We start from the raw sequence: 56768 nt of genomic DNA on the forward strand, positions 1-56768 counted from the left end.
GCACCATAGCGAAGCATCGTGGCTGAAGCCGCTCCCGCGACAGCAGCGCAGCCGCCAGCTTTTCAGCCCTCATCCCTCAGCCATCAGCCCTCGCATGCCCGACATCCTCAACCGCATCCTCGCGCGCAAGGTCGAAGAGATCGCCGAACGCAGCGCGCGCCAGCCACTCGCCGAACTCTCCGCGCAGGTCGCCGACCTGCCGCCGACGCGCGGCTTCGCTGCGGCGATCGAGGCGAAGCTCGAGGCCGGCCTGCCGGCGGTGATCGCCGAGGTGAAGAAGGCGAGTCCGTCGCAGGGCGTGATCCGCGCGGAGTTCGACCCTGCCGCGATCGCCGCAAGCTATGCGGCGGCGGGCGCCGCGTGCCTGTCCGTGCTCACCGACGCGGACTTCTTCCAAGGCAGCGAGGCCTGCCTGCAGCAGGCGCGCGCGGCGTGCGGGCTGCCGGTATTGCGCAAGGATTTCACGATCGACGCGTACCAGGTCTACGAGGCGCGCGTGGTCGGCGCCGATGCGATCCTGCTCATCGTCGCCGCGCTCGGCGACGCCGCGCTGCTCGAACTGGCGCTGCTCGCAGCCGAACTCGACCTCGACGTGCTGGTCGAGGTGCACGACGAAGACGAACTCGAGCGTGCGCTCGACATCCCGGCACCGCTCGTCGGCATCAACAACCGCAACCTGCGCACGTTCGAAACCTCGCTCGAAACGACCCTGCGCCTGCGCGGCCGCGTCGACGAAGGCCGCGTGCTCGTCACCGAGAGTGGCATCCATGTGCCCGCCGATGTCACGCGCTTGCGCGAGGCCGGCGTCGGCGCATTCCTCGTCGGCGAGGCGTTCATGCGCGCGCCGGATCCCGGGGCGGAACTCACGCGCCTGTTTTTCGAAGGCTGACGGCCGGCGCGCGTTGGAGCGCGTCCCTTCGTGCGCGTTTCCGGCGGCGCGGTGGGACTCGCCGTCGAGGCGGTCGATGTCCATCGAGGTGTCGAGCCGCTGCGTCCCACACTACGGGTTGCGGTCGAGGGGGAGCGCGTAAAAGCGCGTACCCGCCAGGTGCGCATCGCCGTACGCTGCGGTCTCGACGAAGCCGAAGCGGCGATAGAGCGCCTGTGCGGTCGCCATGCTCGCGAGCGTGTCGAGGCGCAGCTCGGCGTAGCCCGCGGCGCGTGCGGCGTCGATGATCGCCTCGACGAGGCGGGCACCGAGGCCGAGGCCGCGGTACGCGTCGCGCACGTAGAGTCGCTTCATCTCGCCGCTGCAGGCATCGTGGCGGCGCAGCGCCGCACAGCCGGCGACCTCGCCATCGACGAACGCGAGCAACAGTGCGCCGTCCGGCGCGGCGTAGGGCGCGGGCAGGCCCGCGAGTTCGGCCGAAAAGCCCTGGTACTCGAGGTCGACGCCGATCGCCGCCGCGTATTCGCCGAACAGCGCGCGTGCGGTCGCGACGTGCGCCGCGTCGTCGGCGCGCCGGAGCACGATCGAAGGTGTCGTCATGGCACGCTCCCGCCCGCGCGGCCGTTCGCCGCGGGTCGATGCTAGTACCCCGGCGCCGCGCGCGGCAGTCTTGCGCGGCGCGCCCGGACGCAGTAGCGTAAGTGCTTACGTAACCGCCGACGGACGATCTCCCCATGTTCCTGCACGCGCAAGGCGAGCTCGCGCTCGGTAGCCGGCTCAAGGCGGTCAGCGAGAGCCTGTATGCGGCGGCCAATGCGGCCTACCGAGAAACGGGGCATGACATCGACGCGCACTGGTTCCCGGTGCTGCGCTACCTGCAGGTGCGCGGGCCGGCCTCGGTCACCGAGATCGCGGCGGCGATCGGCCAGACCCATCCGGCGGTGAGCCAGCTCGCGGCGAAGCTGCGCTCGCAGGGCTGGATCACGCGCCGCACCGACCGCAGCGACGCGCGCCGTGGCGTACTGGAACTCTCGGCCGAGGCGGAGCGCAAGCTCGACCGGCTCGGCCCCGTGTGGCGCGCGATCCGCCGCGCCGCGGCGGCCGCCGCGGCGCGCGACGGCGGCACGCTGCTCGACGCGCTCGGCGCATTCGAAGCGGATATCGCGAGCGGACGCCTCGCCGCCGACATCCGTGCGCACCATGCGCGCATGAAGGACGCGACGATCGAGATCGTGCCGTACCGGCGCGAGTGGGCCGCGCACTTCGAACGCCTCAACGCCGAATGGCTGCAGCGCTGGTTCACGCTCGAGGAGGTCGATCGCGCGGTGCTCGGCGACCCGCAGACGCACGTGATCGATCCGGGCGGCGCCATCGTCTTCGCCACGCTCGATGGCGAAGTGATCGGCACCTGTGCGTTGCTCAAGGAAGCGCCGGGCGTGTACGAGTTGTCGAAGATGGCGGTCGAAAGCGGTTTCCGCGGTTTCGGCGCTGGCCGCAAGCTGCTCGACGCGGCGATCGCCGAGTTCCAGCGCCGGCGCGGACGCACGCTGTTCCTCGAGTCGAGCAAGCGCCTCGGCCCCGCGCTGCAGCTGTACGAGAGCGGCGGTTTCGTCCACTACCCGGCGCCGCGGCCGGGCAGCCACTACCAGCGCGCGGACGTCTACATGGTGTACGAGCCGCAGAAGGCGAAGCGACCAGGCGCGAAGGCGGCACCACGAAAGCACCTGCGCGTGGTGGCACGCTGAAATCCGCGCCGGCGCCTCGCGCTAGGCGGGTTGCACGACGACGCCGTGCAGGAGATGGCCTTCACGCCATGCCGCGGCCGCTTCGCGTACTTCGATCGCCGAACGCAAGCCCAGCTTGTGCTTGAGCGATTCGCGGTGCGCGTCCACGGTCTTGACCTGCAATCCGAGCGCGCGCGCGATCATGCGCGGGCCTTCGCCCCAGCCGATGCGCTCGAACACCTGCGTTTCGCGCTCGGTGAGCGGCAGGCGTGGCGGTCGATGCGAACGGGCAACGGGGCAGTCACGGCAACGTTCCGCGCCCGCACGCGGTTCGACGCAGCCTGCGACATGAGCGAGTCGATCCACGAGTTCCGGCCATGAGAGGCGTTCGTTGAAATACCCGCAACTGCACTGACTGTCGAACGGCGGGCGCGTGCCCGCATGCGCACGATCACCGGCGACGAGGATGCGCGGTACGGGATGGTTGGGGCGACAGAGGTCACGCACGCCAGCGACGAGTTGGCGGTCGATGACGAACATGTCGGCCCGGCCTTCTTCGAGCACGTGCAGGGCGTCGCGCGCCGTCTCCGCGACTCCGACGAGCGCAATGCCAGGAAGGCTGTGCGCGAGTTGGACAAAGCCCGTGAGCCAGATGGGATTGGCCGATGCGACCACCAGGCGACGAGCGCCATTCGAAAGGCTGGGTGGATGCAAATCATTGTGACGCATGCACGCTGTCCAATGGTCGTCTCATCGTAGAAAACCCGTTTAGATCAATGGTTTGAAGCCATTCGAGCGCATTCGGCGGTGTCGTGGGGAAGGGCGCTGGCTAGGTGAATCACGGATTCCCGGCGGCCGCAGCCTGCCTGAAACTACAGCGAAAATCGTAGCTGATGCACAGTATCGGTAAAGATACGGCAGCGCACGGTAAAAAATTGTAAACGTTTCCAGCTGTGCGCCGGAATCCACCGAAGGAGGAGCATGTCGACGTCACCGGATAGCGCCCCCCGCGAGGCCCTGCGCGCCTGGCAACCCCGGGCCGAGCGCTATCTCGGCGCACTGCTCGACCGTTCCACGGCCTTGCGCTTCGCCTGCGTGGGCACCGCAGACGGCCGAGTGCTCGCCAACGCCGCCCGCGCCAGCGCGCATTCCACCGGCGAGCGCATCGCCGCAATGACGAGTTCGCTGGTCGCCCTCAGCGAATCCTTTGCGAAGGACGCTCTGCACAGCCATTGCACGCATTCGGTGGTGTCGACCGGGCATGGCGCGATCGTCGTCGTACGTGTGCCCGAACCCGCGCGCGGCTACGTCCTTTCGGTGGCGTCGGACGGCTCCGAAGTCATGGCGCTGACGCTGCGCTCGGCGCTCGACGGCGCCGATCGACTGGCGCAGATCATCGCCGGTTTCGCGCCGGGTTAGCGCGACGGCAGGTTCCGCGGGCGGCGGTACCGCCCATCACACAGGGGTATACGCATCATGGCAAAGATCAGTCTCGAACCGCTCCGTTCCCTCGACGGTTACGTCGCATCCGCCCTCGTCGACGCCGAGAGCGGCATGCTCCTCGCAGGTGACGGCACGGGCGTGAATCTCGAACTCGCCGCAGCCGGCAATGCCGAAGTGGTGAAGGCGAAGCGCAAGGTCGCCAACACGCTCAAGCTCAACGACACGATCGAGGACATCCTGATCAGCCTCACCAAGCAGTACCACGTCCTGCGCCCGCTCGAGACGAACCAGAAACTCTTCCTGTACGTGGTGCTCGATCGCGCGAAGTCGAACCTCGGCATGGCTCGCCACGAGTTGCGCACGTTCGAGAAATCGCTCGACTTCTCCTGAGATCTGCACCCGGGGCAGCCCCGACGAAGAGGTCGTCCATGCCGCTCGAACTGCGCTATGCGGGACTTGACGCCACGATGGAGCAGCGCCTGCGTCTCGCCACGCAGGCGCTCGCGGCGCATCGTTTGCAGGCCCGCGCGGCGGCCTGGGACGGTACGCGCTGCGACGTCGTCGCCGCGGATCCGCGCGATGCCTATGGCAGCCGCGTGCTCGACATTGCGCGCCGTCGCGGAACGCCGGTACTCGAGGTCGTCGAGGCGGTGGCGACCGTCGTGCGCCTGACGCGTGCCTTGCACGACCTGCTTTCGAAATCGCCTTCGCTGTCTACGCCGGCCGCAGTGCCCGTGCCGCCGGCGGCCTCGCCACTGCTGCGGCTGGCAACCGACGCCTCGTTGCGCGGCGTCGACGTCGAACTGCGCAGGGACGGCGCCGTGGTCTGGCTGCTCTGCACGAAGGGTCGCGTGGTATCGGCCAGCGTGAGCGACCGGATGCGGGCCTGCGAGCAACTGGCCACGGGGGATTGGTCGCTGGCCGCGATCGGCGATCGCCAGCGCACGCGGCCACCGGGCGAGATCAGCGCGAGCCTCGATGCCTTCCTGCTTACGGCCGCATGGTCAGCGCGCGCCAGCCTGCCGCCCTATCCGGACGAGGACGTCGGCTTGCGGGATTGGCCGGACCTCGGGGGCGCCGGTTCGATCGCCGAGGCGCTCGTCGTCGTGCAATCGCTGCAGCGATTCCGCGGCACGCCGGGAACGATCGCGCATCGCCATGGGCTCGCCCGTGCCGAGGTCGACGCCTGCCTATGGGCATTCCAGGCAGCCGGGCTGCTCGATCGCGCTGCAGCCGTGGAGTTCGCGGCACCCCCGCCGCGTAACGGCGGTCTCTTCTCGCGCCTGGCTGCGCACTTCGGTTTGCGCGTCGCATGAATCACCACGCAGCCTCATTGGACACCGCGTCCGACGTCGCCAAGCTCGTGTTTGCCGGACCGGTGGGGGCCGGAAAGACGACTGCCATCCGTAGCGTGACCGACAGCGAGCCGATCAGCACCGAAATGGCGCTGAGCGAGCCGGCGATGGGCGACAAGACCACGACTACGGTCGCGCTGGACTTTTCCACTGCGATCCTCGACGACGGTACACCCCTGCTCGTCTATGGACTGCCGGGCCAGCAACGCTTCTCGCACATGCGGCCGATCGTGCTCGAGGGTGCATTCGGCGTCGTGATCGTGCTCGATGGAAGCTCACCCGATGTCGCCGAGCAGTGCGAGTACTGGCTGAGAGAGATCCGCGCGCACCAAGCCGGCATGCCCATGGTGATCGGAATCACGCACACCGACGCGGTGGCGGAGTTCTCGATCGGACCGGTGCGCTCGGCAATACGACGTTGTGGCGGCCCTGTGCCCACATTCACGTTCGATGCACGCGACCGGGAGCAGGTGGCACACCTGGTACGCGCGCTGCTCGTCACGATGCAGTAGCGCACGTGTCGCACGAGATCTGCGAGCGACTGCGCGAACAGGGACTTCCACTGCAGCCCAAACTCGTCGAGATGCTCGACGAGCATGCGAGCCATCGCACCGATCGCCGCGGTTGCGGCTACACGCAGGCGACACGCTTCCTGTCCACATACGTCAACCGGCCGGTGAGCGCCGAGGACCCGGGCGATCTGGACGTGTTCGCCGATTGGCCGTTGCGCGAAACGGGCTACCTCGCGGCGATACTCGTCGCCGCCGGCTGGCAAGCCGGCTGGCGGCGCCTGGATGACGCCCCGGCGGACTTGCTCGAGCGGCTGCCCCAGCACGCTGACGTGCGCGAGGCGTTGCGCGGACTCGGTGGGCGCCTGGGCGCGGCGGCGAGCGGACTCGAGCGCGTCGAGAGCCGACTGTTCGTGGCGCTGCTGCGCCAGGTCGTCGAGCGCAGTGCCGCCAACGCCGATTCCGTCGCGCCGATGGCATGCAAGCCGGAGATCGGCAGTTGCTCGCAAGCCGAGGAGTTCTTCCTGGAACTCGCCCACGGCCGGGTACGCCGCGGCGGCAGCGTCAACGTCGTCGTCGGGAGCACCGGCATCCCGCTCATGATCGAGAAGATGAACCTCGGTGAGTCGCATTCGGCGATCGTGCTCGAACCGCTCGCGCTCGCTGGCGTCGAGCTTCCACCGGGTTCGCTGTGCGCACTCGCCCATGCCACAGCCGCGAGCGGCACGCCCACGGCGAATGGCATCTGCATGCCGATCGCCGCGATCGAGGCCGCGCGTTTCCTGCGCCTGACGACGCTCGCGGTGGCGCCGTCGGATCGCCGGCGCGCGTTCTCCGCACAGTTCGAGGCGCAGATTCGCGCACGCATGCTGTCGCCGGCGAGCACGACGCTCGATGACCTTCGCATGTTCGCCCGCCACGAAGCGGCGCGAGCGCGATGAAGCTCGCGGTCTTCTACGACCACGCCTACGCGGCACCCGGCGTTCCCAGCCTCGCGCGCCTGGCTGTCGCCGCGCGTACGCTGCACGACGCGGGCGTCGCCGACCTGCACAAGCCGCCTGCGTTCGACATGCACCTGCTGCGCGGCCTGCACACGGATGCCTACCTCGACGCGTTCGATGCCGGACTCGAACCGCTCGCCTCGACCCAGGGAATCCGCTGGAACCCCGGCGTGCGCGACGCGACCTACGCGATGCTCGCAGGACAGCTGGCCGCCGCGCAGCATGCATGGTCGCACGGCCTCGCGATGAACCTCGCGCGCGGATTCCATCACGCGGTACCCGAGCGCGGCTCCGGCTTCTGCGCGTTGAACGGACTCGCGCTGATCGCGCACGTCTGGCCGTCGATGAAGGTATTCGTGATCGACTGCGACGAGCACGGGGGCAACGGCACGGAGGAGTTCGCAGCCAGGCTGCCGAACCTCTACAACGCCTCGATGTTCGGTACGCGCTTCGGTTGCCTCGGCAACGAACGGTCGTGGCCGTATGAAGTCCGCCTCGCGCGCGACGGCCGCCGCGCGCACCTGCGTGCGCTCGCCGCGATCGAGCAACGGCTCGTACGGACGGCGCCGGATCTCGTCGTCTACCAGGCCGGCGCGGACAGCCATGAAGGCGACCCGAAGAGCCGCAGCGGCTTCAGCACCCGCGCACTCGCCGAGCGCGACCTAGCCGTGTTCCGGATGGTGCGCACGGCGGGTATACCGATGCTGTTCGTGGTGGCCGGCGGCTATCAGCGCGCGGCCGACATCGCGCGCATCAATCTGACCACTGCGCGCTGCGCGCTGCGCGTGTTCTCTCGCGCGTAGCGCCGCTAGAACGCCACGCACGCCACCGTGCGCTCGCGCAGTACCGCTTCCTGCCGGAAGCGTTCGCGGTACGCGGCGACGACCGCGCGCAGCGCCGCGTCGCTGGAGGGAGAACGATCGTGCACGACGACGAGCACGCGGCTCGCTTCGCTCACCGCCACGCCATCATGGCCGAGCCAATGGCCGCGTGCGTCGAACGTCGTGTAGCCGCGCGGGAATGCATGCGCGAGCACCTCGGCCTCGAAACGCTGCCAGTTCGCTTCGTCGACCTCGCCGCCGCCCGGCGTCGCGCGGCCGAAGTAGAGCGTATCGCGCAGCAGCGACTGTTCGTCGCTGCCGCAGCCGAGCGGATGGTCGCGCACCCACTCCGCATGGCAGCCCGCGAGCGCGGCGAGCGCGCCCGCGAGACCGGCTCGTGCGAACGGGCGAACCCTCACCGGAGGTTGGCCTGGAACAGCTTGTGGATGCGCTTGTACTCGTCGAGCCAGGAGTCGGCGTGGGTGAAGCCGTGGCGGTCGAGCGGATAGCCGGCGAGCTCGAAGTCGTCCTTGTGCAGCTCGATCAGGCGCTGGTACAGGCGCACCGAATCCTCGAACAGCACGTTGTCGTCGATCATGCCGTGCGCGATCAGCAGCGGGCCGCGCAGGCCGTCGGCGAACTCGATCGGCGAGGAGCGCGCGTACGCGATCGGATCGACCTGCGGCGTATTGAGGATGTTCGATGTGTACTCGTGGTTGTATTGCGCCCAGTCGGTGACGGGGCGCAACGCGGCACCGGCGCGGAAAACCTCGGGTGCGCGGAACATTGCCATCAATGTCATGAAGCCGCCGTACGAGCCGCCGTAGACGCCGACGCGCTGCGGGTCGACCGCCGCGTTCTTCTCGAGCCAGTGCACGCCGTCGACGAGATCCTCGAGTTCGGGGTGGCCCATCTGGCGGTAGATCGCCGTGCGCCAGTCGCGGCCGTAACCCTCGCTAGCGCGGTAATCGATGTCGAGCACGACGTAACCTTCCCCGACGAGCAGGTTGTGGAACATCTGCTCGCGGAAGTAGTACGGGAACTGCTCGTGCACGTTCTGCGTGTAGCCGGCGCCGTGCACGAACAGTACGGCCGGATGCTTCTTCGACGCGTCGAAATCCTTCGCCTGGTAGAACTTCGCGTAGATCGGCTGCTTCACGTGCGTCGACGGGATTTCGATGATCCGCGGCTCGATCCACGTGCGCGCCTTGTAGTCCGCCGTGCGCGTATCGGTGAGTTCGCGCAACTTGCCGCCATCGACCGTGACGACCGCGAGCTGCGCGGGTACGTACGCGCTCGAATGCAGCACGGCGAGGCGCGTGGCGTCCGGCGACAGCGCGAATTGCTGCATGCCGTGCAGGTTCGTCACGCGCTCGAGCGTGCCGCCCGCACTGGCGACGCGGTAGACGTCGTAGCGATACGGCGCTTCGGCATTCGCACGCAGGTAGAACCAGCGCCCGTCGGGCGACTGCACCGGTGCGGACACCTCGAAGCGGCCGCTGGTCAGCGCCTTCGCCTTGCCGCCTGGCTGCTTCGCGTAGAGCTGCGCGTAGCCGCTCTCCTCCGACACGTACCAGAGCGTGCGGTCGTCGCGCTCCCAGCCGAACTCGTTGAAGTTCCAGTTGATCCATGCGGGATCGGTGAGGCGGTGCTGGTTCACGAGCTTCGCGCGGTCGAAGTCGACCGAGGCGATCCAGCGGTCCTTGTTGTCGATCGCGCGGATCTGGATCGCGAGCGAGGCGCCATCGGCGCTCCAGGCGATGCCGCCACCGCCACCGTCGTCCCCGTCGGAGACGATACGCACCGCACGCGTCTTCGCCTCGTCCTTGCCCGCGTCCTTCTTCGCCTCCGCCTTTGCGGCGTCGTGCGCATCGGCGTCCTTCGTCGCATCGAGTTCGCGCTTGCGTCGCGCGTTCTCCTCGCGCACCGACTTCAGCGGATCGTCGTGGATGCCGGGCAGGTCCTCGCTCGCGAGCGCATGCTGCACATGCCGCTCGAGGTCGAGCAGCACGAGCGATTGCGGCGCGGGGTCGTTGCGCCCGACGCGCGTACGCTCGTCTTCCTGTTCCTCGTAACCCGATTCGGTCACGAAGCGCTGCAGCTTGCCCTGCTTGCCGTGCTCGTAGCCCTTCGGCGAGGTCACGACGAGCATCCAGCGCCCGTTCGGCGACAATGAAGTGCTTTCGATCTTGACCTCGTCGCCGAGGTAGAACGGCAGCGGCGCGCGCGTCGGGTCGCCCTTGGCGAACTCCTCGCCGTGGCGCGTGCGCGCGTCGCGGTCGGCCTTGTCCTTGCGCAGGGTCGAGAACCAGCGCAGCTGGTCGGCACCGAGGTCGTCCGGCTTCTTCGCCTGCGGGTCCTTCTCGGCCTTGACGATCGCGGCCGGCCCGCCGATCGCGCTGGCGATGTCGTAGCGGAACCATGCGTTGCCGACGCGATATTGCAGGCTGCCGCCGTCGGCGGAAAACTGGGGCGAGGCCTCATCTTCCGGCGTGCGCGTGACCTGGACGAGCCGGCCGCTGCCGACCTCGCGCAGGAACACGTCGCCATTGCGCACGAACGCGGCGCGCGCGCGCGCGCGGTCGAATACCGGTTCACCGCCATCGGCGCCGGCCATCGCGGCGGGATCGACGATCGCATCGCGGCCGTCGCCGAGGTCGATGCGATGGCGGTCGCGCACGGGCGAGCCGCTGCGCTTGAGGTCGTAGTAGATGCTGGCGCCGTCGACGCTCCAGTACGCATTCTCGACCGGTGCGCCGATCCAGTCCGGATCGGCCATCGCCTGCTCCAGCGTGATCGACGGGGCAGCCCCGGCCGGCGCGGCCGCGAAGCCGACCAGGGCGACGAAACAGGCGACGGCAAGACGATCCATATGGGGCTCCGCGGGCACGTGAAGCCCACAGGATAACGGCTCCCGCCCGCCCCGTACCGGCCCGGAAGTAAGCGTCATGCAAAGGGGATGCGGAGGCGCACCTTGCCGGCATTCGGGAGCCAGGAAAAGCCTGAAACACGAAGCACCGAGCACCACGAAGAAGGCAATCAAGAATGAGCCTTCCTCTGTGTGCTCGGTGTGCTCCATGTTTCAATCTTTGTCTTTGCGGCCCGATCCGTGTCGAAGATTGGACGGGCCAGCCCGGCTCAGCCCTCGAAGCCGTTTGCGAAGATCGAATCGCCGCCCGCGCGAATCACGCGGAGCGCATCGATGCGGGCGCTGCCGGCGCTGCCGTTGGTGAAGACGAGGTCGAGCGTGCCGTCGGTGACGTCGACCTCGAAGCGGCGCACGGTCGCGACGTCTGCGCCGACGCTCGCGATGATGTCGAAGTCGTCGAGGACGGTCGTGCCTTCGATCGCGACGTCGAAGATGCGTTGGCCGGCGGCAGTGTTGTAGGTGTCGGCGAACTGGAGTTCGACTCTGTAGCGGCCGTCGAACACCGGGATGTGGTAGGCGAAGTTGCCGTAGCGCCAGTCGTTGTAGAGCGCGTCGTCGTCGCTGCCGGCGACCACGTGTGACGAGACCTGCACGCTGCCGCCGGAGTAGAACGCGTCGGCCGCGTACGGCGTGCCGTCCGTGGCGAGCCAGTCGTCGCCGCCGGCATTGATCGCGGCGACGACGGTGCCCGGTTGCGGCGGTGGCCCGGTGCGCGTCACGCGCAAGGCGTCGTTGAAGGTCGTGTGGCCGCCCCATGCGGCGTGTCCGCTCGGCGTGGTCGCGGTCACGCGCAGCAGGTTCGCGCCTTCGACGAGGGCGATGCCGTCCGCACTCCAAGCGGTCGTGCCCGCCGCCGCGCCTGAGGCGCCCCCGGCGCGGTCCCAAGCCACCGATTCGATCGGCTCGCCATCGTTGTCGGCGCTGCCGGCGAGATCGATGAGCGCGTCCTCGGTCGACAGCGCGCTCGCGGCGGTCGGCGAGGTGATGCGCAGCAGCGGAGGCAGTGGCGAACCCGTGCCGCCGCGCACCTGAGAGACGAGCCAGGGAAACAGCAGCGGATGCGCGTAGGCGACGCTCCAGATGCCGTGGCCGCCGGTGTCGTAGCGCGTATAGATCGTGCTCGCGCCCGCATTGCGCAGTGCCGCGACGAGGTTGTCGGAGCCGTCGACGCCGACGGTCGGATCGTTCGCCGCATGGAAGAACCACATCGGCAAGCCCGCCACCGTCGCCGCCGCGTTGGTCGCGCCGTTGCCCGACATCGGCACGGCCGCAGCGAAGCGGGCCGGTTGCGCGGTGACCGCGCTCCACGTGCCCATGCCGCCCATCGAGAGGCCGGTCACGTACACGCGGTCGGGGTCGATGTGGTACGCGGCCGCGACCTGGTCGACGAGGCCGATCGCACTGGTCAGGGTCGCGCCGCTCCACCAGCCGTCGGTCGGGCATTGCGGCGCGATCATGAACACCGGTTGCAGCGCGAGCTGCTCGTCGCCGAGCAGGCTCAGAGCGCCGTTCGCGTTGTTGCGCAGCTGCGCCTCGTTGTCACTGCCGCGCTCGCCCGCGCCGTGCAGGAAGAGGATCAAGGGATACGCCTGCGCGCCGTCGTAGCCGGGCGGGACGAAGTAGCGGAACGGCTGGTTGCTGCCGTCGGTCGCATGATCGTAGAGGAAGTCGGCGGCCGAGGTCGCCGCGGCGGGGCCGGCGGCTGACAGCGTGAACAGTGCGGCGAGCAATGCGGTGCGGGCGGACATGGCGAGCGTCGGCCTTGCGCGGGGGAGGGCGCGCGCACGCTAGCACGTGGCGCCGACGCAATCCGGCACTGTGTCGCAGCCGGGCTTGGCAAACCGACGCCGCGCGGGCAGCCTGTGCGCATCGCCCGCCTGGAGCCTGCCGTGGATCTCTTGCCCTGCGTCGAAACCGAAACCGCCGCCAATCCCACCCACGCGGTGATCTGGCTGCACGGCCTCGGCGCCGACGGCAACGACTTCGCGCCGATCGTGCCCGAGCTCGTCGACCGGAGCTGGCCGACGCTGCGCTTCGTGTTCCCGCATGCGCCGGTGCGCCCGGTCACCATCAACGGCGGCATGCGCATGCGCGCGTGGTACGACATCAAGGGCGCGCGCATCGAGGACAAGCAGGACGAGCCGGGCATCCGCGCGTCGATCGGCCAGCTCGACGCACTGATCGCGCGCGAAGGCGAGCGCGGCATCGCGCCCGCACGCGTGCTGCTGGCCGGCTTTTCGCAGGGCGGCGCGATCGCGCTCGCCGGCGGCGTGCGCCATGCGCAGCGCCTCGCCGGCATCGTCGCGCTGTCGACCTACCTGCCGCTGTCCGAACGCACCGCGGACGAGCGCAGCGACGCCAATCGCGACGTGCCGGTCTTCATGGCGCACGGCAGCCACGATCCGGTCGTGCCCGAGCCGCTCGGCGCGGCGAGTCGCGATGTGCTGGCCCGGCTCGGCTACGGCGTCGACTGGCATGTCTACCCGATGGCGCACCAGGTCTGCGCGCAGGAGATCGCCGACCTGCGCGCGTGGATCGGCGCGCGCCTTGCCGGCACCTGAGTCGAGCGGATCGGGGCCAACCGCACGGGACCGCGCCGCCCGCGACCGCCACGTGGACACCTGCGCCGGCTTCCCGCAGGCGCGCGGCGCCGTTCCGCTCCTGCGCGGCGCACAGCGCGCCTCCTATACTCGCCGCATGGAATCGGGATCTCCACGGCAAACGGCTGCAGCGACGGCATCGGCCACGCCGAACTGGCTGCCGCAGTTCTGCAGCGGCCCGACCTTGTTCGCGCTGATGGTCGTGGCCGAACTCGTCGCGCTCGTCATCGTGCTGGTGCCGGATGCCGCCGAACGCGGCTGGCTTCCGCGCCTCGGGGTGCTCAGCGTCTACGTGCAATGGCTCGCGCTGCTCAATGCCGTCGTGCTGTGCTCGATGCGTGCGTTCCTGCAGCGCCTGCCCGAACGCGCCGGTTTCTTCACCGCGTGGGCGATCGGCGTGGCGGTGACCGCACTCGGCAGTGCGGTCGTGCTGCGCATGGACCAGGCGCTCGGGCTGCAGCTGACTGCGCCCGTCGGCGAGGGCGTGCGCTTCGTGTTCGTCAACGCGGCGATCTGCGCACTGATCGCCGCCGCGCTGCTGCGTTACCTGTTCGTGCTCGAGCGCTGGCGCGAGCGCGTGCGCGCGGCGGCGAAGGCGCAGGTCGACGCGCTGCAGGCGCGCATCCGGCCGCACTTCCTGTTCAACAGCATGAACACGATCGCGAGCCTGATCCGCACGCGCCCGGGCGATGCCGAGCGCACGGTGGAGGACCTGTCCGAACTCTTCCGCGCCGCGCTCGGCAGCGACGACGGCCACGGCACGCTCGGCGACGAACTCGACCTCGTCGGCCGCTACCTCGACATCGAGCGGCTGCGCCTGGGCGATCGCCTCCAGGTCGAGATCGACGTCGACGGCGTGCCGCGTGCATTCCACCTGCCGCGCCTGCTGCTGCAGCCGCTGGTCGAGAACGCGATCTACCACGGCATCCAGCCTCGCGCCGATGGCGGCATCCTGCGCCTGTGCGGCCGGCCGCTCGAGGCGGGTGTCGAAATCGTGATGACCAATCCGCTGCCGCCGAACGCGACCGTGCGCGGCAACGGCGTCGCGCTGGCGAACATCCGCGCGCGCATCGAGTACCATTTCGGCGCGCGCGGCGAGCTCCGCGTGGAGCCGGGACCGGACCTGTATACCGTGAGCGTGCGCCTGCCGGAGGAAGCTGTCCGATGAGAGCGCTGGTCGTCGACGACGAGCCGCTGGCGCGCGAGCGCATGCGCGCGCTGCTGGCCGAGATCGGCGACGTCGACGTCGTCGGCGAGGCCGGCAACGGTCGCGACGCACTCGACGCGGTCGCGCAGCTCGGTCCGGACGTGCTGCTGCTCGACATCCGCATGCCGGTGATGGACGGCATCGAGGCCGCGCGCCACCTGGGCGAGCTCGAGTCGCCGCCTGCGCTGATCTTCTGCACCGCCTACGGCGACCATGCGCTCGCCGCGTTCGACGCCAATGCGGTCGATTACCTGCTCAAGCCCGTACGCAGCGACCGCCTGCGCGCCGCGCTCGCCAAGGCCCGGCGCTGGAGCGGCGAGGAAGCGCGCGGCGTCGAACGCGCGCTCGGCGCCGACCGCGCACGCACGCACCTGTGCGCACGCGTGCGCGGCAGCCTCGTGCTGGTGCCGGTCGCCGAGGTCGCCTACCTGCTCGCCGAGGACAAGTACGTCGTCGTGCACCACGCACGCGGCGAAGTGCTCATCGAGGAGCCCTTGAAGGCACTAGAGGAGGAGTTCGACGACCGCTTCGTGCGCATCCACCGCAACTGCCTCGTCGCGCGTGCCAAGCTGACCGGCCTCACGCGCACGCCGGACGGGCGCCTGTACGCCAATGTCGAGGGCGTCACCGCCTCACTCGAGGTGAGCCGCCGCAACCTGCCCGCGCTGCGCAAGCTGATCCGGACCCTATGAAGAAGACCCTGCGCATCGCCACCCGCCAGAGTGCGCTCGCCCTGTGGCAAGCCGAACACGTCGCCGCGCGCCTGCGCGCGGCGCATGCGGACCTCGCGGTCGAACTCGTGCCGATGACCACGCGCGGCGACGAGATCATCGACCGCCCGCTCGCGACGATCGGCGGCAAGGGCCTGTTCCTCAAGGAACTCGAAGTCGCGATGCTCGAGCGCCGCGCCGACATCGCGGTGCATTCGTTCAAGGACGTGCCGATGGAACTCGAACCGGGCTTCGCGATCGGTGCCGTGCTCGAGCGCGCCGACGCCGCCGACGCGTACATCAGCAGCCGCTGGCCGCGCCTCGCGCAGCTGCCGCAGGGCGCGCGCGTCGGCAGCTCGTCCCTGCGTCGCCAGTCGCAGCTGCGCGCATTGCGGCCCGACCTCGAACTCGCCGACCTGCGCGGCAACGTCAACACGCGCCTCGCCAAGCTGGACGCGGGTGACTACGACGCGATCATCCTCGCCTGCGCCGGCATCGAGCGGCTCGGCCTCGGCACGCGCATCGCCGAGCGCCTCGCCGCGCCCGACTGGCTGCCCGCGGTCGCGCAGGGCGCGATCGCGATCGAATGCCGCGCGGGCGACGCCGCCGTGCTCGACCTCGTGCGCGTCCTCGAGGACCCCGACACGCACTGCTGCGTCGCCGCCGAGCGCGCGATGAACCTCGATCTCCATGGCAGCTGCAACGTGCCGATCGCCGGCTACTGTGTCGAAACGGAAACCGGCCTCGCCCTGTGGGGTCTCGTCGGCGACGCCGCCACCGGCCGCGTCATCCGCGCCGAAGCGCGCGGTTCGCGCGACGCGCCCGAAGCACTCGGCCGCGAAGTCGCCGCGTTGCTGCGCGAACGGGGTGCTGACGAGATTCTGCGTGGTGCGGGAGCCGGCGATTGAAACACGAAGGATGCGAAAGAGGGAAAGAACAGCTTCGTGTTTCAGGCTCTGCCTTCTTGAAACCCGGCGCCGCTACGCGCGGCGCCGGATGTGAAGCGCATCAACCGCCGCCGAAGTTGTAGACGAGGTTGGTCGTGATCAGCTGGTCGGTCTTCTTGATGCCGGGTGCGACGTCGGAGTTGTGGCGCACCTGGTAGCCGGCCTTGAGCGCGAACGACTTGTTGATCGCGACCTGCAGGCCGGCGTCGTTCTGCAGGAACGTGTTGTCGCTGCCGGCTTCGACCAGCAGCGTGTCGACGAACGAAGTCGTTTCGGTGAACGCGTGCTTGTAGGCGATGAGCCCGCGGCCGACGACTTCGCCCTCGGAATCGAACGAATGGCGCACCGGGAGCGGCGGATCGCCCGCCGTGTCCGGGCCGAGCGTGTCGACCGGCTTGTAGCGCTTGTAGCCGGGACCGACTTCGGCGGAGAGTTCGTCGGTCGCGTTCTTCAGCAGCGTGTACCCGTAACCGAGCGACACCACTGCCTGGTATTCGAACGGCGAGAAGTCGTCGTTCTCGTAGCGCAGCGCGCCGACGAGGTAACTGCGCTCGTCGAACTTGTACCCGACCGAGGCGCCCGCTTCGTAACGGTTCGCGGTCGTGTCGTAGTTCTTCACGTTCTGCACCTCGCCGTTCGGACCGATCGTGGCGACGGTGACCTCACCCTTGCTGCGCAGCGCGGTGAGATAGAAGTTGTCCTTCCACTGGTCGTCTTCCTTCTTGAACGCGAGCTTCGCGTTGAGGTTCTCCGATTTCGCATTGCCGCGCGCGGCGGCGAAACCGAGTTCGCCCGCGCCGGACCAGCCGTCGCCGGCGAATGCGCAGGCCGGCAGCGCGGCGAGCACGGCGGCCGTCAGCAGGATCTTCTTCATCGTGCGTTCCTTTCTCCTCGGGGACATGAAAAAAGGCCGCATCAGCGGCCCCGGGAGCGGATGGTAGGCAGGCGTATTGAATCAGGCGTGAACGTGGGTGAACGCGCCGTCAACTTTCGTGTCGGCGGGACTGCTCAGCGCTGGTAGTACGCCATCACCGCGTGTTTCGCCTCGGCGAAGAACAGCCAGCGTTCGACGAACAGGCCGATCGCGCCCGAGGCGAAGGCCAGCACCGCCGCGACCGCGGACAAGGGCGTCGCGCCGAGCGCGAGCGCGGCGAGCAGGGCGGGTGCGCCGAATGCCGCGATCATCGCGATCGTACGCAGCCGGCGCGCATGCTTGCGCGCGAGCACGAAGCCCATCTCGTGCGTGAGATAGTTTTCCTCGGTGTGCGGTTGCTCGAACGAGCGTACGGCACCGAGCGCGTCGAGGCCGGTCGCGTGCCCCGCGTTCGCCGCGGGCTGCGCGTCGATGGCCCGCCAGTAGCGGGATTTGAGCCAGGCGCAGGCCACCGCCAGTGCGATTGCCGCCGGCAGCAGGATGCGGCGATCGGCGTCGGGGATTCCTTCGACCGTCCACGAAACCCACATCAGCAGGACGCCGCCATGCAAGGCCATCAGGAGGTACATCGGCACGACATGGCGGTCGCTCCATGCGCGGATCGGCTTGAGGCTCGAATAGATGTGCGCCGTGCAGAACACCGTCGCGAAGCTGCCGACGGCGAGGAGCAGGCCGAGCATGCGCAACGTGCCGAGGCCGGCGCACCGATCACCGGCGACGTCGATGGTGGCATGCCGCGACAGTACGATCATCGACCACGGCACGGCGATCGCCACCGCGGGCAGGAAGGTGAGCAGGGCAAGGACGCCTTCGCGCGAGAGCCAGGAGCTGCGCCACTGCGACAGCGCGCGCCACGCACGCAAGGGTTTGCCGAGGTGGGCCAGCGAGCAGCACAAGCCGAGGGCCACCAGCACGAAGGCTGCGGGAAACCCCGCCCTCGACGCGAACAACGTGGTCAACGGCATCCCCTGGACGCGCGTGTACGCTGGCTCGCACATGGGGCCGATCGCGAACGCGAGCCCGATGAGGAACCACGCGCCATAACCGATGCCGGACAGCACGGTGAAGCAGATGATCGAGAAGGTCGGCCGCATCGTCGTCTCAGCGCGTCAGTACGCGGTCGAGCCAGCGCAGCACGCTGGGCAGTCGCGCGGCGTCGAGCGTTTCCGTCGGCGCGGCCTTCGCTGCGACATCCGCGCAGCCGTTGCGACGCGGGCGCGGCGGCAGGTAGCGGTTGACGGGCCGGTAGTCGTATTCGGGCATGAGCGCGTAACCGTCGCGCTCGGCGACGAGCTTCGACACCGGCGACTGTGGATCGCCGAGGTCGCCGAAATGGCGCGCACGCATCGGGCATGCCATCACGCAGGCGGGCTGGCGATCCGCTTCGTCCAGCGTCTCGTTGTAGATGCGATCCACGCACAGCGTGCATTTCTGCATCGTGCCGCGCTCCATGCTGAACTCGCGCGCGCCGTACGGGCACGCCCACGCGCAGAGCTGGCAGCCGATGCACTTGTCGGCATCGACGAGCACGATGCCGTCTTCGGCGCGCTTGTAACTCGCGCCGGTCGGGCACACGGTCACGCATGCGGGCGTCTCGCAGTGCAGGCACGAACGGGGGAAGTGGACGGTGAGGCCGGGAGTCGGGATGGGCGATTCGGGATTGGCAAAAGAAGAAGACGAAGGCGCGGCCTCGCCTGCCTTCTCCAATCCCCGTTCGCGCATCACCAATCCCGGCCCCTCGATCGCATAACTGTGCACGCGGTTGAACCAGACGCCGTGCGGATGCGCACCGTACGGATCCTCGTCCGGCAGCGAGCCGAACTGGCCACCGTCGTTCCATTCCTTGCACGCGACCGCGCAGGCGTGGCAGCCGACGCAGGTGTCGAGATCGATCACGAGGCCGAGCTTCTTCGCAGCCGGCGGCGGCAGGGTGGTCATGGTTGCAGGGGCCAGAACAACGGAATGAGGAACATCGAAAGCGCGCAGAACACCGCGATCAGCGGGAGCCCGACCTTCATGAAGTCGGTGAAGCGGTAGCCGCCCGCATAGTAGACCATCGTGTTGGTCGGGTAGCCGACCGGCGTCGCGAACGAGGTCGCCGCGGCGAAGGCGACCGCGACGATGAACGGTCGCGCGTCGGCGTGCACCGCATGCGCGATCGACACCGCGATGCCGACCATGAGCACGACCGACGGGTTGTGCCCCATGAGTTCGGTCAGCAGCGCGGTGAGCAGGTACACCATCAGCAGCGCGCCGAGTGGACCGTGGGAGCCGATCAGCTGCATGCCGCCGTCGACGAGCGCCCTCGACAGGCCGCTGCTCTCGATCGCGGTGCCGAGCGGCAGGATCGCCGCGAGCAGCACGATGATCTTCCAGTCGATGCCGGCGTAGAGGTCGCGCGTGCCATAGCAGCCGGCGATCGCCATCGCGACCGCGCCGGCGATCGCCGCGACGGGGATCGGCAGCGCATGCAGTCCCGAGAGCGCGACGACCATGGCCATGATCGCGATTGCGGCGATCGCGCGGCGCGGCGTGCGGCGCACGTCGTCGCGCTCGCTGAGCACGACGAAGCGCTCGTCGCTGCGCACCGCAGCGACCGACTTCTCGCCGACGAGCAGGAGCAGCACGTCGCCACCGGCGAGCCGCACGTCCTTGAGCGACTCGCGCAGCACCTCGCCGCGCCGGCGGATGGCCAGCGCGATGGCGTCGTACTCACGCGAGACGTCGACCTCGCCGAGCGAATGGTGTTCGATCGCGCCGTCCGGTTTGACCATGGCCTCGATCAGCACGCGCGTGCGGCCGTGCTCGGGGCCGTAGCGGTTCTCCGGGTCTATGTCGAGCTGCGCGCGCGTGCGCAGGTCTTCGATCTTCTCCCAGTCGCCGCGCACGAGCAGCACATCGCCCGGCTCGAGCCGCTGCTCGCGCGGCGACCACAGGTGCTGCTCACCGCGCAGCAGCTCGAGCGGGTAGACCCCGTAGGTCTCGCCGAGCGTTGCCTCGGCGATCGTCTGGCCGACCAGCGGCGAACCCTCGCGCACGCGCAGCTCGGTCACGTACTTGCCGAGTTCGGTTTCACCGGCGCCCTCGGCCGGGATGTGTCGCGGCAGCAGCCAGCGGCCGATGACCATGAGGTAGGCGATGCCGACGAGGGCGAGCAGTACGCCCATGCGCGTGAACTCGAACACGCCGAACGGCGGCAACCCGTGCTTCTGCGCGAGGCTGTCGGCGAGCAGGTTCGACGAGGTGCCGATCAGGGTGCACACGCCGCCCATCTGCGCCGCGTACGCCATCGGCAGCAGCACGCGCCCGGGCGGCGTCTTCGTGCGCGCACACACGCGCAGCGCGAGCGGCAGGAACGTCGCGACGAGCGCGATGTTCTTCACGAACGCGCCCATCGGCGCGATCGCGAGCATGAGCGCGAGCGTGAGCAGCCACGGCTTGCGCACGCGTGCGAGCAGGCGCCCGAGCGGCTCCAGCGCGCCCGAGCGCTCGATGCCGAGGCTCAGCGCGAACATCGCGGCGACGGTCACGGTCGCCTCGTTGCTGAAGCCGGCGAGCGCTTCGTCGGGCGTGACGAGGCCGAGCACGACGAGCAGCACGAGCACGATCAGCGCGACGAGGTCGATGCGCACCTTCTCGCTCGCGAACAGCGCGATCGCGCCGACCACGATCGCGAGCGTCGTCCATGCGGGGCCGCTCATGCGGCGCTCCCCGCAAGTTCGATGCGATGACCGTGCCGCCGCGGCTCGGGATCGCGTTCGATGCGCACGCGCAGGTCGAACCACGCCGCCTGGCCTGTCACGGGATCGGCGTTCGCGTAGCGCGCGCGACCGCCCCGGTCACGCAGCGACTCGTCGATGAGGTGGTTGAGCAGGAAGCCGTCGACGTTCTCCGGCGCGTCCGCCGCGAGCTTCCAGGCGCCCTTGTGCTTGCCGATCGCGTTCCAGGTCCACACCGTGCCCGGCGCGGTGCCCGCGTGCGTGCGCGCCTGCACGCGGATGCGCCCGCGTGGCGCGGCGAGCCAGACCCAGTCGCCGTCGGCGACGCCATGCTCGGCCGCGGTACGCGGGTTCATGTAGAGGTAATTGCGCGTCGCGATCTGCCGCAGCCAGCGGTTCTGCGATCCCCAGGCGTGGTACATGAACATCGGGCGCTGGGTGATGGCAGCGAGCGGATAGTGCAGATCCCCCTCTCCCGGTTGCGGGAGAGGGTCGGGGTGAGGGCAGGCTTGCGACGGCCCTTCCCCCCATCCGCCTTCGGCAGCTTCCCCCGCAAGCGGCGGAAGGGACGAGTAGTGGAATGGCAGCGGGTCGAAATAGCGCTCCACGCGCGCGCGTTCGTGATCGGGTGGCTGCATCGCGCCGTGGCCGCGTGCGGCGAGGCGGAAGCGTTGCAGCGTCTCGGCGTAGAACTGCAGCACGATCGGCTGGGTCGAACCAACGAACGCGAGCGACTTCGCCCACTCGAGGTAATCGCGGTTCGCCATCTTGTAGTAGCGGCCGGCGTCGGGCACTGCGCGGTGCCAGTGGCAGCCGTGCTCGATGTAGCGCGCGAGCTGGCCGGGGTTCGGTGCGCCCACGCCGTCGTGCGCGCCGTCGGTGCCGCGCCAGCCGGCGAGCAGGCCGACGCCGGGCGCGCGCTCGTGTTCGACCATGTACTGCGCATAGCCGCGCGGATACTTCGGTGCACCGGTCTCGTCGACGAGGCCGGGCAGGCCAAGGCGTGCGCCGAGGTCGAGGAGCACGTCCTGGAAGGGTCGCACGTCGCGATCGGGTCGCACGACCGGCTGGCGGATCGCGTCGCTCGCGCCGTCGGCGTCGGAGATCGGCCGGTCGAGCAGGCTGATGCAGTCGTGCCGTTCGAGGTAGGTCGTGTCGGGCAGCACGAGGTCGGCGAACGCGACGGTTTCCGAGTCGTACGCGTCGGCGTAGATCACGTGCGGAATGCGGTATTCGCCGCTCGCCGGGTCGCGCTCGCAGAGCATCGCACGCGTCGCGCTCGTGTTCATCGCCGAGTTCCAGCCCATGTTCGCCATGAACAGGAACAGCGTGTCGATGCGATACGGGTCGCCCGCGCACGCGTTCGCGATCACGTTCTGCAGCATGCCGTGCGCGGCGAACGGGTGCTGCCAGGAGAACGCCTTGTCGATGCGGCGCGGCTCGCCGTGCGCATCGACGACGAGGTCGTCGGGCGTGTGCACGTAGCCGAGCGGGCCCGCATCGAGCGCGCCGTTGTCCTTGCGCGCCTTGCCCGGGCGGTTCGGCGGCGGCGCGGGTTTGGGATAGGGCGGCTGGTAGCGGAAGCTTCCGGGCGTGTCGATTGCGCCGAGGATCATCTGCAGGAGGTGCAGCGCGCGGCAGGTATGGAAGCCGTTCGCGTGCGCGCTGATGCCGCGCATCGCGTGCATTGCGACGGGCCGGCCGATCATCTCCTCGTGTTCGCGGCCCCATGCGTCGGTCCATCGCTGCGGCAGGCGAATCGCCCGTTCGAACGCGACCTCGGCGAGTTCGCGCGCGAGGCGGCGGATCGTCGACGCATCGACGCCGCACGTCGTCGCAACCGCATCCGGCGCGTACCCGTCCGCCATGTAGCGTTCGGCGAAGAGCTGGAACGCGGGCACGGCGATGCGCCCGTCGGCGAGCGCGTACTCGCCAATGACGAGCGGCGAGATGTCGATGCGCGCCGCGTCGACGACGAGATAGCCGGGCCTGCGGGCGCCTCCATGGTCGTCTTCCGGGCGAAAGCCGGGATCCAGCTCCTCGCCCCTCGTGCCGCCGGCAGACGCCGGGTGCCGGCTTTCGCCGGGACGACGGTTCGTGCGCGCCGCGCACAGCGCGCGGCCTTCCGCGTCGCGCGCGATCATGCCGTCATCGGCCGCGCCCGGCGCGCGGATCACCAGATGGTGCGCATTGGTGTAGCGCACGAGGTAATCGAGGTCGATGCGATCGGCGTGCAGCAGCTCGTGGATGAGCGCGCCGGCGAGAAGGCCGTCGGTGCCGGGGTTGATCGGCACCCATTCGTCGGCGATCGCGCCGTAGCCGGTGCGCACCGGATTGATCGCGACGATCTTCGCGCCGCGCGCCTTGAGCTTGCCGAGGCCGAGCTTGATCGGATTGGAATCGTGGTCCTCGGCGACGCCCCAGAGCATGAGGTACTTCGTGAGCTCCCAGTCGGGCTCGCCGAATTCCCAGAAGCTGCCGCCGAACGTGTACATGCCTGCGGCGGCCATGTTGACCGAGCAGAAGCCGCCGTGCGCGGCATAGTTGATCGTGCCGAACTGCTGCGCCCACCAGCCGGTCAGCGCCTGCGACTGGTCGCGCCCGGTGAAGAACGCGAGTTCGTCCGGGTTGCGCGCGCGGATGTCGCCGAGCCACTTCGTCGCGAGGGCGAGCGCTTCGTCCCATTCGATCTCGCGGAACTCGCGCGCGCCGCGTGCGCCCACGCGCAGCAGCGGCTTGGACAACCGCGCCGGCGAGTAGTGCTGCATGATGCCGGCCGAACCCTTCGCGCAGATGACGCCACGATTCACCGGATGGCGCGGGTTGCCGTCGATGTAGCGGACGCGGCCGTCCTTGAGGTGCACGCGGATGCCGCAGCGGCATGCGCACATGTAGCAGGTCGTCGTCTCGACCGCGTCGCCGGTCGGCTCGTGCAGGTTCAGGTGGGCGTGCGGCATCCTGCGATGGTAGCGGATGCGTCCGCGCGGCGCCCCGCCCCGGTAGGGCGGGTCGAGCCGCGCAGCGGGTAGGGCGGGTCGAGCCGCGCAGCGGCGAGTCCCGCCGAAGCCTCCCATCTCCGCCAACGACGCACGCATCTGCAACGCTACCGAACGCTGCCCGACAAACCCGCACGGCCAACGCACCGCCGCCCACGCCACGGCAACGTATGCGATCCTTCGCCGATCGCCGCGGCTGTACGCCGCGCATTCCATTCAGAACGCACGCCATGGACCGCTACGAACGCATCCTGACCCTGCATCGGATCCTCAAGTCCGCGCGCTACCCCGTATCCTTCGCGCGCCTCAAGGACGAGGTGCATTGCTCGCGCGCGACGCTCTACCGCGACATCGCGTTCCTGCGCGACGCACTCGGGGCACCGATCGAATACGGCGAGGACGAATCGACCTTCCGCTACGCCGCCGACGAGGCCGAGCGCTTCGAGCTGCCCGGCCTGTGGCTGACCAGCGAGGAACTCGCTGCGCTGCTCGCGCTGAACGAGCTGCTCGGCCGCAGCGACCCCGGCGTGCTCGCCGGCGCGCTCGCGCCGTTCCGTGCGCGCATCGAACGCCTGCTGTCGGACCAGGCGAGCGGGCGCAGCCTGCCGGTCGAGCGCATCCGCGTGCTCACGAGCGGCTCGCGCCGGCTCGACCAGGCGGTGTTCCGCGGCGTCGCCAGCGCGCTGCTCAACCGCAAGCGGCTCAAGTTCGGCTATCGCGCGCGTTCGACCGACGCGGCCACCGAGCGCATCGTGTCGCCGCAGCGACTCGCGCACTACCGCGACAACTGGTACCTCGACGCGTGGGATCACAGCCGTGACGCGCTGCGCAGCTTCGCGCTCGATCGCATCCGTGACCCGCAGCCGCTCGAAGAAGCCGCGCTCGACCGCGAGGCGGGTGAGCTCGATGCGCACCTCGCCTCCAGCTATGGCATCTTCTCGGGTGCGCCGAAGGCATGGGCGACGATCCGCTTCTCCTCGCACGCGGCGCGCTGGGTCGCCGACGAACACTGGCATTCTCAGCAGCAGGGCGAGCGCCTGCCGGACGGACGCTACGAGTTGCGCGTGCCGTACTCGAACTCGCGCGAACTGCTCATGGACGTGCTCAAGTACGGTCCCGACGCCGAGGTGGTCGCACCGGTGAGCCTGCGCGAGGAGATGAAGATCCTGCTGCAGCTCGCGCTCGGCGCCTATGCAGGCCACCTCCAATGAGCGGCGAACCGACGGCATTGCCGCCGCCCGCGGGCGATGCGCCCAATGGCGTGCCGATCTCGCTCGTGCTCGGTTCGGGCGGCGCACGCGGCTATGCGCATATCGGCGTCATCGAAGAGCTCGAGGCGCAGGGCTTTTCGATCCGCTCGATCGCGGGCAGCTCGATGGGTGCGCTCGTCGGCGGCATCTACGCGACCGGCAAGCTCGGCGTGTTCAGCGAGTGGGTGCGTCCGCTGCAGCGACTCGACGTACTGCGCCTGCTCGACTGGACCCTGTTCGGCGGCGGCTTCATCAAGGGCGATCGCATCATCGGCGTGCTGCGCGAGCTCATCGGCGACGCCGAGATCGAGGATCTGCCGATCCCGTACACCGCCGTCGCGGTCGACCTGGACGTGCAGCGCGAGGTCTGGTTTTCGCGCGGGCCGCTGTTCGATGCGATCCGCGCGTCGATCGCGATCCCGACGATCTTCCGCCCGCACCGCTACCGGGGACGCCTGCTCGTCGATGGCGGCCTGCTCAATCCGTTGCCGGTGTCGCCGACGTTGCGCGATGCGACCGACGCGACGATCGCGGTCGACGTGAACGCGGCCTCCGAGCCGTTGCCTGCCACACGCCCGGGCGCTTCCCCAAGCGTGGAAGCCGATCGCGGAGCGGCGGGCCAGGCGACGCCGGAAATGCAGCCGGGCGGCGACAAGCCGGCACCGATCGACCTCACGTACCGGCGCCGCATCGCGGAGTTCGTCGAGTCGGTCATGGGCAAGCGCGAGCCGCGCCCGGTCGAGCGCGAGCCAGGGACCCTCGAACTGTTCGCGCGTTCGCTCGATGTCGTGCAGGAGACGATCACGCGCCTAAAGCTCGCGTCGCAGCCGCCCGACCTCCTCATCACGATCCCCCGCAACGCGTGCGCGTTCTACGAGTTCCAGCGCGCCGAGGAGCTCATCGCGCTCGGCCGCGAGCGCACGCGCGAGGCGCTCGCGCGCTGGGTACCGACGCGTCGCAGTCCCTAGCGGCGCGATGCCGGGCGTGCGGCGCGGCTCCGACCTTCAGCCAGCCCGTTTGCGTGTTCGATGGCGCGCCGTTTTCCGTTACAGCTATCAGGCGCCCCTTCCGTGGCGCCGGGGAGCGCCAGCCATGAACATCCGCCTGATTTCCCTTTCCCTGTTGCTCGCCGTGTCCGGCGCGAGCGCCGGCGCGGCCGCTGCCGGCTCGGGCAAGCCGTACTTCCGGTACGACAAGATCCGCATGGAGACGAAGCATGCGTACGCGTTCGCGCACGAGGAACGCCGCGGTTCGCCCAGCACCTACGTGTTCCTCACCACGGCCCCGCTCGATGCCCAGAAGGTCGCCGACGCGTTCGATCCCGGTAGCGAAGTCAACCGGCAAACGGGCAACACGCCGGGCGGCTTCGTGCGCATCTGCGTCACGCCCGAAGGCAAGGAATGCGGCCTGTACTTCTCGCACGAAGGGCCGAGCGAATCGTTCAACATGTCCGGCTCGGGCGAATTCACGCTCGGCAAGCGCACGCCGGGCCGGATCGAGGGCCGCTGGGCGATGACGACCCCCGACGACTTCTTCGGCAAAACCTACGACTTCGACATGCCGTTCGCCGCCGACGTGACCGCACCGAGCCCGGGCACGAAGCTCGGCGCCGATGGCGGCGAACCCGGACGCGCCTACAGCGCGTACCTCGCCGCACTCGCCAAGGGCGACGTGCCCGCGCTGCGCAGGATGCTCGGCGAATCCGCACGCTGGCAACTGCCCGAGGACGACGAGCAGCAGGCCAAGCAGGGCCTCAAGGACCTGCGCGACGGCAAGCCGGTGTCGGTGAAGATCGTCTCCGCGATGCAGCGCGGGGACCTCGCGGTGCTGCGCGTCGAAGGCGTCGACCGCGACGAGATCAAGCGGGCCGGCCGCGTGCTCATGGCGAAGGGCGAGAACGGCTGGAGCGTCGAAACGGACGACCTCGGCAGCGTAGATTGACCGCCGGCGCCGCGCCGCGGGCACACGCGTCGTCGAAAAACTACGGATCGTCGTCCCGGCGAAAGCCGGCACCCAGCGTCTTCGCCCCGCGGGTCGTCGTTCCCGCTTTCGGGGATGACGTCAGCTTTCCGCCGTGCCCGTGCCTGGTTGCCGTGCGCCTGTTTCCTCTCACCGCTCCTCGAGCGACGAAAAAAAAAGCCGGCATCGCGCCGGCTTTTCCGTGCGTGACCGCCGGCCTCGTCAGCCGCGCTTCATCGCGCCGAAGAACTCGTCGTTGGTCTTCGTGTTCTTCATCTTGTCGAGCATGAACTCCATTGCGGCGAGCTCGTCCATCGGATGCAGGAGCTTGCGCAGGATCCAGATCTTCTGCAGCTGGTCCGGGTCGATCAGCAGTTCCTCGCGGCGCGTGCCGGAGCGGTTGATGTCGATCGCGGGATAGACGCGCTTCTCGGCGATGCGGCGGTTCAGGTGCACTTCCATGTTGCCGGTGCCCTTGAACTCTTCGTAGATGACCTCGTCCATCTTCGAGCCGGTGTCGATCAGCGCGGTCGCGATGATCGTCAGCGAGCCGCCTTCCTCGACGTTGCGCGCGGCGCCGAAGAAGCGCTTCGGGCGCTGCAGCGCATTGGCGTCGACGCCACCCGTGAGCACCTTGCCGGACGACGGCACGACGGTGTTGTAGGCGCGCGCGAGGCGGGTGATCGAATCGAGCAGGATCACCACGTCCTTCTTGTGCTCGACCAGGCGCTTGGCGCGCTCGATCACCATCTCGGCGACCTGCACGTGGCGCACGGCCGGTTCGTCGAACGTCGATGCGACGATCTCGGCGCGCACGCCGCGCTGCATCTCGGTGACTTCCTCCGGACGCTCGTCGATGAGCAGGATGATCAGGTGCGCTTCCGGATGGTTGTGCACGATCGCCTGCGCGACGTTCTGCAGCATCATCGTCTTGCCCGCCTTGGGCTGCGAGACGATGAGGCCGCGCTGGCCCTTGCCGATCGGCGCGACGAGGTCGAGGATGCGGCCGGTGATGTCTTCGGACGAGCCGTTGCCGCGTTCGAGGTGGAACGCCTTGCGCGGGAACAGCGGCGTCAGGTTCTCGAACAGGACCTTGTTCTTCGACGCCTCCGGCGGCTCGCCGTTGATGTGGTCGACCTTGAGCAGGGCGAAGTAGCGCTCGCCTTCCTTCGGCGGTCGGATGCGGCCGGTGATGTAGTCGCCGGTGCGCAGGTTGAAGCGGCGGATCTGGCTCGGGCTGACGTAGATGTCGTCGGGGCCGGCGAGGTAGCTCGCATCGAAGCCGCGCAGGAAGCCGAAGCCGTCCTGCAGGATCTCGAGCACGCCTTCGCCGTAGATGCCGCCGCCGGCGCGCGCATGCGCCTTGAGCACGAGGAAGACGATGTCCTGCTTGCGCGCACGCGCCACGCCTTCCTGGATGCCGAGGCTCTCGGCGAACGCGAGCAGTTCGGCCGCGGTCTTGCGCTTCAAGTCGTTGAGGTCGATCAGCGGACCGTTGCCGCCGCCGTTCTTCGACTCGTCGAATTCCTCGTCGTCGTACATGCCGCTGCGGTTGGGTTGCGGATTGCCGCCACCGCCGCCATGGCGGTTGCGCCGGTCGCGCCGGCCGCGGCGACCGCCTTGTCCACCCTGGTTCTGCTGGCCGCCGGCATTCTGCCCGCCGCCCGCGTTCGGGTTGCCTTCGGCACCTTCGCCGCCGGCCTGGTCGTTGTTCGGGGTGCGCGCTTCGGCATTTGCCGGCGCTGCATCCTGCTGTTGCGGCTGTTGCTGCTGCTGGCCACGCGGGCCGCGCTGCCGGGGCTCGGGACGGCCTTCGGCGGCGGCACCCTGGCCGCTATAATTCGTTTCGTTTTCGGACACGGGCAATCCTCGCTGGGCGCCGTTGCAAAGCTGGGAGGGAAGGAGATCGAAGGAGAAGCGGGCGGAGCAGCGTGGTGCTCCGGGCGCTGGGTTTACGTTAGCACCGCGATTTGCGGGCGTAAAGCGTCAGGGCCGGGAATCGGGAATGGAGAATGGGGAATAGGGAATGGCCTGGAACCGGTTCATCGAACCGGACTCGCCAGTGGGCGGCGGACCATTCTCCATTCCCTATTCCCCATTCCCGGCCCGTTTCAGGCAATCGCCTTGTCGATGATCTGCGCGAGCTGGGTCTTGCTCACGGCGCCGATCTGCGTCGCCTGCACCTTGCCGTCGCGGAAGATCATCAGGGTCGGGATGCCGCGCACGTTGTAGTTGCGCGGGGTTTTCTGGTTGTGGTCGACGTTGATCTTGGCGACCTTGAGCTTGCCCTGGTAGCTCGCCGCGAGGTCGTCGAGGATCGGAGCGATCATCTTGCACGGACCGCACCACTCGGCCCAGAAATCGACGAGCACGGGCTCGCTGGACTTGAGGACCTGGTCCTCGAACTGGTCATCGCTCACGTGTGCAATGTGTTCGCTCACGGGATTACTCCAAAAAACAAGGGATTGGCGGGGGCGCCGCTGCGCCCGGGACCGCTTCGGCGGATGTATTCCGACCGGCCGGCAAGCCGATCGAGCGCGTCGGGCGGGGTTCCGCTACACTCATGCGGTTGCGTCGGTGCAGACGGGACTTGCGAAGGGGGTGCGGAAGCACGACCCATTTGAGCCCAAACGGTCGACTGGCGCAAGTTGGGGACGCCGCCGCGCCATTGCAATAGCGGGCCAGCGCCGCCATCCGGCCGCCCGTGCGCCGCGTCCAGCCGGCGCTCCAGCAGGATCCATCGCGCCCTAGGGGTGCGGGAATCGCAGGGGGCGCCTCATCGCCATCCTAGTGATCCCACCCATGTCCCAGCACCCTATAACCGACATCACTTTCGAAAGCTTCGACCTTCATCCGACCCTGCTGTCCGGCCTGCATGCCGCCGGCTTCACGCGTTGCACGCCGATCCAGGCGTTGACCCTGCCGCTCGCACTCGCCGGGCGCGACGTCGCCGGCCAGGCGCAGACCGGCACCGGCAAGACCGGCGCCTTCCTCGTCGCCGTGCTGAATCGCCTGCTCACCAAGCCTGCGGTCGCCGACCGCAAGCTCACCGACCCGCGCGCGATCATCATCGCGCCGACGCGCGAGCTGGCGATCCAGATCGACAAGGACTTCCGCAACATCGGCCGCGACACCGGCCTGCGTTCGGCGCTCATCTACGGCGGCGTCGACTACGACAAGCAGCGCGACCTGCTCAAGGCCGGCTGCGACCTCATCATCGCCACGCCCGGCCGCCTGATCGACTACCTCAAGCAGCACGTGTTCTCGTTCAACGCGATCGAGGCGGTCGTGCTCGACGAGGCCGACCGCATGTTCGATCTCGGCTTCATCAAGGACATCCGTTTCCTGTTCCGCCGCATGCCGCCGCGCGAGCAGCGCCAGAGCATGCTGTTCTCGGCGACCCTGAGCCATCGCGTGCTCGAACTAGCCTATGACCACATGAACGAGCCGGAGAAACTCACGGTCGAGGCCGACAACGTCACCGCCGACCGCGTGCGCCAGCTCGTCTACTTCCCGGCCAAGGAAGAGAAGCAGCCGCTGCTGATCAACCTGCTGTCGCGCATCGACGCGCACCGCAGCATCGTCTTCGTCAACACGAAGATCGCGGCGGAGAAGATCACGCGCTCGCTCGAACGGCACGGCTTCACCGTCGCCACGCTCTCGGGCGACGTGCCGCAGGCCAAGCGCGAGCGCCTGCTCGGCCGCTTCCAGAAGGGCGAGATCGAGATCCTCGTCGCGACCGACGTCGCCGCGCGCGGCCTGCACATCCCCGACGTCTCGCACGTGTTCAACTACGACCTTCCGCACGACGCCGAGGACTACGTCCATCGCATCGGCCGCACCGCGCGCCTCGGCGCCGAGGGCGACGCGATCAGCTTCGCCTGCGACCTGTACGCGATGAGCCTGCCGGACATCGAGCGTTACATCGAGCAGAAGATCCCGACCGCGCCGATCACGCCCGAGCTGCTCGTCGCGCCGCCGCCGCGCGCGCGCGCGGATGGCTCGATGCCGCCGGCGCTGAGCGCCGAAGACGAAGCGGCAGACGACGCGCGCAACACCGCCGGACCGCCGCCGAAGAGCGGCAAGCCGTCGCGCGGACCGCGCGCGCGCGACGAGCGCGGCGGTTCGCGCGAGCATCGCGGCGAACGCCCGCGCAGCGGCGAGGGTGGTCGCAGTGGCGGGGCCGCACGCACCGGAGAAGGCGGGCGTGGCCGTCGCGATCGCGGCGCCGCGAAACCGGCCGTCGCACCCGATCCCGCAGCCGCCACGACGCCCGCAGCGTCGGCGGCGCCGGCGACGCCCGCGGCTACCGCGGCGCTCGACGGCGATGCACCGCGCAAGCGCCGCCGTCGCGGGGGTCGCGGCCGCAACAAGCACCGCGAGGGTGGCGAGGCCGCTGCAACCCCGCAGGGCGGCCAGCGCGGCGCACCATCCGCGTCGCGCACTGAACGTGCCGGCCAGCCGGCCCAGCGCGGTGGCCCGCAGGCGCAGCGCGTCGTCGAGCGCAAGCCGCATCCCCATGCCGCAGCCGCGGCCAGTGGCGCGCAAACCGCCGCGCATCCGCCGAAGCAGGGGTTCTTCCGCCGCATCATGCGCATGTTCACAGCCCGCTGAGTCACCGCGCGCTTCGACGCGCGCCGTGGCGCCGGAGTCATGGCGGCTCGCAGGAGATCGACGGGCCGTCATCGCCTCGGCACAAGCGCTTCGTGCGACCCGCGACATGCCGATCCGCTCCGCGGCGCCGGGTCGCGCGCAGGCGCGCCGCGTTCGACGGCGCCTCGCACGCATTCAGTGCGCTTCGATCTCGCGACGCAACGGTTGCATGAGGCGGAGATAACCTTCGCCGCCTGCGCCGGAGGCGGCGTACAGATCGGTGGCGCGTTCGAGGTCGGCGCGTGCTTCGACGATGCGTCCCTGCGCCGACCGCACGCGTGCGCGTGCGCGATATGCGCCGCCGAGCAGGATTTGATTGCCTGCGTAGTCGGCCTCGGCGACCTCGAGCGCGGCCCGCGCCATCGCCTCGGCGTCGGCGATCCGCCCCGCGTTCACGCAGATTTCCGCGAGCGACGTGCGCACGGTGACCGCGAGCGGGCTGCGCTCGCCGCTCTGCGCGAGCGCGATGCGCAACGCTTCCTGCGCCGGCGGCAGCGCTTCACTCGCGCGGTCGAGGCGGTTGAGCGCGACGGCGAGGTTGTTCAGCGACGCGGCGAGTTTCGTCGTCTCACCGTACAGCGCGCGTGTCGTCGCGGTGACGCGGCGGTAGTACTCGAGGCTGCGCTGGTTGCGACCCATCATCAGCGCGGCGTTGCCGCGGCTGTTGAGGGCGGCCATGCCGCCGTCCGAATCGGCCTGCCCGAGGCGCTCGAATACGGCATAGCTGTCGTTCGCACTGGCCTCGGCCTCTTCGTACCGACCGAGCTGGGTCAGCGCATTGGACAGCGTGTTGTAGAGATTGCCGACTTCGAAGTCGTCACTGCCGAGCATCGCGCGACGCTCGGCGATCGCGTCACGCAAGGTCGTGATCGCCTGTTCGAATCGGCCCTCCGCGCGCTCCACCTTCGCCTGCGTCGAACGGCTCTCGTTGAGCAGCGCGGCGGAGCCCGCCCGTCCGCGCCAGTACGCCTGCGCCTGGTCGAGCAGCCCGCGCGCACGCGCGGCGTGGCCGCGCGCGAGTTCGACCTGGGCAAGGTTGTAGCGAGCGCTTGCCTGCACCTTCGGGTTCGACTCGATGCCTGGCCACTGCAGAAGGCGTTCGAGCAGCGGCGTCGCGCCCTCGACGTCGCCGAGCTGGAGATAGAGGTCGCTGAGCATCAGGGCGGTGTTCTGCCCGGTCTCCGGCTCGCCGCTGAACACGTCGAACAGGCGTTCGGCCCCGGAGCGGAATACGCGACGCACGTCGACATGGCTCGAATCCTTCTGCGCGGCGGCGTCTCGGAACATGAGCATGAGGTACTGGCGCATGCCGTCCGACCGTTTTGCTTCGGCGACCGCCTCGTCGCGCTGCACGCGCGCCTCGCGTGCTTGCCAGATCGTCGCCGCCACGCCCGCGACGGTCGCGAGCACGGCGAGGGCACCGAGGGCGACCGCGATGCGGTTGCGTGCGACGAACTTGCGCAGTCGATAGCCGACCGCGTCGCCCGACACGCGTACCGGGGCGCCGTCGAGCCAGCGCGTGAGATCGTCGGCGAAGGCATCCACGGTCGCGTAGCGGCGCGCGGGTTCTTTCGCGAGCGCCTTGTCGAGGATGCGCGCGAGGTCCCCGCGCACCTCGTCGCGGTACGCCCGCGCACCGGTGGCGCGTGCGCTCAGGCGTTCGGCCGGTGTCGGTGCGCCGTTGCGGGCGGCGCGCTGGATCGCCGCCGCGAGCGACGCCGGCGGCGTCGTCCGTACCGCGTGCGCGGCGGCGAGCAGGTCGCCGCGCTCGACCTCGACCGGCAATACCCCGGCGACGAGTTCGTACAGGATCGCGCCCAGCGCGTAGACGTCGGTGGCGACGCCGGCGGGCTCGCCGCCGAACTGCTCGGGCGCGGCGTACTCGGGCGTGAGCGCGTAGCGCGGACCCAGCGTCGCCGCCGCCTCGTCCTCGTCGCCGCCGACCAGGTGCGCGATGCCGAAGTCGAGCAGGCGGACGCGACCGTCGTCGTCGACGAGTACATTGGCAGGCTTGAGGTCGCGATGCACGACGAGCTGGGCATGTGCGTACTGCACCGCGGCGCAGACATCGAGGAACAGTCGCACGCGTGCGCGCACCCCCAGGCGGCGCGCATCGCACCAGCGCGTGATCGGTGCACCGCGCACGAACTCGAGTGCGAACCACGGCCGGCCGTCCGGCGCGACGCCGCCGTCGATGAAGCGCGCGAGGTTCGGGTGCGAGAGGCGCGCGAGGATGCGCCGCTCGCGCAGGAAGCGCGCGCGGATGTCGTCGAAATCGAAGCCGCGACGGACCAGCTTCAGTGCAACCTCGTGGACGAAGTCGGCGCCCTCGCGCACGCCGCGGTAGACGACGCCCATGCCGCCGCGGCCGATGCGCTCGACCAGGCGGAAGGGTCCGAGCAGCGTGTCGAGCAGGGTGTCGCCGACGTCGGCATCGTCGATCGCGGCCGCGTCGGCGCAGGCGCCGTCCGCGTCGGCATCGTCCTCGCCCGTGACGCCGCCCAGCAACGCGTCGACCCGCGCGCGCAAGGTCGCGTCGCCGCCGCAGCGATCGGCGAGGAAGCGCGCGCGCGCGGCGCCCGCGTCCACGTCGAGCGCATCGCGGAAGATCCGCACGACGTCGCGCTCGGCCGAATCGTCTGCGCTCATGCCGCGATCGGGTTCGCTGCGGCGCCGGGCATCACGCCAGCGATTCCATGCGCTCGCGCAACCATTCGCGTGCGGCGATCCAGTCGCGGCGCGCGGTGCGCTCGGCGATGCCGAGTGCGGCGGCGACCTCTGTGACCTCGAGGCCGACGAAGTAGCGCAGCTCGACCACCTTCGCCATGCGCTCGTGCGCGCGCTCGAGCGCTTCGAGCGCGGCGTCGAGCGCATCGAAGTCGGTGCCGTCGGGGATCGGCAGTTCCAATGCCGCAGCGAAATCGTCGCGCAGCCAGCGCCCCCCGCGCTTGTCGCTCGCGGCCATGCGGGCGCGGTCGACCAGTACCTGGCGCATCATGCGCGCGCTCGCGTTGAGCAGGTGCGCGGTGCTTTCGAACTGCATCGGGGCCCGGCCGAGCAGGCGCAGCAGCACGTCGTGCACGAGCGCCGTGGTCTGCAGGGTCGCGTGGCCGGGCGTCGCGCGGAGCATGCCGGCCGCGATGCGGCGCAGGTCCGCGTAGACGAACGGCAGCAGGCGGTCGAGCGCGCGCGCGTCGCCCGCCCGCCACTGTCGCAGGTAGCTCGTGACGCTGTCATCGGGCGCCGCCATCATGGCGGCACGGTAGCGCGCGTCGCAGCCCGCTGTCACGCATGCACCGCACCGTGCTCAGGCGCTGCGCGCGCGGCGGCGCGGCAGCGCGTGCGAGCGACGAGCGCGCGCGCCGCCTCATTCGGCGCCGTAGCGGAAGATGGTGTCGTCGGCGATGCGTTGCGGCAGGTAGCGCGAGGTCACGAACATGCGGCCGCTCGCCCCGTCACGCGCCCAGCCTGCGGCGACGAAACCGGCACCGTCGGCGACGATGTCGGTGTAGTTCGCGTCGCCGCTGGCGATGCCGTGTACCTGGAAGTCGCCGATCGCGCCGGTGTCCGCGTCGAGCACGGTGAGTTCGGGCTGGTCGACGAGGTTCGGCTTCCAGTGCCCGGCGACGCCGATGTCGCTGCCGCGGCGCACGAGCGCGAGCGGCGTGTCGTCGCCCAGATCCACGGTGCAGGTCGAGCCGCAGCCGCCCCAGAGCAGCTTGCCGGTGCCACCGAATTCGGTGACGGGCGCGCCGCTCGAATCGACGCGCAGCAGCCCGGTACCGCGGCTGTACTGGCGCGAGACGTCGGCGAGCAGGTAGATGTCCTGCACGTAATTCGGCGGGAAGGGGCCGACCGCATGATAATCGGTGTGGATCGCGACCGCCTCGTCGTCATGGTCGCTGTTGGTGTCGTCGAACGGATAGCAGCGCACGCCGTTGCCGTTGAACGCGGTGCGCAAGCTGCCGTTGCCGCCGAACGCAGCGATGCACGGATCGTGGTCGCCCGCATTGTCGTACTTCTTGGTGAATGCCACGTAGAAGGGCGGATCGATCAGCACGAGCAGGCTCGCCTCGTGCGCGATGTCGATGCCGCTGATCGGGCAGTTGCCGCCGAGTGCGGCGGCGGAACACGAACTCGCCGCGGACGGCAGTTCGAACATCGAGGCGCCGCCGTTGCCGAACGCGGTATCGAGGTTCGGCACGCCGTTCGCGTCGATCTTGTAGCGCGCGGTCCAGAAGCGCGTCCACAGGCCGCCGGCGGAATTGCCCGCGAGGAGGGTGAGGCGGCCATTGCCCGACACGTCCATCGCGAGCGGCGCGTTGTAGACGTCGTCGTCGAGGCGGATGAACCACCAGCCGAGGAAGTCGCCGCTTTCGGAGAAGACGACGATCGCGGCCTGGTACTTGTCGAGGCCGTTGCTCGCCCGATAGGTTTGGGTCGCGAGCACGTACAGGTTTCCGCCGTAGCGCTTGATGTCGGCGACGCCGGTCAGCTTCGGATCGGGCGTGGCGCTGTTCGGGAACACGACGTACTGGTTGTCGTAGCGTGCGTACGCCGGCGGGATCGAGGGCCACGCTTGGCGCCGCCCGCTCGGGCTGTAGCGCACCAGGCCGAGCTGTGGGGCGCCGGCGACGATGACGGTGCCGGCGACGACGACGTCGCCATTCGCCAGGCGTACGAGCCTGCGCCCGTCGTAGTAGCCGGGCGCGCCCGCGAAACGATCGATCGATACGCCGTCGTCGGCGAAGAACGGGTCGTAGGTCCAGTCATCGGCGGCGAGCGCGTACGGCTCGTAGGCGGGCGCGTCGGCGCCCTTGCCGGCGTCGGCGGCGACAGCGGTCGATGCGGCGAGGCCGGCGTACAGGGCGAACGATACCCGCGCGAGCGGGCCGGGCGATCGGGACATGGCGCATTTCCTCCATTCGTGGACGATGGGCGCACCCGGGATCGAAGCAGAAGGCGACGCCTGCCCGGGGATACGTGGAATGCGCGCGGCAACGGCCATTGCGGCGAACCGCGCCGTTGGACCGCCCCGGCGGCGGGCTCGTTTGCTACGCTTGCATGCCGAATCGACCGGGCTCTTCGATGTCGCCGTTCCGTCTTGCCAACGACCGCAGCCGTAGCGCCGAAGTCGCGGCGATGCTCTGCTGCGCGCTGCTCGCGGCGCTCGCCGCGTGGCTGCTGCTGCGCCTGGTGTGGGCGCTGCTGCCGGGTGACGCCACGCCGCACGCGGACCTGCCGCCGAGCGGCGCCACCGTCGCCACGCCGGCGTCCGCGGCGACGGGTTCGATCGCGCGCTGGCACCTGTTCGGCAACACGCCGTTGCCGGCGAGCGGGCCGAGCACGACCTCGCTGATCCTGCGCGGCACGCTCGCCGAGAGCGACCCGAAGGCGGGCATCGCGGTGATCGCCGATGCCGGCAAGGGCGAGCGCAGCTGGCGCGTCGGCGAGGAAGTGAGTCCGGGGGTGCGTCTCGCGAGCGTGTACGCCGATCGCGTCGTCGTGCTGCGCGACGGCAACGAGGAAACGCTGCAGCTGCCGCGCGACAGCAACCTCGCGCCGGTCGCGGCGCCGGCTGGCGCCCCTGCGCGCGCGGGCGCCGCGCGCGCGTCACCGTCGACGTCGCCGGCGGCGAACGCCGCCGCACGCGACGTGCGCGGGGCGAAGAACCTGCAGGACGAGGTCGAGCGCCTGCGTCGCAATCCCACCGAATTCATGAAGCGCGTGCAGGTCGTGCCCGTGCTCGCCGACGGCCGCCTCGCCGGCATGCGCGTGTCGACCGGCACCGATGCGGCCCTGCTCAACCAGCTCGGTTTCGAGCAGGGCGACGTCGTCACATCGGTCAATGGCACGCCGGTCGATTCGGTCGAGCGCGGACAAGAGATCCTGTCGACCCTCGGCAGCGCGACCTCGGTGCGCGTGACCGTGCTGCGCGCCGGCAAGCCGACCGAGATCACGGTCGGCCTGCGATGATGCCCCGCGTGAACCCCACTGCGCCTTCCAACAAGGAAACCCACGTGATGCGCCGATTCCTCGTGCCGGCGATCGCCGGCGTGCTCGCCGCGATGTCCGCTTCCGCGCAGACCGGGGCGGGCGCGACGCCGCAGGCGGCGCCGGGCCACACCACGACGGCCGACGGCCGCCACACGCTGAACCTCAAGGATGCGGACATCCAGGCGCTGATCGCCACGGTCAGCGAGATCACCGGCAAGAACTTCATCATCGGCCCGAACGTCGAAGGCAAGGTCACGGTGGTGTCGGCGCGGCCGATGAAGCCGGACGAGATCTACGACGTGTTCCTGTCGGTACTGCGCGTGCACGGTTTCGCCGCGGTCCCTGCCGGCAGCATGATCAAGATCGTGCCGGAGACGACCGCGCAGCAGGACGGTTCGACCGGCGTCAACGGCCTCGCCGCGCGTGCGGCCGACGAACTCGTCACCGAGATCGTGCCGGTCAAGCACGTGTCCGCGGCCGAACTCGTACCGATCCTCCGGCCGCTGATGCCGCAGGGTGGCCAGCTCGTCGCGCATGCGAGTTCGAACTCGCTGGTCGTGTCCGACCGCGCCGGGAACGTGCAGCGCCTCGCCGACATCGTCCGCCGCATCGACACGGTGTCCGACGCGGAAGTGGAAATGATCCCGCTGCGCCATGCCAATGCGGCCGAACTCGCGCGCACGCTGACCATGCTCGGTGACGACAAGGGCGCTGTGGCGAACGGCGAGGCCGCGCGCGTGTTCGCCGACACCCGTACCAATTCGATCCTGCTCGCCGGTGCGAAGAACGGCCGCCTGAAGATGCGCGCGCTGATCGCCCATCTCGACACGCCGGTCGACAACGGCGGCGACACGCAGGTGATCTACCTGCACTACGCGAACGCGAAGGATCTCGTGCCGATCCTGCAGGGTGTCGCGGGCACGCTCAGCGGCATCGCGCCTCCGACCGCGGCGAAGGGCGGCGAGGGCGGCACGGCGGGCGCGTCGCCGGCGACGATCCAGGCGCACGCGGAAACCAATGCGCTGGTCATCAGCGCGCCACCGGCGATCTTCCGTTCGCTCGCGCAGGTGGTGCGCCAGCTCGACATCCGTCGCAACCAGGTGCTGATCGAGGCGGTCATCGCCGAGGTCGCCGACCAGACCGCGAGCGAGATCGGCGTACAGTGGCAGATGCCGCTCGGCAAGGATGGCCAGCACGTGATCGGCGGCACCAATTTCACCGGCACGTTCCCCGGCAACAACATCATCGCCGCGGCGCAGAACCCGCTCGGCGTCGGCAACGGCCTCAATCTCGGCTACATCGACGGCACCGTGACGATCGGCCGCAACACGATCTTCCAACTCGGCGCGCTCGTCACCGCGCTGCGCGGCGACGGCAAGTCCAACATTCTGTCGACGCCGTCGGTGCTCACGCTCGACAACCAGGAAGCGGAGATCAAGGTCGCGCAGGAGGTGCCGTTCCTCACCGGCCAGTATTCGACCAACGCGGTGCAGGCGACCACGACCGGCACGACCAACGCCGGCATCACCAATCCGTTCCAGACGATCGAGCGCAAGGACGTCGGCCTCGTGCTCAAGGTGAAGCCGCAGATCAACGAAGGCGAGGCCGTGCGCCTGGACATCCACCAGGAAGTCTCCTCGATCGCGCCGAGCGTGAGCGGCGCGGTCGACCTCGTCACCAACAAGCGCGAGCTCACCACCAGCGTGCTGGTCAAGGACGATTCGCTGCTCGTGCTAGGCGGCCTCATCGACAACCAGGCGAAGGACAACGTGCAGAAGGTGCCCGCGCTCGGCGACATCCCGCTGCTCGGCAACCTGTTCCGCTACCGCACCAACGACCGCTCGAAGAAGGACCTCATGGTGTTCCTGCACCCGAAGATCCTGCGCGACGCGGCGACCGAGGCCGCGGTGTCGAGCGAGAAGTACAACTACATGCGCACCGAGCAGTTGCAGATGCGCCAGCAGGACTGGCCGATCACGCCGCGTTCGGAGCGGCCGATGCTGCCCGAGGTGCACGACTTCCTCGCGAGCCCCAGCCTCGACGGCCGCCCCGGCCTGCGCGACCCGCAGCCTGCCGCGGAGCGTTCGCGGTGAGCGAAGCGGTACGCCCGGCACGGCCCTCGTTCGGCTACGCGCGCCGCCACGGCATCGCGCTCACCGGCTGGAAGGACGGCACCGCGCACGTCGCCTGCCGCGCGGGCGTGCGCAACGACGCACTCGCGGAACTGCGTCGCCACCTGCGCGCGCCGCTCAACTTCACGACCTTCGCGGAGAAGGATTTCGAGCGCCTGCTGCGCGAGCTGTACGAACAGGGCGACGATGCGCGCGCGATGGTGTCGGACCTCGACGAGCGCATGGACCTGCGCACGCTCGCCGACGAGCTGCCCGAGCCCGAGGACCTGCTCGAAAGCGACGACGATGCACCGATCATCCGCCTCATCAATGCGCTGCTCACCGAAGCGGTCAAGGAAGGCGCGTCGGACATCCACATCGAGCCGTACGAGAACCGGCTCGTCGTGCGCTTCCGCATCGACGGCGTGCTGCGCGAGGTGCTGAGCCCGCAGAAGGCGATCGCATCCGCCGTCGTCAGCCGCATCAAGGTGATGGCCAAGCTCGACATCGCCGAGCGGCGCCTGCCGCAGGACGGCCGCATCGGCCTGCGCATCGCCGGCCGGCCGGTCGACGTGCGCGTGTCGACGATTCCCGCCGGTCGTGGCGAACGCGTCGTGCTGCGCCTGCTCGACAAGCAGGCCGGCAAGCTCGACCTTGCCCAGCTCGGCATGGACGACGCCGCGCGCGCGAAGCTCGAGGACCTCATCGCGCGTCCGCACGGCATCCTGCTCGTGACCGGTCCGACCGGCTCGGGCAAGACCACGACCTTGTACGGCGCGCTGCTCCAGCTCAACGACGCCTCGCGCAACATCATGACGGTCGAGGATCCGATCGAGTACTACATCGACGGCGTCGGCCAGACCCAGGTCAACACGCGCGTCGACATGACGTTCGCGCGCGGTCTGCGCGCGATCCTGCGCCAGGATCCGGACGTCGTCATGGTCGGCGAGATCCGCGACCTCGAAACCGCCGAAGTCGCGGTGCAGGCGTCGCTGACCGGCCACCTCGTGCTGTCGACCCTGCACACGAATTCCGCGATCGGCGCGGTCACGCGCCTGCGCGACATGGGCGTCGAACCGTTCCTGCTCTCGTCCTCGCTGATCGGCGTGCTCGCGCAGCGCCTCGTGCGCGTGCTCGATCCGGCGACGCGCGAAGCCTACGCGGCGACGCCGGCCGAACTCGCCGCGTTCGGCAAGCCGGCCGGCACGCAGGCGACGCTGTATCGCCCGCGCGCCGACCTCGCCGCCCAAGGCCGCGCGAGCGGCTACAAGGGACGCACCGGCATCTACGAACTCGTCGCGCTCGACGACGCGCTGCGCCGCCTCGTGCACGAAGGCGCGTCCGAGGCCGAACTCGAACGCCACGCGCGCACGCGCGCCGCCTCGATCCTCGAGGACGGCTGGCGCAAGTGCGTCGCCGGCATCACCTCGACCGAGGAAGTGCTGCGCGTGACGCGCGAGGAGTGAGGCGCTTCGCGCCGCGTTCGCGCATGATCTCGCCGCGTTCGCGCATGATCTCGCCGCGCTGGCTGCTGTTGCCCGGACTCGATGGCAGCGGTCGCCTGTACGCTCGGTTCCTCGAGCAACTGGCCGGTATCGATGCGATCATCGTCAGCTATCCCGACGACCTTGCCCGCGACCTCGATGCGTACGCGCGACATGCGCGTGTGGCGATCGGTGGCGCAGACCGGTGCATCATCGTTGCCGAATCGTTTTCCGGACCGGTCGCGCTGCGCCTGCAGCGCCTGGACGCGCGCGTCCAGGCGATCGTGCTCGTCGCGAGCTTCGTGCGCTGTCCGCACCCGGTGCTACGCGTGCTGCCCCCGTTCCTCATCGCTGCATTCGCACGGCGCTTCGCGCTCCGGCCGTTGTTGCGCGCGTTCTGCGTCGGCGCCGACGCCTCGGACGAATGCGTCGACGCGCTGCGCGATGTCGTGCGCATGCTTCCGGCCGACGTGTTGAGCGCGCGGCTCGCGCTGCTGCGTTCGCTCGACGAATCCACCGCCTTGCGCACGATGCGCGCTCCGGTCCTGCACTTGCGCGCCAGCCGCGACCGCCTCGTTCGTGCGGTGCTCGCGGGCGATGCGCCGCCGACGCGCTTGCGCGAGGTTGCGATAGAAGGTCCGCATTTCCTGCTACAGGCGCGTCCCGAGGCTTGCCACGAGGCTATCGAGGCATGGATCGGCGGTGTTTTGGAAGACGGGCCGCCGCGGGTTTGAAGGGCGGGCCAGCCCGTCATGCTTCGTCGCGTGATGCCCCTTTTCCAAACCGTGGAAGCCCGTAGGGCGGCTCGAGGTGCGCCGCGGCGGATCGCCGTGGTCGCAGACTTCCGCCGTAGTCAAGGCGTGCAACGGCACGCGGAAAGCGATCTCGTTTCGATCCAGGTGAGTTGTTGGTGTAGCTCGTGAAGCCCTTCTGCCGTCCGTAGAGGCGCAGCAGGCATCCATCGGCGGTGGGTTCGACGAACAGGGAATAGTCGGTGCCGGAGGGCGCCGACACCAGGAACGGCCGCGGGCCGAGCGCGACGCTCGCGAGCATGCCGCGCGTGCCCGCCGCGAGGGCTTGCGCATCGGCGCTGGTTTCGTGTTGCGCGACGAGGATCGATGCGAGTTCGCGCTCGAACGACGCGCTGCAGGTTGGGTCTTCGATGTTGCGCACCTGTCCCACCGTCGTGCATCCGGCAGCCGACAGCGCGAGTGCGATCGAAGCGTGCGTTCCGGGTCCCCTCATGACGCGGCTCCCATGCGGCGCAAGTCACTCTAGCGCGAATGCGGCGCATGATCGACGCCAGTGCTGGCGGCCGCGCCAACGCATGCCCGCGCGGGCCCCAGGAGGCGGCGCCCGGCTCGCAGGCGCATTGCGAGTTCCGTCGCTCCCGCCAGGGCGGCGCGGCGGCGAGGTACGCCAAGCCGGCGGCGGCCCGACGCGGCGTCGGTGCATGCGATGGTCGCCGAACTCGGCGCCGTCGGTTTACTCTCTGCGGAGCGGCCGAAGGCGCCATGCTCTTCGCCAGGCCCGACACGAGCATCGCGACTTCCGCCGCCGCGCCCATACGATCCAGAAGAATCCACCCGAACACGGTTTCCGATGCCCGCATTCGCTTACCAGGCGCTCGACGCCGCCGTCAAGACCCAGGGCGTCGTGCTGCAGGGCGATACCGCGCGTGCGGTGCGCGGCGTGCTGCGCGAGCGCGGGCTCAATCCGCTCAGCGTGGAAGAAGTGCGCGACGGCGTTTCGACGCCCGGCGGAGGTGTGCAGTGGCGACGCGGCGTCTCGGGCGCGCAGCTCGCCCTGCTTACGCGCCAGCTCGCGACCCTGATCGGTGCGGGCCTGCCGATCGACGAGGCGCTTGGCGCGCTGTTTGAGCAGGCCGAGAACGAACGCCAGCGCGCGCTCACGGTGTCGCTGCGTGCGCGCGTGATGGAAGGCGCGAGCCTCGCCCAGGCGATGGCGGAGTTCCCGGATGCGTTTCCCGAAATCTTCCGCGCGACCGTCGCCGCCGGCGAGCAGTCGGGCCGGCTCGACGGCGTGCTCGAGAAGCTCGCCGACTATGCCGAAGCGCGCGATGCGCTCGGCCAGAAGATCCTCGCCGCGCTCGCCTATCCGCTGCTGCTCACGCTCGTCGCGGTCGCCGTCGTCACCGGGCTGCTCACCTGGGTCGTGCCGCAGATCGTCGGCGTGTTCCAGAACCTGCACCAGGGACTGCCGCTGGCGACGCGCGCGCTGATCGCGCTGTCGGCCTTCCTGCGCGGGTGGGGCTGGCTCATCCTGTTGGTGCTGATCGCGCTCGTCGCCGCCGCGCGCGTCGCGTTGCGTGCGGAGTCAGCGCGGGCGCGCTGGCACGCGTGGCAACTGCGCCTGCCGCTGGTCGGCCGTCTCGTGCGCGCAGCCAACACCGCCCGCGCGACGCGCACGCTCGCGCTGCTCGCGGGCAGCGCGGTGCCGCTGCTCGACGCGCTCGCCATTGCCGCGCAGGTGGTGTCGAACCTGCCGATGCGCGAAGCGCTCAAGCGTGCCGCGATCAAGGTGCGCGAGGGCGGCGCGTTCTCGCGCGCGCTCGGCGAGAGCGGCCAGTTCCCGCCGGTCGCGTTGCGCCTGATCGCGAGCGGCGAGCGTTCGGGCCAACTGCCGCGCATGCTCGAGGAAGCTGCCGCGCAGCAGCAGCGCGAACTCGACCGCTGGCTGACCGCGCTGACCGCGGTGCTCGGGCCCGCCGTCATCCTCGTCGTCGGCGCGATCGTGCTGTTCATCGTGCTGGCGATCCTGCTTCCGATCTTCAATCTCAATCAGATGGTCAAGTAGCGGTGATTGGGGATCGGGGATCGGGAAGAGCCTTCCCCGGCGACCCATCGCAAGTCGGGACGTAGCCCGTACAATCCCCTCGCGCCGTTTTCAACGAATCACCGATCACCAATCACGAATCACGGTCTTGGCATGATCCGCTTCGACAACGTCAGCAAGCGCTACCTCACCGGGCTCGATGCGCTCGCCGAGGTCAGTTTCGAGATCGAGGCGGGCGAGATGGCGTTCGTGACCGGGCATTCGGGCGCGGGCAAGAGCACCCTGCTGAAACTGGTGAGCCTCGCCGAGCGGCCGACGCGTGGCCATGTCACGGTGAACGAGCGCGAACTCGCGCGCGTGCGCCGGCGCGGCATCCCGCAGCATCGGCGCGGCATCGGCATGGTGTTCCAGGACCACCGGCTGCTGACCGACCGCAGCGTGTTCGACAACGTCGCGCTGCCGCTGCTGATCGCCGGCACCGCGCGCGCGGAGATCGGCAAGCGCGTGCGCGCCGCGCTCGACAAGGTCGGCCTGCTCGCGCGCGAAAAGGCCGCACCGCAGACGCTCTCGACCGGTGAACAGCAGCGCGTCGGCATCGCGCGCGCGATCGTCGCCAAGCCGCCGTTGATCATCGCCGACGAGCCGACCGGCAACCTCGATCCGCAACTGTCGCTCGAGATCATGAACCTGTTCGCCGAGTTCGGCGCGGTCGGTACCACCGTGCTCATCGCGAGCCACGACCTGCTGCTGCTCAAGCGCATGCAGAAACGCGTGCTCGTGCTCGATCACGGCCGCCTCGTCGATGACTACCGCCCGGCGCGCGCCGCATGAGCGTGCAGGCCGAGCGGCGTGCCGCGCCGCCTGCGAGAAAGGGCGCCGAACCGCGTGGGCCGCGCGCGCCGCTCGGCGAGCGCGTCGTCGCCTGGCGCGACCAGCATTTCTTCAGCTTCTTCTCGAGCCTCGGCCGGCTCGCGGCGCGCCCGTGGGCGACCGTGTTGACCGTGCTCGTGCTCGGCTTCGCCATCGCGCTGCCGCTGTTGTCGTGGATCGTCTTCGACAACGCGCGCGAACTTTCAGGCGGCCTGCGCGAGGCGCGCGAGGTCACGCTGTTCCTCCAGCCCGGGCTCGACGCGCAGCGCGCGGACGCGTTCGCCGGTGAGCTGCGCCTGCGCGACGACGTGTCCGCGGTGCTGCTGCGCACGCCCGAGCAGGGGCTGGCCGAGTTCCGCCAGCTGTCCGGCTTCGGCGAGGCGCTCGATGCGCTGCAGTCCAACCCGCTGCCGAGCGTGCTCGTCGTCACGCCGCGCGAAACCGGCGGCGCCGAGGATCCGCCGCTGGTTGCGGCGATGCAGGCGGACACGCGCGTCGATCTGGTGCAGTATGACGCGGCGTGGCGACGCAAGCTCGGCGGCATCCTGCACCTGGGCGAGCGCGTCGTCGCGGTGGTCGCGGTGCTGCTCGCGCTGGCGACGCTGCTCGTGATCGGCAATACGGTGCGCATGGACATCCAGGCGAGGTCGGCGGAAATTTCGGTGATGCAGATGATCGGCGCGAGCAACGGCTTCGTGCGCCGCCCGTTCCTTTACGCCGGTTTCTGGTACGGCCTGTTCGGCGCGCTGCTCGCGCTGCTCGTCGTCGTCGTGGTCGAAGTCGCGCTGGCCGAGCCGGTCGCGCGGCTGGTCGAGAGCTACGCGCACCGCTTCGCGCTGCACGGGCTCGACGGCCGCGTCGCCGCCCTGGTCGCGGCCGCGAGTGCGCTGCTCGGCTGGTGCGGCGCGTGGATCGCCACCGCACGCCATCTCGCCGCGGGGCGGCCCGAATGAGCGCCGACGTTTCGCTCACAAGGCACATCTCCAGCGACCAGCCGCGCGTGCTCGTCGTCGACGGCTCGCGCGTCGTGCGCCAGCTGATCGAGCGCGTGCTCAAGGCGGAGCTGCCGAACGCGATCGTGATCGGTTGCGGCAGCGGTGCCGAGGCGCAGCGCCACCTCGCCGAGGGCGTGATCGACCTCGTCACGACCGCGTTGCGCCTGCCCGACATGGACGGGCTCGAACTCGCGCGGCTCGTCCGCGAGAGCGGCAACCAGGCTTACATACCGGTCATCGTCGTCTCCGGCGACGTGCAGGAACGCCTCGTCGCGCGCACGCTGTCGAGCCACGTCACCGACTATTTCGACAAGGCGCTCGGCTTCGATGCGCTCGCCGCGTTCATCCGCGGCTACGTCAAGCCGGCGGAGCAGATCGACGGCAACGTGCTGTACGTCGAGGACAGCCGCGTGGTCGCGCTCGCCACGCGCCGCATGATGGAGAAGTGCGGCTTCAAGGTGACGCACGTGGTCAGCGTCGAGGATGCGCTCGCGCTGCTCGAGACCGCGCGCGCGCAGGGCCACGGGCCGGGCACCGACCTCGTGCTCACCGACGTCAACCTCAAGGGCGAACTCAGCGGCGGCGACCTGCTCGAGCGCATCCGCAACCACTTCGGCTACCCGAAGGGCGAACTGCCGGTGCTCGTGATGACCGGCGACGACAATCCGGCGAACCAGGCCGGCCTGCTGCGCGCGGGCGCGAACGACCTCGTGCACAAGCCGATCGAGGAACGCCTGCTCGTCAACAAGCTGCAGTTCCAGTTGCGCGTCGCGCGCCGCCTGCGCGAACAGGCGGGCGCCCAGGCGTGAGCGAGGACCGGGTCCGGCTCGAGCCGTCGTGGAAGGCGCGCGTCGGCGCCGCGTTCGAGCAGCCGGCGATGCTCGCTCTGTCGGAGTTCCTGCGCGCCGAGAAGCGGGCGGGCAAGGTCATCTACCCACCCGGCCCGCGCATTTTCGCGGCGCTCGACACGACGCCGTTCGAGCAGGTCAAGGTGGTGATCCTCGGCCAGGATCCGTATCACGGCCCCGGCCAGGCGCACGGCCTGTGCTTCTCGGTGCCGCCGGGCGTGGCGCCGCCGCCGTCGCTCGACAACATCTTCAAGGAAATCCAGCGCGACCTCGGCATCGCGCGCCCCGACCACGGCTGCCTCGTGCCTTGGGCGAAACAGGGCGTGCTGCTGCTCAATGCCGTGCTCACGGTCGAGCATGGCCTCGCCGGCTCCCATCAGAACAAGGGTTGGGAAGGCTTCACGGACTGCTGCGTCGATGCGCTCAACCGCGAACGCGACGGCCTCGTGTTCCTGCTTTGGGGGAGCTACGCGCAGCAGAAAGGGCGCCTGATCGATCGCCAGCGCCACCTCGTGCTGAAGGCGCCCCATCCATCGCCGCTGTCCGCCCATCGTGGCTTCATCGGCTGCGGCCATTTCTCGCGCGCGAACGAGTACCTGGGCCAGCGTGGACAGACACCCATCGACTGGCGGTTACCGCCCCGGGCGGAGCTCGAAACCGTGTCTGCCGGGCCGGCGTGAGCCGACCTGGCGCATGACCTTCGCCACTGGTTGTTGCAAATCAGTGAGTTAGCATTTCGGCCCGGGACACACTGTTTCGCTGCCGCTAACGCTATTTAGAAAACTTCCTAGTACAATACCGCCAAGTTCAGTAATGGCCGGTGGGATCGCCGGTCGGAACTCTGGCCGTTCTTAGCACTCAAAGGAGCCGAGTGCTAAAGTGGGTAGCAGTGAGGAGTCCAGACAGATGAGCAATACCTTGGTCGCCAACCAGTTCCCGGTGCTGCCGAGTGCGGTCGGAAGCCTCGACGCGTATGTCAATGCGGTCCACCAGATCCCGATGCTGAGTCAGGACGAGGAGCAGGACCTCGCGCGCCGTTTCAACGAAAACAACGATCTCGACGCGGCCAAGCGGATGGTGCTCTCGCACCTGCGCTTCGTCGTGCACGTCGCGCGCGGCTACTCGGGCTACGGCCTGCAGGTCGGCGACCTCATCCAGGAAGGCAACATCGGCCTCATGAAGGCGGTGAAGCGCTTCGATCCGGACCACGGCGTGCGCCTGGTCTCGTTCGCGGTGCACTGGATCCGCGCCGAGATGCATGAGTTCATCCTACGTAACTGGCGCATCGTCAAGGTGGCGACGACGAAGGCGCAGCGCAAGCTGTTCTTCAACCTGCGCAAGTCGAAGAAGCGTCTCGGCTGGATGAATTCGGAAGAGGTCAACACCGTCGCGCGCGAACTCGGCGTGCCGGCCGCGACCGTGCTCGAAATGGAAGCGCGCCTCAACGGTCGCGACGTCGCGTTCGATTCGCCGGTCGACGCCGACGACGACGAGAAGCCCGCGCCCGCGGCGTTCCTGATCGACCATGCGGCCGATCCGTACGGACTGGTCGAGAGCGAGTCGGAGGAAGAGTCGAGCCTGGATACGCTGCAGCGCGGCCTGCTGCGCCTGGATGCGCGTTCGCGCGACATCATCCAGCGCCGCTGGCTCAGGGACGGCGAAAAGGCGACGCTGCAGGAACTCGCCGACGAGTACGGCGTGTCCGCCGAACGCATCCGCCAGATCGAGGCGAATGCGATGAAGAAGATGAGAGGTCTCTTCGAGGCTTGATGTGTGCGATCGTCCTTGATCGCTGTTTCGGGGCCGCTGACGGCGTCTATCAGCGGCTCGCTACCTGAAGGTCCAGAGCGGCCGTCCTTGGCCGCACTTTTCCAGGAAGCATTGTTCGAACGGCCCGCATCTGCGGGCCGTTTGCGTTCGCACGTCACGCGTCGAAGCCGTCCGCGAAGATCGCGTCGCCGACTTCCCATGCGCCGATGTCGATCGCCGGACCGAGGATGCGCACCGCGCCGTCGAGGTCGACGGCGATATCCGTCGCGAACACCGAATTGCCCGCGTCGCGCGCCGGCGAGTCCGCGCGCAGGCGGTAGTCGCCGGCCCCGATGAACGCAGGGTCGGCTTCGACGGTGCCCGCTCCCGGCGTGAAATCGTCGCCTTCGTTGCCGAACACGAGGTTGTGCTCGTTGGTGAATCCGCTCGCGGCAGTGGCGCCGATGACGATGCCGTGTACGGCATTGCCGGCGACCAGCGTATTGGCGAGCGTGCCGGTGAGGCTCGCGCCCGCGCCCGCGCCCGCGACGAAGCCGGTGTGGTTGCCGACGAGCGTATCGCCGAACACGTCGGCATGCAGGCTGCCCGCATTCGCGCGCAGCGAGATGGCGCCGGGTTGCGGCCCCATGACGCCGACCGTGCCGGTCACGAGATTGTTGAATACGCGTGCACCCAGGGTGCCGCCCGCGCCATCCTGCACGAGCACGATGCCGCCGTTGTAGCCGGTCGCCTCGATGCGGTTGTGGCGGAGCAGCACATCGGCCGCGCCGTCGCCATTGCGCACGAGGACCGCGCCCAGCGTGCTCCAGGCGCCACCGTCACCGATCGTGTTGCGCTCGATCGCACCGGTCGTCGCACCGGGCAGGTCGTCGATCCCGATCGCCGCGATGTCGTCGCCCTCCAGGAAGCCGAGCCGAACGTCGTTGTCGGTGATCGCGAAATCCACCGGTCCGGTCGGCGTGGCGCCGAAGGTGGTGAGGCGGATCGCGGTGCGGTTGGAGTCCAGTGCTTCGGCTTCGACGATGTTGCCGCGGATCGTGATGTCGAACGGGCCGCTGCCGGCCTGATACGCCGTGATCGAACCACCGCGCACCGTCAGGCCTTCGATCACGATCGTGACCTCGGTGTTGGCGCCGAACGCGTCGATCACGTCGGTGGACGTACCCGCCTGCAGCACCGGCGTGAAGCCGTCGGCCGCGCGCAGGGTCAGGCTCTTGCCCTGGATCTCGAGCGCCGCCTCGATCGGGCCGTCGCTGGCGATCTCCACGACATCGCCCGCCGCCGCGCCGGCGATGCAGGCCTGCAGCGTCGTCGCGCACGGTGGCGATCCGGGCCAGGTCAGCGTGGCTGCGCCGGCCGGGGCGGCCGCAAGCAGTGTCGCGAGCGCGGACGACGCCAGACGGGGGATTGCGCGAAACGGACAGGGAAACATGGCGAGGCGCCTCTTGGACGAGAGCCCCGGGTAACGCCGTCGCGCGCAGGCGACGGACATCGCGCGTCGCAACGACTGCCCGGCCTCGAACGGCACCGCCCGCGCCTCGTCAGCCCGCGCCGCGCGCGTTAACCTCTGACGGATGACTGCGACCGGTTTCGAATTCGGCGAGTACCGCTTCCTGCCTTCCGCGCGCGAGTTGTGGCGCGGCGCGCGCCACCTGACCTTGCCGCGCCGCACCTTCGAGTGCATCGAGCACCTGATCGTGCACCGCGATCGCGCCGTCGGCCGCGACGAACTCGTCGCGGCGGTGTTCGGCCGCTCCAACGTTTCCGACGCACAGCTCGGCCAGATCGTGCTGCGCGCGCGCCGCGTGGTCGGCGACGACGGCAACGTGCAGCATACGATCCGCACGATCGCTGGCTACGGCTATCGCTGGGTCGCCGAGACGCGCGAGATCGAAACCGATACGGCCGGAGCGGAACCGGCTGCGATCCCGTCCGCGCCCGTGCCGCCGTCGGCGGCGCCGCGGCGAAAGGCGCGCCTCAGCTTCGCCATCGTGATCGCGGCGATCGCCGTCGTCGTGATCGCGCTCGCGTGCGTGCTGCTGCTCGCGCGCCGAGGAGCGACGCCATCCGGAACGCACGGCGTCGCCGGTGGCGAAACGCTCGCGGTGCTGCCGATCCAGGTCGATGGACTGCGCGATGACGCGTGGGTGCGCCTCGGCGCGATGGACCTCGTCGCCGAACGCCTGCGCCAGGCCGGGCTCGCGGTGCCGCCGAGCGAGAACGTGCTCGGCCTGCTTGCCACGTCCGCGAGTGGCCGGGCCGAAGCCGGCCTGCGCAGCGCCACGGGCGCGCGCTACCTCGTGCGCGGCCGCGCGCATCACGACGCCGATGGCTGGCGCGTCGAACTCGCGGCGGAGCCCGAACACGGCATCGCGATTCCCGTCTCGTTCGCCGCACGCGAAGCGGTCGATGCCGCGCGTGGCGCGGGCGACCTGTTGCTCGCCGCACTCGGCAGGCGCACGCCGGCGAATGCGCGCGAATCCGACGCGGCGCTCGACGAAACCCTGCAGCGCGCGCGCGCGGCGATGCTGGCCAACGAACTCGATACCGCGCGCGCGATCCTTGGCGCGTCGCCGCAGCTCGCGGCCAGGCCCGCGCAACTTGCCTGGCGCCTCGCCCAGGTCGACCTCCGCGCGGGGCGCCTCGACCGTGCCGAGGCCGCGCTCGACCAGGTGCTCGCGCAGGCGGCGACGCAGGGCGATGCCGGGCTGCGTGCGGACGTGCTCGTCGCGCGCGGTTCGACGCGCATCCGCCGCGGTGCGTTCGACGACGGTGGTCGCGACTTCGACGCCGCGCTTGCGCTGCTCGGCGAGCGGCACGCGCTCGCGCGCGGCCAGGCGTTGCTCGGTCGCGCCAACAGCCGGGTCGCCGCGCACCGCTCCGATGAAGCACTCGCGGATTTCGGCGCCGCGCGCGTCGACCTCGAAGGCGCAGGTGACAGCCTCGGCGTCACCCGCGTCGACGCCAACCTCGGCATGCTCGAGCTCTACCGCGGCCGGCCCGCCGCCGCGCTCGATTATCTGCCTGGTGCGGCCGATCGCTTCCAGTCCTTCGGTGCGCTGCACGAGCTGCTGCTGACGCTGACCGGCATCATCGAGGCGCAACTCGCGATGCTGCAGCGGGACGAGGCGGCCGCGACGGTCGAGCGCGCGTCGGCTTTGCGCGAGCGCATCAGCGATCCCGACCAGCGCGTCGACCTGCTGCTCAACCGCGCGCAGGTGCAAAGCGGCGCGGGCGGCTACCGCGAGGCGCGCGCCGCCCTGCAGCAGGCCGCCGCGATCGCAACCTCGGGCAATCGCGTGTTGCGGGCGCGCCTGGATGCGCTCGAAGCGGACCTCGCCGCGCGCGAGCGGCGCTGGGACGACGCCGAACGCGCGGCGGCCGGCGCCCTCGCGGACTGGCCGGCGTCCGGCGCCGATGGCGATCGCAATGCGGTCGTGCGCCTGCGCCAGCGCGCGCTGTTTGCGCTCGACCGCGCCGGCGAGGCTCAGGCGCTGCTTGATCGCGCACGCGAGGCGCCGGTGACGGCCGCCGCCGAGCCCGGTGCCGTCGACGATGCGCTCGCGATGGCCGAATGGTGCATCCACCGGCGCGACGACGGCTGTGCCGGGGCCTGGCTGCAGCACGCCGCGGCGAGCGCCGACCGGCGCGGCGTGCCGGCCGAGATCGTCGCGGTCGCCGCGGTGCAGGGCCCGTTTTTGCTCGACGCCGGCGAGCGCGATGCCGCGGTCGCGGTGATCGGCCGCGTCGCGCCGTGGGCGGCGCGCGATTTCGACAGCGCATTGCTGCAACTGCGCCTGTTCCGCAGGCTCGGGCCGCGCGAGGCGTGGTTCAACGCGCTGCGCCAGGCGCAGGCGCTCGCCGGTGAACGCGAGATCGCACCGGCGCTGCTGGCGCCGCCGGACACTCCTGCCACGCGATGAATGCGTTGCTCATGTCGCGCGGACGGGCTCGTCACGCGCTTGGAACGCGCTTGGAGTGACCGCGCATCGGGGCGCACGGAAGCTCGGGTCCACCATCGACTGCCGGAGCCGTTCCATGATCGCGTCACCGCCGCCCGTCCGCCCGTTCCTGCGTCCGCTCTGCGCGGCGCTGCTGCTGTGCAGCGCGTCCGCCATGGCCGATTCGGTCACGCTTGCCGAACTGCCCGCGCCCGATGGCTACGCGGTCACCGGCGCGACCAACATCGCGGCCGATGGCACGGTCATCGGCGTCGCCTATCCCGACGGCCTCGTCGTGCGCTGGCAGCCGGGTGCCGCGCCGGAGGTGCTCGGTGGCGGCCTCACGTTCACGCTCGACAATGTCACGCCGCTCATGTCGAAGTACGGCGACGTGATCGCGACCACCGGCTATTTCGACGAGGGCGGCGAGGCGCCCGTGGCCGCGCCGGAACTGTGGACCGGCGGCACCGACTGGGCGCGCATCACGGGCGCGAGCGCCGAGCTCGGCAGCGCGTCGGTGTTCGGCATCTCCTCCGACGGCCACGTGCTGACCGGAGCCGCCGAGCCGGCCGTGCCGCCGGCGGAAGGTCCGTGGCCCCAGCTGCCATGGATGTGGACCGCGGCGGGCGGCCAAGTGCGGCTCGCGCTGCCGGCCGACGCGTTCAGCGCGCAGGCATGGGCCGCATCGAACGACGGTCACGTCGTCGCCGGCTTCGGCCAGACCTCGTCGGGCGATTTCACCCGCTACGCGATGCGCTGGGACGACGGCGTGCCGAGCTGGATCACGGACGCGGAAGGCCAGCGCGTCGGCCAGGTGATCGGTTGCAACAGCGACTGCTCGGTCATCGTCGGTGCCGGCGTCGAAAACGGCATGGGCGACCCGCGTGCGTGGCGCTGGCGCGCGGGCACGGGCATCGAGTACCTCGACCTGCCCGAGGGCGCGCAGGCCGGCGCGGTGACCTACGCGTTCGAATCGAGCGAGGACGGCAACGTCGTCGTCGGCAGCTATGTCGTGTTCGATCCGAATCTGGGTCCGACCAACCACGGCTTCTACTGGACCGCCGCCGACGGCCCGCACGACATCACCGCCTTCCTCGCCGACTGGGGCATCGAGTTCGGCGCCGCCGACTGGGTCGACCTGCTGGTCGTCGGCGTTACCCCGGACGGGCGCACCCTGCTGCTCAACGGCCTCGACGCCGAATACCAGCGACGGCGCGCGGTCGTGCAGGTCGAGCAGGACGACTGGATCTTCGCGGACGGCTTCGACGGCTTCGGTCCGCTGCGCGTGCATTGAACGCGCGCGGCGCCCGCTCAATAGAGATCGACCGGGTCGACGTCGATCGACCAGCGCACGCGGCGCTCGTCCGGCAGCGCGCGCACCGCATCTAGCCACGGCGGCAGGAATGCCTGCAACGCCGTGCGCTCGCCGGCTTCGGCGAGAACCTGCGCGCGCCACGCGCCGGCACGGCGCGGCATCGGCGCGGCGAGCGGCCCATGCAGGGTCACGCCGGCCGCGCGTGGCGCGGCCGCAGCGGCCGCGCGCAGGAAGCGGTCGAGCAGGTCCTGCTGCGGCGCCTCCGCGCGCAGCAGCGCGAACTGCACGTACGGCGGCAGGCCGGCGTCGCGACGCTCGTCGAGCAGGCGCGCGGCGAGCGCGCGATAGCCGCCGTTGAGCAGGACCTCGAGCAGCGGATGCGCGGGGTCGTGTGTCTGCAGGATCACCGTGCCGGGACGATCGGCGCGCCCGGCGCGCCCGGCGACCTGCACGACCAGCTGGCCGAGGCGCTCGCCGGAGCGGAAGTCGACGCTGTAGAGCCCTTCGTCGACGCCGACCACGACGACCAGCGTGAGATGCGGCAGGTCGTGGCCCTTGGCGAGCATCTGCGTTCCCACGAGGATGCGCGCGCCCGCTTCCGGCAGGCTGTCGAGCAGCGCGTCGCGCAGGCGCCGCCCGCGCGTCGTGTCGCGGTCGACGCGCACCACCGGCACGTCCGGGAACTGCGCGCCGAGCGCATCCTCGAGTCGCTCGGTGCCTTCGCCGAGCGCATGGAGTGCGAGCCCGGCGCACGACGGGCACGCATTCGGCACGCGCTCCTCGTGGCCGCAGTGATGGCAGCGCAGGCGGTGTTCGCGCTTGTGCAGGGTGAGCGCGCGCTCGCAGTCGGGGCAGCGCGCGCTCCAGCCGCAGTCGTGGCAGAGCAGCACCGGCGCATAGCCGCGCCGGTTGCGGAACACGAGCACCTGTTCGCCGCGCGCGAGGCAGGCGCCGATCGCCTCGAGCGCAGGTTGCGCGAGGCCGTGCTGCAGGCGTTGCCGGCGCAAGTCGATCACGCGCAGCGCCGGCGGCCGCGCGTTGCCGGCGCGCTCGTCCAGGCGCAGCTGCCGGTAGCGTTGCGCATCGGCGTTGGCGAGGCTTTCCAGCGACGGCGTCGCCGAGCCGAGCACGACCGGGATGCCGAGTGCCTTGCCGCGCACGAGCGCGAGATCGCGCGCGTGGTAGCGAAAGCCTTCCTGCTGCTTGTACGACGCGTCGTGCTCCTCGTCGACGACGATGACGCCGGGCCGCGCGAGCGGAACGAGCACGGCCGAACGCGTGCCGAGCACGAGCGGCGCCTCGCCGCGCGCGGCGGCGAGCCAGGCGCGTGCGCGCTCGACCTCACCGAGGCCGGAGTGCAGGGCGGCGACTTCGACACCGAGGCGTTCGCGGAAACGACGCAGCGCCTGCGGCGTCAGCGCGATTTCCGGCACGAGCACGAGCGCCTGGCGGCCACGCGCGAGGCAGTCGCGGATGATCTCGAGGTACACCTCGGTCTTGCCGCTGCCGGTGACGCCGTCGAGCAGGAACGGAGCGAACCCGCCGGCGGCGCGAATCACTCCCTGCGCGGCCGCGCGTTGCGCTTCGTTGAGCGGCGGACCTGCGACACCCGGGGCGGCGCGGGCCGGTGCCATGAGGCGGCACGCCACGATCCAGCCGCGCGCGAGCGCGTTGCGCCGCGCGGCGGCACCGGCGAGTGCATCGAGCCTGACGGTCGCGAGCGCGCCCGCCGCGAGCGCCTCGAGCAGCGCGGCGACGCGCGTGCCGCGGCGCGCGACGCCGCCCGCGAGCGCGTCCCGGCCGGCGGGCGTGAGCTCGGCCGCGGCGATACCCGCCGCCGGCAGGGCGCGCGCGCTGCGCAGGCTCGTCGGCAGCGCCGCGAACAGTACTTCGCCGAGAGGGTGCTGGTAGTAACGCGCGGCCCAGCGCAGGGTCGCGAGCAGCTCGCCGCCGAGCAGCGGCTCCTCGTCGAGCACGTCGCCTGCGACCTTGAGGCGCGCATCGTCGAGCGTGGAGGCGTCGACGCGCTCGGCGACGATGCCGACCCGCTCGCGCCGGCCGAACGGTACGCACACGCGGCTGCCGACCGGCGCCACCGTGGCGCCTTCCCGGTAATCGAACAGCGTGTGCAACGGCACGGGCAGGGCGACGCGCAGGATCGAAGTCATGGCCGGTGGAAGGCGGAAAACCCGCGCAGGATGCAGTGTAGTCCGGGCGAGCGCAGCATGCCGGCCCGCTTGCCGTCGGTTTCTCACGTAACTATCAGAAAAACACCCTAAGTCACCACGGCAGCGGGGAAAACCCGCTTATCCACAACCTATGTGGATAACTCTGTGGATCACTGCGCCGCGAGCCCTGTGCGAGGCGCGAAACCAAGCCGTGCGATACGGGTTGGTGAAAGTTTAATCAATCTGTAATGCGCCTTTGCATTCAATGCGTTACGCGCGCCTGCCGGTTCCGCTGCGGGATTCGTGCGTGCTTGTGCAGCATCCCGACGCCGCTCGCGCACGGCTGTGTACAACCGCTTGACACCGGAGCGCGCTGTCGTTCCTCGAATGCCGCGGCGAACGCGCCGTCAACGGATCCGCTGCGCGTGCGTTGGAGGGTCACGAAAGCCCCCGGAAAGGCCGCCGCACGATGCTTCCTGCTTCCCTGATGGCGATTCCCGACGAGCGCATGACCGACGACGCCGGGCAGCTCGAGGATTCGCGCGCGATCGAACGTTTCCTGCGCTCGGTCGAGCGGCGCGCGCTGCGCATGGCGGAACTCGCCACGCGCCAGCGCGAGGAGGCGATCGACCTCGTGCAGGACGCGATGTTCGGCTTCGTGCGCAGCTACGGCGCACGCGACGCCGCGGAATGGCCGCCCCTGTTCTGGCGCGTGCTCGACAGTCGCATCCATGACTGGCATCGGCGCCAGCGTGTGCGCGGGCGCTGGTTCACCTGGCTCGACCGGCGCGAGGAGGACGGCGATGATCCGCTCGCGGCCGTGCCGG

At 69.9% G+C, this 56768-nt stretch carries 47 protein-coding genes (1 of these 47 running past the window's edge); 29 read left to right on the plus strand and 18 right to left on the minus strand.

What is annotated here, in order from left to right:
- The first annotated feature begins 94 nt into the window (after window positions 1-94).
- Window positions 95-889, plus strand: a complete 795-nt coding sequence (trpC, locus tag ACTHK2_RS12000; protein ID WP_440245949.1) for an indole-3-glycerol phosphate synthase TrpC — start codon at window positions 95-97, stop codon at window positions 887-889.
- 111 nt (window positions 890-1000) lie between these two features.
- Here trpC and ACTHK2_RS12005 read toward each other — a convergent pair whose 3' ends face one another.
- Complete coding sequence (locus ACTHK2_RS12005) at window positions 1001-1489, minus strand: GNAT family N-acetyltransferase (protein WP_440245950.1); 489 nt, start codon at window positions 1487-1489, stop codon at window positions 1001-1003.
- A gap of 134 nt (window positions 1490-1623) precedes the next feature.
- Between ACTHK2_RS12005 and ACTHK2_RS12010 the strand changes: the two genes are divergently transcribed.
- Window positions 1624-2634, plus strand: coding sequence for a bifunctional helix-turn-helix transcriptional regulator/GNAT family N-acetyltransferase (locus ACTHK2_RS12010; protein ID WP_440245951.1), 1011 nt, complete (start codon window positions 1624-1626; stop codon window positions 2632-2634).
- A gap of 21 nt (window positions 2635-2655) precedes the next feature.
- On the opposite strand, the gene ACTHK2_RS12015 is transcribed toward ACTHK2_RS12010, so the two are convergent.
- A complete protein-coding gene (locus ACTHK2_RS12015; RefSeq protein ID WP_440245952.1) occupies window positions 2656-3342 on the minus strand; it encodes a response regulator transcription factor in 687 nt (228 codons plus the stop codon).
- 252 nt (window positions 3343-3594) lie between these two features.
- Between ACTHK2_RS12015 and ACTHK2_RS12020 the strand changes: the two genes are divergently transcribed.
- From ACTHK2_RS12020 to ACTHK2_RS12045, 6 genes are read left to right on the plus strand one after another with little or no spacing between them, the layout of a single operon-like run.
- Window positions 3595-4032 (plus strand): hypothetical protein, encoded by a 438-nt coding sequence (locus tag ACTHK2_RS12020; protein ID WP_440245953.1) that lies wholly within the window; start codon window positions 3595-3597, stop codon window positions 4030-4032.
- A gap of 57 nt (window positions 4033-4089) precedes the next feature.
- Window positions 4090-4446, plus strand: a complete 357-nt coding sequence (locus ACTHK2_RS12025) for a roadblock/LC7 domain-containing protein (protein ID WP_440245954.1) — start codon at window positions 4090-4092, stop codon at window positions 4444-4446.
- Between the two features lie 38 nt (window positions 4447-4484).
- Entirely contained in the window at window positions 4485-5372 is an 888-nt protein-coding gene (locus tag ACTHK2_RS12030) for a hypothetical protein (protein WP_440245955.1), read from the plus strand.
- Window positions 5373-5389: 17 nt separating this feature from the next.
- Window positions 5390-5923 carry a GTP-binding protein gene (locus ACTHK2_RS12035; protein ID WP_440245956.1) on the plus strand — a complete coding sequence of 178 codons (534 nt, stop codon included), beginning with the start codon at window positions 5390-5392 and terminating at the stop codon, window positions 5921-5923.
- Between the two features lie 5 nt (window positions 5924-5928).
- Window positions 5929-6861, plus strand: coding sequence for a hypothetical protein (locus ACTHK2_RS12040; protein WP_440245957.1), 933 nt, complete (start codon window positions 5929-5931; stop codon window positions 6859-6861).
- Window positions 6858-7724, plus strand: a complete 867-nt coding sequence (locus tag ACTHK2_RS12045) for a hypothetical protein (RefSeq protein WP_440245958.1) — start codon at window positions 6858-6860, stop codon at window positions 7722-7724. The genes ACTHK2_RS12040 and ACTHK2_RS12045 overlap by 4 nt, the downstream gene beginning before the upstream one ends.
- 5 nt (window positions 7725-7729) lie before the next feature.
- Here ACTHK2_RS12045 and ACTHK2_RS12050 read toward each other — a convergent pair whose 3' ends face one another.
- From ACTHK2_RS12050 to ACTHK2_RS12060, 3 genes are all read right to left on the minus strand, one after another.
- Window positions 7730-8161 (minus strand): DUF3574 domain-containing protein, encoded by a 432-nt coding sequence (locus ACTHK2_RS12050; protein ID WP_440245959.1) that lies wholly within the window; start codon window positions 8159-8161, stop codon window positions 7730-7732.
- Window positions 8158-10614 carry a prolyl oligopeptidase family serine peptidase gene (locus ACTHK2_RS12055; protein ID WP_440245960.1) on the minus strand — a complete coding sequence of 819 codons (2457 nt, stop codon included), beginning with the start codon at window positions 10612-10614 and terminating at the stop codon, window positions 8158-8160. The genes ACTHK2_RS12050 and ACTHK2_RS12055 overlap by 4 nt, the downstream gene beginning before the upstream one ends.
- Window positions 10615-10880: 266 nt before the next feature.
- Entirely contained in the window at window positions 10881-12419 is a 1539-nt protein-coding gene (locus ACTHK2_RS12060; RefSeq protein WP_440245961.1) for a malectin domain-containing carbohydrate-binding protein, read from the minus strand.
- A gap of 141 nt (window positions 12420-12560) precedes the next feature.
- Here ACTHK2_RS12060 and ACTHK2_RS12065 point away from each other — a divergent pair, with 141 nt between their 5' ends.
- From ACTHK2_RS12065 to hemC, 4 genes are all read left to right on the plus strand, one after another.
- Entirely contained in the window at window positions 12561-13232 is a 672-nt protein-coding gene (locus tag ACTHK2_RS12065; protein WP_440245962.1) for an alpha/beta hydrolase, read from the plus strand.
- 136 nt (window positions 13233-13368) lie between these two features.
- Window positions 13369-14439, plus strand: a complete 1071-nt coding sequence (locus ACTHK2_RS12070) for a sensor histidine kinase (protein WP_440245963.1) — start codon at window positions 13369-13371, stop codon at window positions 14437-14439.
- Window positions 14436-15170, plus strand: coding sequence for a LytR/AlgR family response regulator transcription factor (locus tag ACTHK2_RS12075; RefSeq protein WP_440245964.1), 735 nt, complete (start codon window positions 14436-14438; stop codon window positions 15168-15170). The genes ACTHK2_RS12070 and ACTHK2_RS12075 overlap by 4 nt, the downstream gene beginning before the upstream one ends.
- Window positions 15167-16096, plus strand: a complete 930-nt coding sequence (gene hemC / locus ACTHK2_RS12080) for a hydroxymethylbilane synthase (RefSeq protein ID WP_440245965.1) — start codon at window positions 15167-15169, stop codon at window positions 16094-16096. The genes ACTHK2_RS12075 and hemC overlap by 4 nt, the downstream gene beginning before the upstream one ends.
- A gap of 100 nt (window positions 16097-16196) precedes the next feature.
- Here the strand turns inward: hemC and ACTHK2_RS12085 are convergent, their stop codons facing one another.
- The 5 genes from ACTHK2_RS12085 to ACTHK2_RS12105 form a co-directional block, all read right to left on the minus strand.
- Complete coding sequence (locus tag ACTHK2_RS12085; RefSeq protein ID WP_440245966.1) at window positions 16197-17009, minus strand: DUF481 domain-containing protein; 813 nt, start codon at window positions 17007-17009, stop codon at window positions 16197-16199.
- A gap of 134 nt (window positions 17010-17143) precedes the next feature.
- Window positions 17144-18163 carry a dimethyl sulfoxide reductase anchor subunit family protein gene (locus ACTHK2_RS12090; RefSeq protein WP_440245967.1) on the minus strand — a complete coding sequence of 340 codons (1020 nt, stop codon included), beginning with the start codon at window positions 18161-18163 and terminating at the stop codon, window positions 17144-17146.
- A gap of 7 nt (window positions 18164-18170) precedes the next feature.
- Window positions 18171-19007 (minus strand): 4Fe-4S dicluster domain-containing protein, encoded by an 837-nt coding sequence (locus ACTHK2_RS12095; RefSeq protein WP_440245968.1) that lies wholly within the window; start codon window positions 19005-19007, stop codon window positions 18171-18173.
- Window positions 19004-20854: an SLC13 family permease gene (locus ACTHK2_RS12100; RefSeq protein WP_440245969.1), complete on the minus strand. Its 1851-nt coding sequence runs from the start codon at window positions 20852-20854 to the stop codon at window positions 19004-19006. Before ACTHK2_RS12100 ends, ACTHK2_RS12095 begins: the two co-directional genes overlap by 4 nt.
- Window positions 20767-23745 carry a molybdopterin oxidoreductase family protein gene (locus ACTHK2_RS12105; protein WP_440245970.1) on the minus strand — a complete coding sequence of 993 codons (2979 nt, stop codon included), beginning with the start codon at window positions 23743-23745 and terminating at the stop codon, window positions 20767-20769. The genes ACTHK2_RS12100 and ACTHK2_RS12105 overlap by 88 nt, the downstream gene beginning before the upstream one ends.
- Window positions 23746-24014: 269 nt before the next feature.
- Between ACTHK2_RS12105 and ACTHK2_RS12110 the strand changes: the two genes are divergently transcribed.
- From ACTHK2_RS12110 to ACTHK2_RS12120, 3 genes are all read left to right on the plus strand, one after another.
- Window positions 24015-24995, plus strand: a complete 981-nt coding sequence (locus ACTHK2_RS12110) for a helix-turn-helix transcriptional regulator (protein WP_440245971.1) — start codon at window positions 24015-24017, stop codon at window positions 24993-24995.
- Entirely contained in the window at window positions 24992-26002 is a 1011-nt protein-coding gene (locus tag ACTHK2_RS12115) for a patatin-like phospholipase family protein (RefSeq protein WP_440245972.1), read from the plus strand. Before ACTHK2_RS12110 ends, ACTHK2_RS12115 begins: the two co-directional genes overlap by 4 nt.
- A 124-nt stretch (window positions 26003-26126) precedes the next feature.
- Window positions 26127-26975, plus strand: a complete 849-nt coding sequence (locus tag ACTHK2_RS12120; RefSeq protein ID WP_440245973.1) for a hypothetical protein — start codon at window positions 26127-26129, stop codon at window positions 26973-26975.
- 240 nt (window positions 26976-27215) lie between these two features.
- Here the strand turns inward: ACTHK2_RS12120 and rho are convergent, their stop codons facing one another.
- Together rho and trxA are read right to left on the minus strand one after the other, a co-directional pair.
- Window positions 27216-28853 (minus strand): transcription termination factor Rho, encoded by a 1638-nt coding sequence (gene rho / locus ACTHK2_RS12125; protein ID WP_440245974.1) that lies wholly within the window; start codon window positions 28851-28853, stop codon window positions 27216-27218.
- A 251-nt stretch (window positions 28854-29104) separates the two neighbouring features.
- The gene (gene trxA / locus ACTHK2_RS12130) at window positions 29105-29434 is read right to left on the minus strand and encodes a thioredoxin TrxA (protein ID WP_440245975.1); all 330 of its coding nucleotides are present in this window, start codon (window positions 29432-29434) and stop codon (window positions 29105-29107) included.
- A gap of 361 nt (window positions 29435-29795) precedes the next feature.
- On the opposite strand from trxA, the gene rhlB reads away from it, so the two are divergent.
- Window positions 29796-31607 carry an ATP-dependent RNA helicase RhlB gene (gene rhlB / locus ACTHK2_RS12135; protein WP_440245976.1) on the plus strand — a complete coding sequence of 604 codons (1812 nt, stop codon included), beginning with the start codon at window positions 29796-29798 and terminating at the stop codon, window positions 31605-31607.
- Between the two features lie 174 nt (window positions 31608-31781).
- Here the strand turns inward: rhlB and ACTHK2_RS12140 are convergent, their stop codons facing one another.
- The 3 genes from ACTHK2_RS12140 to ACTHK2_RS12150 all read right to left on the minus strand — a co-directional run bounded on the left by ACTHK2_RS12140 (window position 31782) and on the right by ACTHK2_RS12150 (window position 36555).
- Entirely contained in the window at window positions 31782-34295 is a 2514-nt protein-coding gene (locus tag ACTHK2_RS12140; RefSeq protein ID WP_440245977.1) for a DUF3856 domain-containing protein, read from the minus strand.
- A gap of 31 nt (window positions 34296-34326) precedes the next feature.
- Complete coding sequence (locus ACTHK2_RS12145; RefSeq protein ID WP_440245978.1) at window positions 34327-34899, minus strand: ECF-type sigma factor; 573 nt, start codon at window positions 34897-34899, stop codon at window positions 34327-34329.
- Between the two features lie 114 nt (window positions 34900-35013).
- Window positions 35014-36555 (minus strand): hypothetical protein, encoded by a 1542-nt coding sequence (locus ACTHK2_RS12150; protein ID WP_440245979.1) that lies wholly within the window; start codon window positions 36553-36555, stop codon window positions 35014-35016.
- A gap of 179 nt (window positions 36556-36734) precedes the next feature.
- On the opposite strand from ACTHK2_RS12150, the gene ACTHK2_RS12155 reads away from it, so the two are divergent.
- Genes ACTHK2_RS12155 through ACTHK2_RS12170 form a run of 4 tightly spaced genes read left to right on the plus strand, consistent with a single transcriptional unit; the run spans window position 36735 to window position 41972 of the window.
- The gene (locus tag ACTHK2_RS12155; protein ID WP_440245980.1) at window positions 36735-37622 is read left to right on the plus strand and encodes a type II secretion system protein N; all 888 of its coding nucleotides are present in this window, start codon (window positions 36735-36737) and stop codon (window positions 37620-37622) included.
- 47 nt (window positions 37623-37669) lie between these two features.
- The gene (gene gspD, locus ACTHK2_RS12160; protein ID WP_440246043.1) at window positions 37670-39736 is read left to right on the plus strand and encodes a type II secretion system secretin GspD; all 2067 of its coding nucleotides are present in this window, start codon (window positions 37670-37672) and stop codon (window positions 39734-39736) included.
- Entirely contained in the window at window positions 39733-41220 is a 1488-nt protein-coding gene (gspE, locus tag ACTHK2_RS12165; protein WP_440245981.1) for a type II secretion system ATPase GspE, read from the plus strand. The genes gspD and gspE overlap by 4 nt, the downstream gene beginning before the upstream one ends.
- A 23-nt stretch (window positions 41221-41243) precedes the next feature.
- Window positions 41244-41972: an alpha/beta fold hydrolase gene (locus ACTHK2_RS12170; protein ID WP_440245982.1), complete on the plus strand. Its 729-nt coding sequence runs from the start codon at window positions 41244-41246 to the stop codon at window positions 41970-41972.
- Between the two features lie 16 nt (window positions 41973-41988).
- Here the strand turns inward: ACTHK2_RS12170 and ACTHK2_RS12175 are convergent, their stop codons facing one another.
- Window positions 41989-42483 carry a hypothetical protein gene (locus ACTHK2_RS12175; protein WP_440245983.1) on the minus strand — a complete coding sequence of 165 codons (495 nt, stop codon included), beginning with the start codon at window positions 42481-42483 and terminating at the stop codon, window positions 41989-41991.
- 357 nt (window positions 42484-42840) lie between these two features.
- On the opposite strand from ACTHK2_RS12175, the gene gspF reads away from it, so the two are divergent.
- The 6 genes from gspF (at window position 42841) to rpoH (ending at window position 48517) form a co-directional block, all read left to right on the plus strand.
- A complete protein-coding gene (gene gspF, locus ACTHK2_RS12180) occupies window positions 42841-44055 on the plus strand; it encodes a type II secretion system inner membrane protein GspF (RefSeq protein ID WP_440245984.1) in 1215 nt (404 codons plus the stop codon).
- A 132-nt stretch (window positions 44056-44187) separates the two neighbouring features.
- Window positions 44188-44865: a cell division ATP-binding protein FtsE gene (gene ftsE, locus ACTHK2_RS12185; protein WP_440245985.1), complete on the plus strand. Its 678-nt coding sequence runs from the start codon at window positions 44188-44190 to the stop codon at window positions 44863-44865.
- Window positions 44862-45857 carry a permease-like cell division protein FtsX gene (gene ftsX / locus ACTHK2_RS12190; protein ID WP_440245986.1) on the plus strand — a complete coding sequence of 332 codons (996 nt, stop codon included), beginning with the start codon at window positions 44862-44864 and terminating at the stop codon, window positions 45855-45857. The genes ftsE and ftsX overlap by 4 nt, the downstream gene beginning before the upstream one ends.
- On the plus strand, window positions 45854-46708 hold the full coding sequence (locus ACTHK2_RS12195; protein ID WP_440245987.1) for a response regulator: 855 nt from the start codon (window positions 45854-45856) through the stop codon (window positions 46706-46708). The genes ftsX and ACTHK2_RS12195 overlap by 4 nt, the downstream gene beginning before the upstream one ends.
- Window positions 46705-47427 (plus strand): uracil-DNA glycosylase, encoded by a 723-nt coding sequence (gene ung / locus ACTHK2_RS12200; RefSeq protein WP_440245988.1) that lies wholly within the window; start codon window positions 46705-46707, stop codon window positions 47425-47427. Before ACTHK2_RS12195 ends, ung begins: the two co-directional genes overlap by 4 nt.
- 226 nt (window positions 47428-47653) lie before the next feature.
- Entirely contained in the window at window positions 47654-48517 is an 864-nt protein-coding gene (rpoH, locus tag ACTHK2_RS12205; protein WP_440245989.1) for an RNA polymerase sigma factor RpoH, read from the plus strand.
- Window positions 48518-48671: 154 nt separating this feature from the next.
- Here the strand turns inward: rpoH and ACTHK2_RS12210 are convergent, their stop codons facing one another.
- Window positions 48672-49949, minus strand: coding sequence for a choice-of-anchor Q domain-containing protein (locus ACTHK2_RS12210; protein WP_440245990.1), 1278 nt, complete (start codon window positions 49947-49949; stop codon window positions 48672-48674).
- Window positions 49950-50091: 142 nt separating this feature from the next.
- On the opposite strand from ACTHK2_RS12210, the gene ACTHK2_RS12215 reads away from it, so the two are divergent.
- Window positions 50092-52440 (plus strand): winged helix-turn-helix domain-containing protein, encoded by a 2349-nt coding sequence (locus ACTHK2_RS12215; RefSeq protein WP_440245991.1) that lies wholly within the window; start codon window positions 50092-50094, stop codon window positions 52438-52440.
- Between the two features lie 115 nt (window positions 52441-52555).
- A complete protein-coding gene (locus tag ACTHK2_RS12220; RefSeq protein WP_440245992.1) occupies window positions 52556-53752 on the plus strand; it encodes a hypothetical protein in 1197 nt (398 codons plus the stop codon).
- 17 nt (window positions 53753-53769) lie between these two features.
- Here ACTHK2_RS12220 and ACTHK2_RS12225 read toward each other — a convergent pair whose 3' ends face one another.
- Complete coding sequence (locus ACTHK2_RS12225) at window positions 53770-55941, minus strand: primosomal protein N' (RefSeq protein ID WP_440245993.1); 2172 nt, start codon at window positions 55939-55941, stop codon at window positions 53770-53772.
- A 469-nt stretch (window positions 55942-56410) separates the two neighbouring features.
- Between ACTHK2_RS12225 and ACTHK2_RS12230 the strand changes: the two genes are divergently transcribed.
- Window positions 56411-56768 carry the 5' portion of an RNA polymerase sigma factor gene (locus ACTHK2_RS12230; protein ID WP_440245994.1) on the plus strand. The gene runs 236 nt beyond the window's last position, so 358 of the gene's 594 nt are visible here — the first part of the coding sequence; it begins with the start codon at window positions 56411-56413; the stop codon falls past the right edge of the window.

This window comes from Dokdonella sp. (genome assembly GCF_051958935.1).
In the GTDB taxonomy this organism is placed as follows: Bacteria; Pseudomonadota; Gammaproteobacteria; order Xanthomonadales; family Rhodanobacteraceae; genus Dokdonella_A.

Bases quoted from the DNA above. Each gene is read 5' to 3' on its own strand.
- trpC (WP_440245949.1), top strand. From the start codon at position 95: ATGCCCGACATCCTCAACCGCATCCTCGCGCGCAAGGTCGAAGAGATC.
- ACTHK2_RS12005 (WP_440245950.1), bottom strand. From the start codon at position 1,489: ATGACGACACCTTCGATCGTGCTCCGGCGCGCCGACGACGCGGCGCAC.
- ACTHK2_RS12010 (WP_440245951.1), top strand. From the start codon at position 1,624: ATGTTCCTGCACGCGCAAGGCGAGCTCGCGCTCGGTAGCCGGCTCAAG.
- ACTHK2_RS12015 (WP_440245952.1), bottom strand. From the start codon at position 3,342: ATGCGTCACAATGATTTGCATCCACCCAGCCTTTCGAATGGCGCTCGT.
- ACTHK2_RS12020 (WP_440245953.1), top strand. From the start codon at position 3,595: ATGTCGACGTCACCGGATAGCGCCCCCCGCGAGGCCCTGCGCGCCTGG.
- ACTHK2_RS12025 (WP_440245954.1), top strand. From the start codon at position 4,090: ATGGCAAAGATCAGTCTCGAACCGCTCCGTTCCCTCGACGGTTACGTC.
- ACTHK2_RS12030 (WP_440245955.1), top strand. From the start codon at position 4,485: ATGCCGCTCGAACTGCGCTATGCGGGACTTGACGCCACGATGGAGCAG.
- ACTHK2_RS12045 (WP_440245958.1), top strand. From the start codon at position 6,858: ATGAAGCTCGCGGTCTTCTACGACCACGCCTACGCGGCACCCGGCGTT.
- ACTHK2_RS12055 (WP_440245960.1), bottom strand. From the start codon at position 10,614: ATGGATCGTCTTGCCGTCGCCTGTTTCGTCGCCCTGGTCGGCTTCGCG.
- ACTHK2_RS12060 (WP_440245961.1), bottom strand. From the start codon at position 12,419: ATGTCCGCCCGCACCGCATTGCTCGCCGCACTGTTCACGCTGTCAGCC.
- ACTHK2_RS12070 (WP_440245963.1), top strand. From the start codon at position 13,369: ATGGAATCGGGATCTCCACGGCAAACGGCTGCAGCGACGGCATCGGCC.
- ACTHK2_RS12075 (WP_440245964.1), top strand. From the start codon at position 14,436: ATGAGAGCGCTGGTCGTCGACGACGAGCCGCTGGCGCGCGAGCGCATG.
- hemC (WP_440245965.1), top strand. From the start codon at position 15,167: ATGAAGAAGACCCTGCGCATCGCCACCCGCCAGAGTGCGCTCGCCCTG.
- ACTHK2_RS12085 (WP_440245966.1), bottom strand. From the start codon at position 17,009: ATGAAGAAGATCCTGCTGACGGCCGCCGTGCTCGCCGCGCTGCCGGCC.
- ACTHK2_RS12090 (WP_440245967.1), bottom strand. From the start codon at position 18,163: ATGCGGCCGACCTTCTCGATCATCTGCTTCACCGTGCTGTCCGGCATC.
- ACTHK2_RS12095 (WP_440245968.1), bottom strand. From the start codon at position 19,007: ATGACCACCCTGCCGCCGCCGGCTGCGAAGAAGCTCGGCCTCGTGATC.
- ACTHK2_RS12105 (WP_440245970.1), bottom strand. From the start codon at position 23,745: ATGCCGCACGCCCACCTGAACCTGCACGAGCCGACCGGCGACGCGGTC.
- ACTHK2_RS12110 (WP_440245971.1), top strand. From the start codon at position 24,015: ATGGACCGCTACGAACGCATCCTGACCCTGCATCGGATCCTCAAGTCC.
- ACTHK2_RS12115 (WP_440245972.1), top strand. From the start codon at position 24,992: ATGAGCGGCGAACCGACGGCATTGCCGCCGCCCGCGGGCGATGCGCCC.
- ACTHK2_RS12120 (WP_440245973.1), top strand. From the start codon at position 26,127: ATGAACATCCGCCTGATTTCCCTTTCCCTGTTGCTCGCCGTGTCCGGC.
- rhlB (WP_440245976.1), top strand. From the start codon at position 29,796: ATGTCCCAGCACCCTATAACCGACATCACTTTCGAAAGCTTCGACCTT.
- ACTHK2_RS12140 (WP_440245977.1), bottom strand. From the start codon at position 34,295: ATGAGCGCAGACGATTCGGCCGAGCGCGACGTCGTGCGGATCTTCCGC.
- ACTHK2_RS12145 (WP_440245978.1), bottom strand. From the start codon at position 34,899: ATGATGGCGGCGCCCGATGACAGCGTCACGAGCTACCTGCGACAGTGG.
- ACTHK2_RS12150 (WP_440245979.1), bottom strand. From the start codon at position 36,555: ATGTCCCGATCGCCCGGCCCGCTCGCGCGGGTATCGTTCGCCCTGTAC.
- ACTHK2_RS12155 (WP_440245980.1), top strand. From the start codon at position 36,735: ATGTCGCCGTTCCGTCTTGCCAACGACCGCAGCCGTAGCGCCGAAGTC.
- gspD (WP_440246043.1), top strand. From the start codon at position 37,670: ATGCGCCGATTCCTCGTGCCGGCGATCGCCGGCGTGCTCGCCGCGATG.
- ACTHK2_RS12170 (WP_440245982.1), top strand. From the start codon at position 41,244: ATGATCTCGCCGCGTTCGCGCATGATCTCGCCGCGCTGGCTGCTGTTG.
- ACTHK2_RS12175 (WP_440245983.1), bottom strand. From the start codon at position 42,483: ATGAGGGGACCCGGAACGCACGCTTCGATCGCACTCGCGCTGTCGGCT.
- gspF (WP_440245984.1), top strand. From the start codon at position 42,841: ATGCCCGCATTCGCTTACCAGGCGCTCGACGCCGCCGTCAAGACCCAG.
- ftsE (WP_440245985.1), top strand. From the start codon at position 44,188: ATGATCCGCTTCGACAACGTCAGCAAGCGCTACCTCACCGGGCTCGAT.
- ftsX (WP_440245986.1), top strand. From the start codon at position 44,862: ATGAGCGTGCAGGCCGAGCGGCGTGCCGCGCCGCCTGCGAGAAAGGGC.
- ACTHK2_RS12195 (WP_440245987.1), top strand. From the start codon at position 45,854: ATGAGCGCCGACGTTTCGCTCACAAGGCACATCTCCAGCGACCAGCCG.
- rpoH (WP_440245989.1), top strand. From the start codon at position 47,654: ATGAGCAATACCTTGGTCGCCAACCAGTTCCCGGTGCTGCCGAGTGCG.
- ACTHK2_RS12210 (WP_440245990.1), bottom strand. From the start codon at position 49,949: ATGTTTCCCTGTCCGTTTCGCGCAATCCCCCGTCTGGCGTCGTCCGCG.
- ACTHK2_RS12215 (WP_440245991.1), top strand. From the start codon at position 50,092: ATGACTGCGACCGGTTTCGAATTCGGCGAGTACCGCTTCCTGCCTTCC.
- ACTHK2_RS12220 (WP_440245992.1), top strand. From the start codon at position 52,556: ATGATCGCGTCACCGCCGCCCGTCCGCCCGTTCCTGCGTCCGCTCTGC.
- ACTHK2_RS12225 (WP_440245993.1), bottom strand. From the start codon at position 55,941: ATGACTTCGATCCTGCGCGTCGCCCTGCCCGTGCCGTTGCACACGCTG.